The following is a 43,469-nucleotide window of genomic DNA, read 5'->3' on the forward strand; positions in this document are numbered from 1 at the left end:
CCATATGCTCCTGGACCGTGACTCGAAGAGGGGACCGTACGCCAAGGTCAACCCTCCCCTGCGCACCGAGCAGGACCGCCTTGCACTACTGCAGGCGTTCATCGCCGGACGGATCGAGATGCTCGGGTCGGACCACGCCCCGCATACTATCGAGGACAAGGAGCAGGAGTTCTCCGCGGCCCCTTCGGGAATGCCTGGTGTAGAGACCCAGGTCCCCCTCATGCTCGCTTTGGTGAAGAAGGGCCTGCTGCCGCTGGACGTCCTGGTCCGGGCGATGGCCGAGCGGCCGGCAGAGACGTTTGGCCTCAACAAAGGGCGGATCGAGGAAGGTCGGGACGCCGACCTCATGATCGTTGATACGCGGACCATGGCCGGCATAAAGGTTAATAACCTCCATAGCAAGTGCGGCTGGACCCTCTACGAGGGATTCGACGCGATTTTCCCCCACGCCACCATGGTGCGCGGGAGCGTGGTGGTGGAGGACGGGAGCGTCACCGGAGAGAGGGCAGGCAGGGACGTCGTTGCTTGAGCTAGATGTTGATATGTCGGAGCTGGAGGGCAGGAGCTTCACCTGTGATGATAAGTGCGGGTTATGCTGCCTGTGCCAGGCCGAAGTACTGCCCCATGAGGTCCCCTTCTTCAAGAAGAACCACCCGTCGCGAGTGGTGATGAAGGCCGAGCCCCACCGCCACGTGGCCTTGGCCCTCAAGGGCGGAGAGGGACCGTGCACCTTCCTCACCCCCAGCCGCCGGTGTCAGATATACTCCGATCGTCCGCACTATTGCCGCCAGTTCCCCTTCCACATCTATGTCGGCACCAGGGTCCAGGTCGAGCTCGACCTCTCGTGTCGGGGAGCATGGTACGGAGGGAAGGAGGACGCCCTGGTGGTCGGTGGTAAGATGATCGCCGATAACCGTGAGGTACTGGTGCGTACCCTCCAGGAGTCGAGGGAGGTCTACCGCGAGTTCGAGACCAACGCCGTCGATGCTGGCATCTACCGCGCACCGGAGGTCCTGCGCCGCAACGCCGTCGCCCGAATCGGGGAGATGGCCGACGTGCAGTACCTAGCTAAGGTTCTCGACCTCTCGGCCGAAGACGACGAGATGGAGGCATTACCCGCCCCCTTGAAGGGCGCGGAGTATGAGCGCAAGGAGCTAGAGGAGTCGGCCCGGGAGACCGGTCTGGAATCGTTGAGCGCCGAGGATGTGTTCTCCGCTCCGGTGTACTGCGACCCCCGGGGCGGGTGGAACCTGATGCTGTCGAGGAACGGAAAGGTCGAGTGGTCGGTGATGAACGATGACGGTGGCCTCACCCCCGTTCGTTCCATCGATCCCCGGCAGGTGCCGCTTCTAGCTCCCGAGGGCGAGGGCGTGGACGTCTTCCGAGCGTACATGGGGACACTGAACCGCAGGGACTCGATGTTCGGCTACGCCTGCTACCTCGTCGATGACTACGGATATGAGGACCACTTGGCGAATACCTACTACGGTGCTCTCGCGGCAGCGGCGCTGGACCTGCTGTGGCGCTCCTCCCTGGTCACATATATGCGCGGCGGGAAGCTCGACCGGCAGGGCATGATCGAGGGCATAATCTCCTATGACATGGACCGACTGGACGCCCCGGCCATCGGGGCATTCATCTAGTCCTAGACCTAGCAACTTTAAAATAGTCCTCGGTTTATGGGGCAGATTGGTGGCTGTAACATGCAGAAACCTCTGACCGTTCTGAACCAGGCGATCAACCGTCCCGTGATCGTCGAGCTGAAGGCAAACAGGGAGTACCGGGGTGTCCTGGACGGATACGACCCGCACATGAACCTGGTCCTTAAGAACGCGGAAGAGCTCATCAACAACGAAGTGGTGAGAAAGCTCGATGTGACCATCGTGCGCGGGGACAACGTCATTTACATTTCACCGTAAGGAGATGAGGAAATGGGAAAAGGCACTCCGTCAATGGGTAAGAGGTCGAGCGGCAAGTCACACATCCCCTGCCGCCGCTGCGGGAAGAGCGCGTACAACATGCAGAAGGGAGTCTGCGCTTCCTGCGGATACGGAAAGACCGCGAGGTTGAGGTCCTATTCCTGGGCCAAGCAGCACTAAGTCCATGTTCGAGAGCATGGACGACAAACCCGGGCATTATTGCGGGGTTGTCGCCATGGCGTTGGACACCAACGCCGCTCCCGAGCTGAAACGTTCTCTAAGGATCATCCAGCACCGTGGCCAGGAGGCCGCTGGTGTCGTTGTTTCTGATGGTATCAACACATCCTATGTAAGGGCTGCCGGGCTGGTCCATGAAGTGTTGGCCGGCAGGGATTTCGAGGCCCTCAAGGGTCAGATGGGCATCGGTCACGTTCGCTATGCCACCACCGGATCGGCCTGTTCCCAGAACGCCCAGCCCATCGTCGTCACCTCGTCGTCCGGGGATGTGGCGCTGGGTCACAATGGTGACATCGTCAACTCAGCGAAGCTGAGGGCCAAGTTCCAGAGCATCGGGTGGGCCTTCCTCACCACCACCGATTCCGAGATCATCGTTCGGATCCTGGCTAACGAACTCAAGCAGGGTGGGGACCCGGTCAAGGCGATCCGTTCCACCATGAAGTTCCTGGATGGTGCCTATTCATTGGTCATAATGGTCGGCGGTCGCGTGTTCGGGGTGCGCGATCCCCTGGGCTTCCGCCCGCTGTGCGTCGGCAAGCTCTCCCATGGTTATTGCATCGTTTCCGAGTCCTCAGTCTTCGACGTCCTCCAGGGGGAGTTCATCCGCGACATCCTGCCCGGAGAGATAGTCGAGATCACCAAGGACAGTATCATACCTTCCCGTATGGCCGGTCCCGCCCACCGCGCCCACTGTATGTTCGAATGGGTCTATTTCGCCCGCCCAGACTCGGTGATCGACGGCCGTGAGGTGTACGATGTCCGCAAGACCATCGGTAAAGTGCTGGCGAGAGAGCAGCCGGCGAAGGCCGATGTGGTGATACCGGTCCCCGATTCCGGGCGCGCCCACGCTCTCGGCTATTCCTTGGCGTCCGGCATCCCCTATGACGAGGGGCTCATGAAGAATCGTTATGTCGAGCGCACCTTCATCATGCCCGAGCAGGCCCAGCGGGAGGAAGGAGTCAGCATAAAGCTCAATCCGATAAAATCGACCATCGAGGGGCGGCGGGTCGTGGTAGTCGACGATTCCATGGTCCGGGGGACGACGTTGCGCAAGATCGTGCAGATGCTTCGCCGGGGTGGGGCCAAGGAAGTCCATGTCCGCATCGGCTGTCCGCCTGTCCGTGCGCCGTGCTACTACGGCATCGACATGAAGACCAGGGAGCAGTTTATCGCCAACAACAAGACAGTCGAGCAGATCGCCGAGTACCTAACCGCCAACAGTCTCGGTTACATATCGCTCAAGGGTCTAGAGGAGGCGCTGCGGATCCCCGACAACGACCTTTGCCTGGCCTGCCTGAACGGGGAGTACCCGACCAACGTCCCCGGCGAGAAGATGCGCTTCCAGAGGAAGCTGGATATCTAGACACTTCTCTTCCGCCCATGAGGGCACATGGCGATGCACATGCCACATGCCCCCCGCTCCTTCCTGTTCTCCAGCTCGTGAAGATAGCTCTGGCAGGCTAGGGCGTCATAGCGAGCTTCCCGCGGCTCAACCTCCCTGAACGCCAGACCCTTGATCGCCTTCGCCGGGCAGGCATCGACGCAGGCGCGGCAGAAGCCGCATGCCTCACTCAGAGGGGTGCCGGCCGGAAGGGGCGCGTCAGTAAGCACCGAGACCCACCGAACACGGGGGCCGAACTGCGGTGTGATCAGCAAGCAACTGCGGCCGATCCACCCCAGGCCAGCCAGATGGGCAGCGAGCTTGTGGGAGAACATGGCGCAGACGCGTTCGTCATCGATGCGCTCGCTCGCGGGAACGGGCAGCGCTTTGTATCCGGCGGACTGGAGCGTCGAGGCCAGGCGGGAGGCGATATCGTTCAACCGACGGTTCACATACTCGTAGCATTCGGTCTGGTAGGTCACCGCCACGGCCCTGGTCTCCCGACCCTCCCGCAGCTGGTCGACGATGCTATCCATGAGCCGGATGCCGACGACGACAGCTCTCGGGTAATCGTCCGCGTCGATGCCGCCCTGCCTCAGCATCTCATCCCGAGCCAGGCTGAGGTCGGCAACACCGTACAGATCCCCGCCCAGGCGTCGGACGAGGCGGGGCATCTTCTCGTGCAGCTCCATGATGGGCGCATCGACGGGCAAGCAGATAATGCTCTCCTGAGGCTGCATCAGGTTCCAAGGTCTGGGACGTCATGAAAACCTTTAATTAGGGGCATCTCTTTGCCAGGTAACACTGGGCAGGTAGATCAGCTGGAAGATCGCTACCTTGGCATGGTAGAGGCCGGGGGTTCAAATCCCCCCCTGTCCACTTCTAACAATATCCAGTTTATTCGTATTATGAATCACCGTTGGTTTGAGCGTTGGGTCCGTCTATTGTTTTGTGCCAAATAGCTCGTACTTAGCTTTGTATAAAAAAGCCGTCAGCCATTCATATAGACAGATACCTGCCCATGCTCACACTAGCCCAGTAAAAACGCGATAGCTACAATTAGCAGAGTGATGGCCATGCCGATTCCTATCCAGCGACGAATAGCTCTAGATTCTTTCGCTGAGGGACTGAAAAGATTGTCGTCTGATTTTTGTTGCGAAGCAGTTTGCTTTTCTATTAGACTTTCATTTAAACTCCGACCATGCATATCCCCATGTATTGGAGGAACCATAGGTGGCGACAAAGAGGACATTAATTGAAAATATGCATTGAGTCACTTAATGGTATTCCTTTAAATTTGTTAAAGAAAGTGAAGGAGTGCGGGCCATCTCGACGCCCTCTGCCAAGAAATTCGCCCACATCTTTCCATTGTAAGAAATCCTGATACTCTGGCCAGTCGATGTTTTGGAGAGTTCTCTTCCTGTCCATGCCCCCATTATATCTTGTCTGTTCACAATCTGAGTCAATAACGGTGTTTTGATACCTTCATCTGACTATTCTATGTGTCCTTCAGCCTATGCCTGCACCTCATTTCCATACGATAGTATAGTCCCTGAGTTGGGGGCGAAACGGTCCCTGCCTCAGTTGCGCGAACAGGGTCCGGGGTAGACCCATCTCGCCGTTCATGATGGTCGAGGTCAGCGTTTGACGGAAGCCTCCCTTTGGAGTTTATCATGCAGGTAACCAATTGCCATTCCAAGAGCAAGAATCCTCAGAACGTTGAACAATGCACCGATAAGGAAGTAACGCGAGGCATCACCCATCGTGAGAAAACGTGCAGGACCTTCGAGCAAGATCGTGACGATGATTAGGGCGATCAAGCTGAGCATCACCGATTTCAATATTGGATTCTTCGTTGGAATGTCGTCAAAAAATCGAAGCAAGAGATAGCTGACAGAGAACCCGATGATCAGGCCACCGATCAAAGACTCAACAATCATGGGGAGATAAGAGATCGAAAGAGCAGCCCCATATTCGGCGGCAATGGAGGTCCGGGAAATTGCGAAGTTCGTTAACCAGAATGCCGCTGCCCCCACCATGGTCATTTTGTACAACTTTTTGTAGACATCCTGTGGCGTTTCCCGTATCCTTGGATCAGCAGCTTGGGATTCCATTGGTGATCAGCCAAAATCGACGATGAGCAAGATCCCCAACAGCCTGGGAAGGATGCTCGATCGTTAGACCAGATAGCCGAGAGGAAGCAACCAGGCGCCATAGAATATCTGGGCGATCATGAACCCGTTGGTGTACATATTGATATATAGGAGGGCCTGGGCCTGCAGCTGATCGACCGGGAACACTGCCAGGTAATCGGCGCCTCCCAACAGTTGCAGGGCTGCGAACAGGTTTAGCATGTTGATTCACTCGACCACGATCCCGCCCAGGTTCAACAACAGGAAAAGTAAAGCAAGGTTCCTGTGGATCGGCCTTAATAGCACGAACAGGGCCCAAGCCACCAGGACGAAGAACTAGGCCGAAAAGAGTTCGGTCACCAAACCTATGCGAAGCAGAAGTCCATCAGTCGCGACACTATGGGCCGTGGTGGCAGCATCGCCGAACACAATTACGTAAGAGCGAAGATAATCTGCCAGGACGGTGGTCAAGACCATGTGAAATCGTTACCTGAGATCGAGACAAAGATGCTGAATGGAGTGGCCATATGCAATCACGACCTACTGTTTTACCATAATGAGCCCCAAAAGACTATTTCTTGACACACTTGTGTCCTTGAGGACATGGCGACAATTAAGGATGGCAGAGGGCAGGCGCTTCTGCTTATCGCCATCGTGTTCTTGACAACCATGGATGGGATGGATGCTTCGATAGTGAACATCGCGCTGCCCAGTATCGCGTCCTCGTTCTTTATCGACATAAGCACTGCTGCATGGGTATCCTTGACCTATTTCATGATGATGGCAGGGCTGCTTCTGGTATTCGGCCGTCTGGCAGACCGTGGCATTATGAAGAGGGCACTTTTAGCCGGATTATTCATCTTTACCCTTTTCTCCCTGGTATGTGGTGTGGCGACCACATTCGAGATGCTGATCATAGGTAGGATCTTTCAGGGGATAGGCGCGGCCGTCATGGGCGCCTGTGCGCCCCTCTTGTGTGTCAGATACCTTCCTGGGAATAAGCTTGGGCTTGGTATGGGCGCTATTGCTATAGGTGCATCCATCGGATATGCTTCGGGGCCCACCCTTGGTGGATTCTTAACCCAATATCTCTCCTGGCATTGGATATTCATCATCAATGTGCCGATCGGTGTAGCTAGCATTTTGTTCCTGACTCGAGCCATACCTAAGGATGAGAGCTATGCCCGATCATATTTCGATTGGCCAGGATCTGGTTTATCCATAATGGGCATCATCACGGGCGTGTTCGCGATAGAACGTTCCTCGCAAATGGGGTTTGAGGACGCTCAGATTGTTGCTGCGATCCTCATTTGTGCCCTCTCAACCGGCTTGTTCATAATATGGGAGAAAAGATGCAAGGATCCTCTCCTGAACCCGAGGATCTTTCACTCTTGGACATTCAATTCAGTGTTGGTGGCCTATCTGACAATCAACCTTGTTGGGACCGGAATATGGTATCTGACACCGTTCTACCTCTCACTGGTCATGGGGTTCGATTCTGCCTTAAGCGGGATATTCATGCTGATACCGCCGGCCGTGACTCTGATGATCAGTGTGCCGATCGGTAGATGGTCCGACCGCTATGGGCGAAGATTATTCAGTGTCATTTCATGCATGGCAATGACCCTCTCCAGCGGCATTCTGTTCATCATCGATCCGGCGATGGGGACGATTCCCTTGACTATGGCCCTTATCATGATGGGAGTCCTCTGGGGAACCTGCGGTACAGCTGCGAGCCGCATAGTGGAGAAGATAGAAACTAAGGAGGAAGGGACCGGAGCCGCACTCATAGCTGTTGCGACGTACCTCGGTGCCTCTGTGGGCGCGTCATTCTATGCTGCATTCTTCTCGATCTTCAGCGGTGCCGGTAACACGCCATTCACTGATCTAGATATATCTGTGTTCCTGAGAGGCTACCACGGCGTAATGCTGTTGGGTGTGGCTTTTGCATTATCGGCCGTCGTGCTGTCCGCCAAGGTAAAAGATGGCAGGCACCGTCCCGAACTGGTAAAAACGGTCGATCGGCCGATAGGCGATGGAAGCTAGAGCTGACTGAGGAATAGTGACCGAGTCAATATCCTCATTATTACATGGATGGCGTAGTGATATAAGGAGATGGGACAACATCCTAATATCGAGCTTACTTCCCGCGAATGTCGTGTCAATATCTTACGAACATTATTGAAACGGTGAACTGTCTCCACACTGGAATGGCGCTCAAGGACGCTTACTCTTGTTGCCCATAGATACTCGAATAGGTCGAGGAACAACCTATTCTCTGAACACGTTCGGCGGTACGATGATCTCGAATCGGGCACCCTGGCCCAGCTCACCGACCTCCTGAATTTGGGCCCCGGTCAAGCCAAAAATCTCTCGAGCGAGGAACAGTCCCAGCCCGGTGTTCTTGCCATAGCCGAGCTGGAATACTCTCTCCTTCTCCTCCGCCGCAATGCCGACGCCGTCGTCTTGGCATATGATCTTCAGGTCCGTGCCATCTCTTTCAACCCACAGGCGGATCTCGGTCACCTCTCCCCCGTGTCGTATCGCGTTGTCCAGGAGGCTGTAGAAAACTTTGACGATCAGGGGATCGGCCAGAACCTGTTCTGAGGGCGGGATGTCGTTGACCAGACGTACCGCGCCCAAATTTATGCCACCAGCTGCTTTCTGTACCACTTCCCTTATGGTCTGCCACTCCGGATCCGTGTTCCCCAGATTCTCATATGTTTTGGTGAAGGCGATGATGTCACCCATTCTTTCAGCGTTGGCGGAAATATTCTTCACGCGCGAGTTGCCCGCCAACTCGGGGTGCTCTCTCTCCAAGAGGGCCAGGTTCCCATTGATGATGGTCAACAGATTGTTCAGATCATGGCGGGTGATGCTCGACAGCAGGTTCAGCTTCCGGTTGGCCAGCTTCAGCGCGTTGGTCCTCCGTTTTTTGTCCGTTATATCCCTGACCACGGACGTGGTGATGACGCTGTCTCCGGTCATCAGAGTATGGGCGTTGATCTCCACTGGGACCATGAGGCCATCCTTTCGGCGGAGCTCGGTCTCGAACCTAGCTCGGCCATGGATCCTCAGGCTCTCCAGGATCTGGTCCAGTGGAGGATCGTGGTACGACGCGGCAATGTCCAGGGGCCCCATCCCCAAAACCTCGTCTCGCGAGTAACCAAGCATGCGGCAGGCAGAATCATTGATATCTATAAACCGGCCAGGCTCCCCCCGCTCATTGGCTTCATGAATGTGGATGCCATCATCGGCATTGGTGAAGACCTCACGGTACTTCGCTTCGCTCTCCCTGAGCCTATCCTCTGCTTCCTTCCGCTCGGTGACGTCCCTGCCGATGGCGATCAACACCCTTCTGCCCTTCTGATCGTAGGCGTTCGAGGTTATCTCTACTGGGAACACGGTCCCGTCCCTGCGACGGTGATATCTTACGGGGATCACTTCCTGAGCCGCCGTTACCACCGAAGGGGCCTTTTCCGGCTCCGCCGACAGGTCGGTATTCTGCATCCTAACGAGTTCATCGTGGCTGAAGCCATAGGTTCTGACGGCGGCCGGGTTCACGTCCAGTATGCCCCCGGTCTCCGCGTCCATCTGAAATATGGGGTCCGGTATGGCCTCGAAGAGGGCGCGATATCTGTCATCGCTTTCCTTCAGGTCTCTCTCCAACCGCAACCGTTCGTTCAGGTTCAGTATCGAACCCGTGATGAAGCCCAGATCCCGACCCTTATCGTCCTCGACCCGGGACAGGCACATCTCTCCCATTATGCTGCTGCCATCTCTCCGAGCGAACTCCGCCTGGGAATACCAGTGACCGGTTCGAGCGATCGATTCATAGGCTTCCGTCCTCTTCTCATCGGACAGGATCAGGAAGTCCCTGACCTTGTGCCCAACCAACTCTTCCTTTGAGCTCACCTTTACCAGGTCCATGAATGTCTGGTTGGCATAGGCCAATATCGCTTCATCGTCTATGATGAAGTTGGCGTTCAGCGAGGAGTCCATCGCGTGCTTGAAGAGAAGGCTCGATTCCTTCACCTTCTTGTGGGCGTTGATGACCTCGGCATAGAGTATGATGCCCCCTACGACATCTTCTGCATCATACCAAGGGCGGCATTCCCATCTCGTCCAGGTGATGGAGCCGTCGCTCCTTTGATACGGATCGTCCTCCGCGCTCAGCACCTCGCCGGCCAAGGCACGCTGGTGGACGTCCCTGAACCTTTGCGGAAGATCCGGGAAGACCTCATAGTGGTGCCGTCCGATAACATCCTCGCTCGATACGTTATACTCCTCGAAGAAGCGTTTGCTGGCATAGAGGTATCTCAAGTCCCTATCCAGAACGGCTATGCCGCTACGGCTATGCTCAACGATGTTCTTCATCAGATCATTGGACCATAGCAACCGTAGCTCCGCCTTCTTGCGATCGGTTATGTCCTGGTCCGAGCCGATCACGATAAGAGGCTTTCCCTCCTCATCGAACCTGGCTATCTCTCCGAATACATTCAGCACGCGGACCGATCCGGCTGTCGTGACTATCCGGAAGTCGAAATTAATGGGCGAATTGCCTAACATTATTTTGTCGATCTCCCGTTTGACCAGCTCGCGATCGTCAGGGTGAATATATCTGTAAAAAGCATCCATGGTCGGGGTGAATCGCTGCCTGTCCTCGCCGAAGATACGGTACATTTCATCGGACCATGACAGCTCCCCGGTCCTGAAATTCCACTCCCAGCTCCCGATGTGCGCGATCCGCTGGGCATCTGCCAGGTTCTTCTCGCTCCTCTTGAGCCGCTCAACCGATTCTTTTTTCTCGGTGATGTCTCGCACCGCCACGACCGCCCCTACTATCGCTCCCACCTCGTCGCGTATTGGGCCAAAGCTGTAACTTCCCCACCAGCTCTCCCCAGTGTCCTTCCTTTGCAGCCTATACTCGACGCCGGTGGCGGTCTCCCCCCGCAACGCCCGAGGGACCGACCTCTGGTCTGCAACGACAGGAGTGCCGTCCGGTAAGAAGACTTCATTGCGATCCAGGCACTGTGACAACCTCTTGAACGCCTCTTTCTTGTCCTTCAATCGATGAAACCGGACGAAAGCTTCATTGACCTCGACGATCCCGCCCTGGGGATCTGCTATGAGGACCGCATCGGTCATGCTGTGGAGGGCGGCGTTGAGCTTGGCATTGGATGTCAAAGCGCTCTCTTCGGCCCTGCGCCTCCTCACCGCCTCTTTGATCTTGTACTCAAGCTCAACGAACTGAGCGGTCGGCTCCCCTCCCTTCTGCAGGTAGAAGTCAGCCCCTTCGTTCAAGGCCTCGATAACGACCTGTTCGCGCCCTTTGCCAGTGAACAGGATGAACGGCATCTTGTTATTGCGGCGGCGCAGCAACTTAAGGAAGTCGATGCCGTTCATCACCGGCATCTGATAATCTGAGATAACAGCATCGTATGATGTCGAGGCCATCATCATCTCGGCCCCCTCGGCCGAGTTTATAGTGTCGACCGATAGGTCACCCGACATCTCTAGAAACGCCTTTCCGATCTCGAGCAACGCCTCTTCATCATCAACATATAGAACCCGAATCATCCTGGCTCAAATGATTTTTCATCGTTCTTGCCTACTTATATTTGCTCTTGAGAAATATCTTCAACGATAATGATTCAAAACAAGACTTATTATAGCAAATGAAAAAAGAGAAGTGGTGCGGCCCAGGGGCCGCACCAGTGGAGGATCCTACTGCACGTCCTTGGGTCCCTCCTTCTTATCGAGCTTCTCCCGCTTGCCCACGCGCTGCAGGCGGCCTGGAGCCCACCACGCCTTCTCTCCCATGAGGGACATGGCCGCCGGGACGATGTACGTCCTGACGATCATGGCATCGCAGAGAACGGCGAAGGCAAGGGCGAACCCGAACTCCTGGAGCATGGTGTTGGTAGAGAGCATCAACGAGCCGAAGGCGCCAGCCATGATCAGCGCTAGGGCGGTGATTATGCCGCCGGTGGCTTCCACGGCGTCTATGACTGCGTCATTGGTGCCCTTCCCTTTGTGGGCTTCCTCCCGTATGCGGGTGAGAATGAACACGTTGTAGTCCATCCCTATCCCCATGAGCATGACGAACAGGATCAAGGGCACTAGGAACAGCAGCGGAACGTCCATCCACACCCCGAACACGAAGTAGGTCGCAGCGAAGGACCAGGCAATGCTCAAGGCGATGGAGACCACCGCGAACGCCGGCAGCAGTACGGATCCAAGGACCAGCATCAGGACGATGAAGATCCCGATGACCACCAGGGTCTCGATGAAGGTGAACTGGTGGTTCATATCCACGCTGAGATCATGGATGACGGCGCTCTGTCCTCCCACCAATATCTGCGTTCCGGACAGTATCGATTCGTTCCCTACCGCATTGTTCAGCTCGTCCCTCAGGGTCGGCATCAGGTTGACCGAGGCAGTGCTCATCGGCTCATCGGTCAGCGTCACGGTGATGAGTACGGTCTGATTGTTGGTGCCCACCATCGACAGTATTTTTTGCTGTATCTCTGCCGATAGGCCGGAGAAATTGTGGTAGTCGACCAGCTCCCCGTACGGCCGGGTCGGGCTGGTGATTGACTGCACTTCATGATTCGCTGCTATGGTCGCGGTTATGTTCTCTACCGCGTCCATATACTGCATGTTCAATCCGGTCCCATTGTAGATGGTGACGTCCGAAGAGTCCATGACCACATAGGTGGGCATGATGAGGCCTGCACCGAAGTCCTGAGACAGTGCGTGCAGACCATCCGTACTCTCGCTCGAGCCTATGCTGCCGATGAAATCGAAGCTGGTCTCGGCGGTCGCGTATATGTAGGCTGCCGGTAACGACGCAAGGATCGCCACGATGACGATGATCTTGGAATACTTCACGGCATTCGATGCGGCCCGGTGGAAGTAGCCACGATTGCCTGCCGCCTTCTTCTGGTTGTACTTTTCGCAGTACCTCTTCCATCTCTGGCCGTTGTTCGGCCAGAAGATGCGGTTGCCGAAGACCATGATCAGGGACGGCACCAGGGTCAGCGCGACCAACAGCGCAACGACGATGGCCAGGCCTAGGATGAGCCCCATCGTCTGGACCATGGAATACGAAGCGGTCGACATTGCCAGGAAGGCGATGATGACCGTGGCCCCGCTAGTAAGAATGGACTCCCCTGCCCAGGTGACCGCAGTATGTACCGCCTGCTCCCTGGTCGCCCCCTTGATCCGCTCTTCCTTGTAACGGGTCATGAGGAATATGGAGTAGTCGGTGCCCACACCAAGCAGGACGGTCACCAGCAGAGTTGTCACGAAGTACATCACGTTGGCGACGTAAGTGCCTATGAAGAACACCAGTGCCTCACTGATGCCTATCGCGATCGCCACCGCCCCCAGGGGGATCCACTGGGCTAGAACGGAGCGGAACATGATGCCCATGAGCACGATGATGATGATGATGGTCAGGGGCTCGATGATCGCCAGGTCCCTCTCAGAGCTGGATTTCATATCCGAAGAGATGGCCGCATCACCAGTGACATAGGTGGTGATCGAGGAATGTTGTGCAGAATTGAGGTCGGAGACGATGTTTCTTATGACCTTCACATCGTCCAGTAGCGGCTTGTCCCCATCATCCGTAACGTAGTTCGCATCAACGGTGAACCCGACCATGACCAGCATGGTGTGGTTATTGGAGGCCACAAAGCTGGATAGGTAGGTCGCCGGGATCTGCACCGGGTACGAGGACAGCGTGCCGTTGGTCATGACGGAATGGGCGTACTCGTTCACCTTGGCCGCATCATAGGTCGGCCCTAGATTGTAGATGTCCTGGAGGAAGGTCATGTTGGTGATGCCGGCCTTCTGGCTTACCAGATTCAATGTGAACGAGTGGACCGCCGACTTAACCACCTCCGGGTTCGAGAACATCTGGAGGTTGAAGCTGCTCAGGGTCGCGTTCATTACCGGCTGATACTCGGAAGGGAGCTGGGATATGAATGTGGGCGCCACCATGCTGATAGAATAGTTAGCGCGGGCCATCGGATCTGACGACAGGGTCGGGGAGGCCGCGGTGGCATTCCACACGCCAGTGAAGGCATGATAGTATCCGTTGGCCATGGTCTTGTTGGAGGCATCGGCCGTCGCCAGAGCTTGCTCTAGGTATTGGCCGGTCGCCGCGTATGCGGCGCCGTCGACCTGGGCCGTCGTATAGCTCGGGTAGGTCGAATGGATGTATGCCCAGTTCTGCTCATAGATGTAAGGTATTCCGTAGAGCAGGAATGCACTGGTATTCACCTGGGTCTCGGCCGAGTACAGGTTCGGACCCAGTTGTTGGACATATCCGGCAATGACCAGGTCAGAGACCGAGTAGATCGAAGATATGTTGCCAAAATATGTGATGTCCTTGGACGACTCGATCCGTTCCTGGAGAGCAAGTACGTAATCTCTTATCTCCGCATCGGTCACATTATCCGACTGCAACACGATGAATGCCGTACCATTGGCTACGGCCGTCTGGAAATTTTCATCTATTATGTCTTGAGCCTTCAAGGACTCGTAGCTGGAAGATGCCCCGTCTGTGATCTGGTAGCTCACGACGCTGTTCAATTGCATCATGGCTGGAATGGAGATCAACAGGACAGCTATCCAGAAGACCACGATGGCCTTGGGATGTTTGACGATCATGTTAGCCAATCTGTCCAACATACTGACACCTGAAACTTAGAGAGGGGTCACCGACGAAGATGTATAAAAATCTGTTTGAGTAAGCTCAAATTTAGAGTTCACTCAATATTTGATTATACTCAAATATGACTAACAACATCCACGGTCGTCTATTCATCGACAAGAACGATTGCAACTATTATCACTCTCGGGTGGATACTGGAGAGCAGTTGACCATGGGCAGAAAGATCGAGTCAATAATCACCAAAGTTCGCGAGGATAAGGGCAGAGGCCGTCTGGTCGGTCTCAACGAGCAGCGCAGGAACGAGACCACGGATAGGATCATCTGTGTATCGAAGGAGCTTTTCGCAAGAAACGGCTATGCCAAGACAACGACCCGCCAGATCGCCGAGGCCGCGGGGATATTGAACGGTAGCCTATTCCATCTATTTCCAACGAAGGAGGATATCCTCAAAGGTGTGATGGTCAGCATCTATAATGATGCATTGGAGGAAGCGGAACAGTATCTCAAGGGCAACAAGGACATCATCATCACGGTGGGTTACCCTGCGGCTCTGGAGCTGTATGCTGCCTACAAGGACCATCGCGCTTCAGAACTGCTGTTCGAGGCCCATTCGTCATGGAAGGTGATGAACGGCCTTGTCGATCGCTCGATCGACTGGATGGAGAGCCGGCTGAACGGCTTCGCGTCCGATGAGGAGAAGGAAAGGTACAGGCTCGACTACATTATCATCTGGGGCTGTCTGTGCGCCCTGATCTCCGAGTGCTACCACGGCCAGCCCAGGGGTTTCGATCCAGCACTGCGGTCCATCCTCAAAGTCATCTGCTCCCTCAATGACATATCGGTCGAGGACGCCGATTCAGTCGACGCCGAGCTGATCGAGATACTCCGCAACGGGAAGACCGTGATAAGCAAGTTCGATTTCAAGTAGGGCGGAAAGGCTCCCGGGTCGGAGATGGCTCCTGGGCCAGGGGGCTCATCCCCCGAGCCGCTGTTGGTAAGCTTCTCGCGTCGATTACTATGATCTCCGGGTTGGCGCGAAGAGCAAGAAAGGGCGCCTCATTGATGGGCGCGGAACGCTTCTGACCCCACTTACTTCGTTCCGCCGTAGACCGCGAAGTTGTAGTACTTCCAGACGACGTCCAAGTCGCGGAAACCGACATCGCCCATCCATCTCAGGTGATCGACAAGCTTTGCCGGACTGTCCTCCTGGCGGTAACGGGTGATATGCGCATGGTCGACCTCCTCGTGGGAGAAGCTCCGGTACATGAATTCCTTCCACTTCGCCATGTACACTTCCTGCAGGTCATCGTTCGAGGCGAGAACGAGGTCCGCGTTGTAGAAGCAGCCCCCCGACCGGAGGGCATCGAAGACCTTGCGGTAGATGGCTTTCTTCTCCTCGTCGGAACCGATGTGATGAAGGGCCAGTGAGGACACTACCGCATCATATGGGCCGTCGAGCTGGAAATCATGGATGTCGGCGACCACGTACCCGACGTTATCATGGCCGCTCAAACGCTGCCTGGCAATGTCCAGCATCTCCTTGGTCATGTCTAGGCAGGTCAGTTCCGCCTCCGGTCGCGATCTCAGCACCGCGGCCGATAGAGCCCCCGTCCCGCAGCCGATGTCCAGCACCCTGGGCATCCGGTTCCATCGGGGCATTACACTCGAGATGAGGGCGTCGAGCATCTCGCTGTAGCGGGGAATGATCCTCGTAATGCGTCCGTCATAACTGGTCGATCCCTCAGCGAACCTGGCCCTGATGTCCTCCATCTTTCGTTCCTTGTCCACGGGCAGCACCCTCACTTCGTCCACGCGTCCCTCATCGGCCACCAAGCTCGGACGCCGAACAGTATTATTCTACCTTGGCCATCATTATCTCATTAGATATTAGTATTTTAAACGCCTTTTCCGGTCAGCAGGGTCGTCGGGGCGCGGAGGGATGGGAACGATCAGAAAGCATGAGGTTAGGATTCTGGTAGCGATAGGAATGGGACTCTTCGCCGTGCTCGCTGCCGCTATAGTGTATGGAGCGCCGAACGCCACGTCCAGCACGACCTCCCGCACCCATGACGCTATGGCTTTGGACGGGGTGACCGTGACGATCACCGGACAGCCCGAGCGGACCGCCACGGGCTATGCCGTGCCGATCGACGTCACCAATCATCGGGAGGAGGCCATCAGCATCAAGGACATGAACATCGTGGTGACCCTCACCGACATCTCCACCATCAACGCCACCTGCCACGGCCCTGACTTCGTGGTCCCGGGCGGGACCGAGAGTTTTCTCATCATCATCGACGATCCCGGTCACATCGAAATTTTTGTCATCGATCTGATCCAAGGCGACACCTACCTGCGGGCGGTCATGCCCATACCGGGCCCCTACCTCGAGCTACCGGACGTTCCCCAGGTCACCGTTCCCGATGATGCCGCCACGCCGACCCCGTCCCCGAACGGCACCTCGGCCCCCGATACACAGGCGGTGGGCAAGGAGGAGCCCGTGGTCTTCACCGCCCTCAGTGATCAGTTCCCCCTGCGGCCATCCTACTACGGACGGAACCCGCCTTCATTCGGCGAGCCGGCGACCGGCCAGTTGATCACCCAGGTGACGAAGGGGGGTGGCGCCACCGACATCGGCGTATACCTCTATCTGCCCGACCTCTCCTCTGACGTGGTGAAGGTCAACGCGTCGTTCGCCGGCGGTTCACCGGTCTCGGTGCAGCTGGTGAGCGATGGGGCTTCCGGCTGTTACGGCCTGCTGAACGACGGCTCGTCACCGGCGGGCAGCAACTGGACCTGGCACTACGGCGGCAGCGGGTCCCCGTATCACAACATCACCCTGACGATCTCTACCTTTGCCCTGGGCACCCACGAGCTGCACACCTATGCCCTGGACGCCGGGTCGGGAGTCCACATCTCCGAGGTGGCCGCCAGCTCCTACTCTGTCTACGGCTCCGGGGGAGCGTCCAGCACCCTCTGGATGTTCGACACCGAGATGGTGAGCGATATGACTGATCCCTTTGTTCCAGGAACGGTGTACAACCTCACCTTCAAGGACGCCTGCCGTTACGACGAGTACCGTGGCGAGGTTCGCTCGGTCTTCAAGTGCCCCGATGCGATCAGCGTATGGTCGGTCGGTGGGGATGGTAACGGGACGTTGCTCATCCCCAACAGCCTCGGGGAATATATCGTCCCCTGGACCTACAACGGGACCGCCCATGAGGTCCACCTGCGGGTGCAGATGGGCGCGCCGGGAGGGAACTACCCGCTGGCGACCGGACAGTACTGGCTCGAGGACGCATCCACGGGAATGGTCCTATCACCGGTCGACGGTTCAGGGGCGATCGGGACGGTGTTCGCCGTTCGGGGGCCGCAGGTCTAGGCAAAGCTCCTATCGTCCGGCCGGAGCCTTGACCGCGTTGATGAAGGCCACGGTATCGAGAGTCATCGGCCTTATCTCGGTGCACAGTTTTCTGGCCCGATCGAAGAACTCGTCGAACTCCCCGCTCTCCCTCCACGCCTTCATGCTCTCCAGGTCCTGCCACGGCCCGATGGTCACGAAGCGCTGCGGGAAGGCCCGCTCCCTCAGTAAGTGGACCCCCATCGCCCCCTGCCGGTTCCTGCTCGTCCACTCCGCGAACGACCTCCAGGCCTCCACGAACTCGTCTTCCATGCCCTTCTTGACGTCCCATATGGCCATCGAGAATAGGCTGCCTCCGGTGGTCATCTTCGATCCCTCGCGATGTCCTTGGCAATCGGGACTATTTTAGACGTCGCCGATCCCTTGGCCCGACTTAGGGCACCTTCTTGATCAGGGGGCGCTCACTCTTTCTTACGCTCCTGATCCAGCCTTTCCTCCCAGTCGGCTGGGCGCTCCCGGAAGCCCCGCGATCGCCAGAAGGCAATGTTGTTGGGGTTTCTTTGGTTCGAGCGGTCGTTGCGGTACTGCATGTACTTGTGGGTGCTCATCGGCTTTCCGCCCTCATCGGTCACCCTGAGATCATCGCACCGCTTGACATCGGCCTTTATCTGAGAGGCGGGGGATCCCTGCATCAGCTTGCTGCTCCGCGCCAGGAGCTGTAGCACGTGGCATCCGAAGCCGAAGGACTCGCACTTGGCGACCAAGAACGCCGACAGGGAGTTGGCCTCCCCCACCACTTCGGCCCTCCTCTCGTGATCATGGATGTAGTCGAGTACAATGGTGATGTCTTTGTCCCCGGTGACCAAGATCATGATGTCCGGACAGTCCTGATCGTGCAGCCGATCGACCAGGGCGCAGTGCATAGACGGGTCCGTCAAGCTCTTGCCGAAGGAGAACGCTCCGGTCCTGGAGTCCACTCGCTTGAACGACTTGCTCTCCTGAAAGTAGAAGCCATTGAGCTCGTAGTCCTCACGGGTCTTCTGCGACCTCCATAGGGTCGCCTCGTCCAGGAAGACCTTGGCCTCGGTCACCTCGCCAAGGGTTTGAGCATGCTCCATGAGCAGGCTGCCCACCCGCTCTAGCAGGTCGTGGTCGCCCGAGGTGTACAGCCCCCGCTCCATATTGGGCCCGTCCACGTAGATGCCCACCGTGGTCATCGGGCCCCACCTTCTCGCAGTGCGCTCAGGACGCGATCGTCAAGATCCTCCTCCCTCACTGAGACGTCTAAAAGGGCCAGCAACGCCCGGGGGATGGTGAATGTGACCTTTTGCATCCCCTCCAGCTGTCCTACCAGCTGTTCGGCCAGGGCGTAGCTGTACCTGGCCAACGACTCATAGTAATCGAGGACGGTGATCTTGGCCACGATCTCCCTGGCCAGGTCCTCGGTCAATTCCTCTCGCTCCGCCCGCCCTATCAGCGCATGGACCTCATTGTCGAGCTGGTCGATATCCGGTCGGGGGAAGTGCTGGGGATCACGATACAGGTCGCGGGACAGGGCCATCAGCTTGTCGGCAAAAACCAGGCCCACGGCGTGCGCGGCGGCCTCGGTAACCATCACGTCGTCGAGGACGAACCGATCGGTATCTCGGTCGAGGCGCAGATCGAAGCCCAGCACGGAGTAGTTCCGTTCCCCGCATTCGGGGTCCTGGACATTGATCGGGAACCGGACCTCCGATCTGATGCCGGTCAGCTGCATGAGCCTGGAGCGGAAGGCGGAAAGGCCCTCCGCGCTCATGGGCCGGGGAACGCTGGCCACCATCCCGCTGGCGGTGGGATCCTCCACCATCATCGATTCGATGCTCAGCGCCTCCTGCAATACGACCTCGTCCCCGGCGGTGGCACCGTGGACCACCACCTGGCAGCCCTTGATGCGCGGGTCCCTCCTTTCGCTCACCAGGAACTCTACCAGATCGTAGTAGTCGGGATTCTCCGTACGAGCCAGGCCGAAGGACCGAGAGGTGTGGTACAGGCCAATGGTCAAGCTCCTTCGCGACGGGGCGATCTCGAGGTGGAACACCCCCTGCTCAGGGGACACCACCTCCCAGTAGTCCTCGATGACCTCTGGAGGGTGGGAGAACTCGCTCCTTCCGTGGATGTTATTGAGGCGGAACAGGTTCTTCAGGAAGTATCGGGAGTACTTCTTGAGGTCCTCTGGGACACTATCCTTGTCCATGCGCAGGCGCAGCACCGGAGGGGGCACTGTCCCTTCCTCCCCGCCCCCCAGTTCATCGGCTTCGACCTCCTCCGCAGCGGTGCGTTTCCTGGTCCAGTCGTTCAGAGAGAGCCTCAGCAGGCCAGCTTTATCCTCGCCCATCGACCCCTCCATGCTGTCGAGCGTCTCTCTCACCAGCGGAGCGAGGAGACGGCGCATGAGGTCGTCCCGGCTCTCTCCGGTCCTGGCCATCACCTCCAGCATCCGGCACAGGGTAGAGGTGCGCAGCTGTACGGCTCGCGAGGTCATCTGGGTAAAGCTCCTCCGGAAAACGGCCTCGCCGTCGAACTCCAGAGTCCGAAGGAGGAGGGAGGTGTCCTCATCTCTGCCCTCCAAGCGGCTCTCCTCGATGAGGTCCATCACTCTCTTGCGCGGCAGCAGATGTATCAGGTCCCCGCACCGCACCGGGAGGAGGTTCTGCATGGCGGCAAGGATCTCGGCATCGGCGGCCTGCTGGATGGGCACCTCGCGGGATGACATGCCCCATGTAACGGGTTAGGCCCATATGCCCTTTTCGTGCCTACAGGTCCACGGTCACGCAGTCCCGGTCCACCGTGACTGGGTAGGAACGTAGATCTAGAGCCCTCCCCTCCACGCCCACCGGTCCGCTGACCACCTTGCCGTCGCGTACATCATACCGCGCGGCGTGGCGGGGGCACTCCACGATGAACCCGTCCAAGTGTCCTCGGGAGAGGTCGGCAAGGCCATGGGAGCATATCCCGTCCATGGCGTGGAAGGTCCCCTCGACGTTGACCACCAGCACCGTGCGGCCTAGGACGTCCACGTTGATCATCTGTCCAGGTCGGAGGTCGGTGGTCAGGCATACCTTCATCTTCACGGCGTCACCGGTGCCATATCTCATCGGAGGATACTTCAATACGACGCTCCCCGGCACGCTACAACTCCATCTCAAGGTCCTTATTGGCGGTCATGGGCAAAGCTCGACCTTGGTCGGGAAAGTCCTCGGAAGCCGCGTCGTGAGGGCGCATTCCGGGCCTTCGGGCACGAGAAGCCTTTCCGACCTATCGATGTGGGGTCGACTGGTCGATCCTGGTCCAGACCACCAGTCATCGATCGGCCCTCAGCCATAGGCCATGCGTGCGACGTCCGACCAGATCGAATCCGAATATCAAAGCTCAGCGCTTCTTCTGACGCCACACGATGGCCAGGATGCCGCCGATGATGCCCAGCACCGACCCGATGACGTAGCCTCCTCCCAGGAACAGTGCCAGGAAGGAGAGGAAGGCGATGGTGGACCCCTCGGCCACGTTGTACTGCGGTCGCGCCACTAGGGTGGCTGCGGCCGAACCGATGATGATGGCCACTAAGATCATGATCGCACCCAGGACCACATTGGCCAGCCCGGTCCAACCTCCGTACTCTATCGTCGACCAGATGGATAGGACGAAGATGAACATGAGTCCCTGAACCAGGATGAGCAGCGCCCCGATGGCCGATAGCCAGAACGCAGCCTTGGGATAATTGTCCCGGGCCAGCATCTCGTTGTCCAGCTCCCTCAGTTTGATTGATTCCGTCATGTCTCCTCCATTATTATCTGCTAGGATAATGAACGTCCACAGCCCCTATTTTAACCCCTCCAGCCTCCCCCGGGCAGGTCCGTTCGCAGCAGGGAGCTACGGACGCTACTGCTTGGCGATCGGTGGATGATAAAGGGGAAAGGGCTGATGGAGCCTAGGACGGGACCGTCCTGGGTGTCCAGAAAATAGCCATCAGGCCTCCGATAATGCCTAGCCCTGACCCGATGACCCATAGCCACCCGAAGCCCATCAGGAGAGCGAGCACGGAGAAGAGTACGATAGTCACTCCCGCGGTCTTATGCAGTTCCGGTCTCGCCATAAGACTGGCTGCGCTGCCGCTCACGAATAGCGAGCAGATGATCAGGCCAATCCCGATGAGCAGCGACGTCAGCCCTGCCCAGATGCTCCACACTATCGCCAGATAAAGGGCATCGAAGAATATGGCGAACAGGCCAGCGATCAACAGCAGGATCCCGGCCAAGGATGCAAGGGTGAACGCCACCTTGGGGTATTCCTTGGCCGCCACCATCTGCGGGGTGCCGGTCGCGTTCTGTACCGGGTTGGTCGCTTGGGGCGCGGCAGGCGCTGGTGCGGTCTGCGCTGTAGCTGGTTTTTCCGTCGTTATAGCAACACCTCCTTCCTACCAATGATTGTTGGAATAGAGAATAGATAAACGTAACCCTAGGCAGGGGACCTCTCGCATGCCGACGACATGATCCGTTGCTCGTGCTCCCAGAGCATTGCGGTTGTCTATCCAGCATCAAGCTTTTTCTAGATGTAGAACACGTTGTAACGTTACCGAAGGCCAAGGGGCCTAGGAGGGATAATATTAGGACGGAGATGAAAGAACGTGAGAGCGTCATGGGGCCGGTCGACTATATGGTCGTGATGTTCCCCGGGAACAAGTTCACCGGTAAGCTCGCCCCGGAGATGACCAGGCTTGAAAATAAGGGCATCATCAAGGTGATCGACCTGGTCATGATAATGAAGGATGGCAATGGGAACGTGAGGACCATGGAACTCCGAAACCTCGGTGGGGAGGAGGGAGAGGCGTTCAAGGCCTTCTCCGGCAATATCAAGGAATGGTTCGCCGCGGAGGATCTGGAAGCCATTGGAGACATGCTCCCGAACAACAGCTCGGCCGCCGCATTGCTGTTCGAGAATACCTGGGCTCAGGACTTCAAGGAGGCAATGCTGGAAGCGGATGCCAAATTGGTGAGCCAGGGCCGGATCCCTCACGAGCTGGTGATGGCGGCCATGAAGCAGAGGATCACGGATGGAGGTGAATAGATGCGCGGAAGGGGAGCAGCGCTCCTGATCGGGATGAGGGCCGGGCAAGCTCGAGCGGAGGCGGCGACGCAGCAGCAACAGCAAGCTGCCCAGGCCCAGCAGCAGGCGTACGAAAAAGGCCGCACAGAAGCCCAGCAGGCTGCACCACCGGCGAGCGCCCCACCTCCGGCACCACCTGCCGGCGGTCAGGATCTCACTGCCCAGCTCCAGAACCTGGCCAGCTTGCACTCTCAGGGTGTCCTGAGCGACGAGGAGTATGCCGCGGCGAAGAAGAAGCTGTTAGGTTGAACGTCAGACCATGCGGGGCCTAGGAAAATGACCTAGGTTCCGCGCCCCGCTTTTTTACCGCCAGCTCATAAAAGGTCGCCCATGGGCTTTGATTGACGTGGCTGGCTTGGCTCAAGGCCCCTGAAAGGTGGCCAGCAGGGAGCGCCGAACGGTCCTGTTGCGCTCATCTGCTGGTCGAACCGGTCAGGTCATAGGGGACCGACACCGTGCCCAGGAAAGTATCGAAATAGGCCGTGCCCACGAGCCGCCAGTTGATCACGTTGTTGGTCAGATAGGACCAAGCGGTCTGGGCCGCCCCCGAGTAGGAGACATTGAATGGCTGGGACACCACCACCGATCCTCCAGCCGGGATGTTGACCTTCTCCAGGTTCTGCCCCGTCCCCAGGCTCACGTTGTTAATGAACAGCGTATAATCGGTCCGATCAAGGGTCGCCATGTTGGTCGTGGGATTGGTGAACCGGAGGGAGACGTTTAGGACTGCCGTCGAAAGGTTTAGGCTCTCAACGCTCACCCCGTCCACGCTTACCTGGATATTTCTGAGGGCATCCCTCTGCTGGAACTGCTGGTATCCAAAGACCCCGACCACGGCGATGACCACTATGATGATCGCCACCACTGCGATGACCCATCCTTTCAAGCTTTTCACCTCTCGCTCAAGTACCTCTCCCTATGACACTGATTTTTCAGCTCATCTTATATTACACCTCCCTCGGTTCCTACCGTCCGCGCCATGGTCGGCGTAGCCATCCTAGCGTGCAAGGCCGACCTGTGGTCGCCGGGCACGCCTAGATCGATTCGCATGACAGTATGGCATTTTGGCCGGTCGCGCCCTCCATTGCTGAGCATTGACAGTTACGCATACCGCTCTAGGTTCAGCTCATCGGTGCTTTCGTGCAAACCACGGGAGCGTTCTTGGCTATGGGTCGGGATCACCCATCGATCAATCGAGCGGCTGCCCCCAGCCATCACGATAGAAATTATAATCGATAGGCCTCCGCTCCGGCCGCACCACCTGCTGGGCCTTCTGTTTGTCGGAGAGCAGGTGGTCGTCCTCCCCTGGATATCCGCAAATGATGAAAGTAATGACCACATAGTCGGCCGGTATCCCCAGCACCACCCGGGCCATGACTGGGTCGAACCCGGCGATGGGGTGGGCGATGAGCCCCAGCTCGGTCGCCTGCAGCAACATCTCTCCAACTCCCAGGCCGCAGCCGAACTGATAATAGTCTCGCCCCTCGCTCATCCGGCAGTCCTCGGACGGCTTGGCCGCGAGGACGAGGATCAGCGGGGCCCCGGTGGCCCATGCGTTCCCCCGACTGAGGCATCCTCTGATTTTGGGGAGCGCTTCGCCGGAACACACCACCAGCCTCCATGGCTGGTTGTTGTTGCAGCTCGGGGCCAGGCGCATGGCCTCGACCATCGTTCTTACCTTTACCTCCTCCACCGGCCGGGGATCGAATACCCTCACCGCCCGGCGCCGCTGAACCGCTTCCCTGACCTCCATGTGTTCCTCGGACTGAGAACGCAGTGTTGGCCAATATCTTTACCGGCGGCTCAGGGCGTCCGCACGCCGCCTGAGGGGCCAAAAGTGCCATCAGGGGATAGGCTAAACCTTTTATCAGTAAGGTCGTTATCAGGTATTCCTTTCGGGAGAACTTCTTTAAAACCACCATACCTCCTGACCGTGGTTCTAAGGCCATCTCTTGAGACGTTACCAATAAAATCGATTGCCTTTATCAAATTGCTTTTTCCACTATTATTTGCACCAACTATTACAGTCAGGGGAGTAAGAGTAACATCAGCATTTTTTTTTATGCTTCGGAAATTATTCAAATAGATCCTTTTTATCATATTAATATGCTCTAGTGTAAATGGATTACGTATCCTTTAATCTACCCCTCCTCTTCAATTTTACATAACATGAGTCGAGAAAGCTATTGATTCGTAAGAGGGAGCATGCTTTTCTGATCCCATAATGCGAATCTTTCATAATCTTAGCTCAATTAGCATAATGCCCAATTCGAATTGCTGCCCTATATCTCAAAATCATCACGTATTTTTCACTCCTTCCTGACGAACCGGCACTGGCAGTTCAGCTTCGAGCACGGCAACATGCCGAGCTCTTCCAAAATGTCCCGGTTGTTCGCTTCCTTGATGGTGATCAGCACATCGGCCAAGAATTGCATCATCGAACAATCGTCCCTGGCCTCGACCGGCAGGGCGCCGGCCATGTGCTCGTACAATGCTTCAACAAACTTCTCGAATCGAATGTCGCCCATAGTAATTCTCCATCGTATGATCAGGATGACGGCGATAGGGTTTAGGTATACTTCGGTGACAGGTGAGCGAAAGTGCTCACCTTATTTTGAGTGAAATCTAAGGGTTTAGAAAAATAGCTGGCCGTTGCGTTTTTCCCGAGATTCCGTTTCCGATAAAAATAACGGGGCGGGCCCGAAAGTGTCAATCTTTCCTTTAATGTTGATATTAAAAATTGGCCGCCGCGTCATCCTCGCTACAGACGCGGCAGGCTTTTAGCTCATCAGAGCCCGCTGATGTTGGTGTCCGCGATAGTTAAGGTTATTGTCATACCATTTGTATCGGTAAGTACCGACTTCAAAATGCATGTGGAGATTGACCAATCATCCTCAGTATATGTGGATGTAACCGTTCTCGTATGGTAGCAATCCCTTGAGCCAAGAGATGTTTGGATGGTCTCCTCTCCGAGATTTGTAAAAGTTGTCGTTGAATCGGTGTTGGATGAATCATAGGTATCCTCCACCTGCCAAACATGATTGACAAGATTCACATTCTGGGATTCCGAATGGGTCTGTCCATTCAAGGTAATGGACGTCGTCATGGTCATGCTGGTCGAGGTTACGTTCGAGTAGGTTATGGTACAACTACCAATGAGGGATTTGGAATCATTGGTGACAACCATCTTGTAATTAGCATAGCTGCCGTTCACCACCATCGGAATAGACTCGCTGCCGGTCGTGGTGCCAGTGGGCATCAGGAATATCATTGTTGCCGCAAGGACGATGATGCATCCAATGATGATCACGACGACTATCAATGCGATGTTGTTATTCTTTGGCTTGATGGGACGGAGCTCATAGCCCTCTGGAATGATGCCATAATTGCCATCATCCGGTGGTCTCACAGCCTCGTTCATCATTGCTCTTTCCTCAGGATAGATATCCTGGTATCTTGGCTTCTCGGCCCGCTCATCTGCCTTTGGCATCGGGTACTTGCCAGTAATGATGGGCTGCGAAATTTCCTTGCGATCAGGAATCTCAGTCAACAGCTTGGTCCCGCATTTGTAGCAGTACGCCGATCCGTTGGGGTTTTCACTACCGCATTTGGAACAGAACACCATTCTTCAACTCCCCGCGGTAGAATGCCATAAAATAAGCTTAAAAACCGCTGTTCATGGTTTCACTTGCAGATATTACGGAAGTCAACGGACGGGCCGAGTCCTGGCTTCCTTTAGGCGCTACAGCTAGGACGTGGTGTCCCCCTTCATTGCAGAGCAATGAGCGATTTAGACCAACATATTCACATTCTTGACATCGCCCTTTACCACTTCGACATTGTAAGTGCCGCCGGTCGCTCCTAACCCTCCGCCTTCTGTCTGATATTTGACTGTATATGTGGCGGCATCGTCAAAAAATATCGGTGCGTACTCGATGGTCTTCTTGTTAAGGGGATCAAGAGTACCTTTGAAAATCTGAAATCCGTTCACCCAGATAGTAAGAATAACTGAGTTGGCGACATGTGAGCTCTGAGCGTTGACATATATCGTGGCTGTGCGGCCGAACCAACCACTGCCAGCAACGCTAGAGTAGGCGAAAGCAACAATCAATACCCCGATTATGATCATAGTCATTGCTGCAAGCACTAGATTCGAGTTTTTTCTGTCATTGTAGGGGCCAGGGTTCCTCGTGCTTGCCCATTGAGGGATTGGTTGCCGATTCACAGAATGGGGATTGGCAATATTCTGAACCTGTTGGATCGGGGATCCACAAGCAAAACAGAATCTGTTGTTGTCTCTGTTCGCTTTTCCACATTGTATGCAGTAGACCATCTGAGGTTTACTTCCGCCATTCAACTCATTGGCACACAAGTTGCAGAATGTAGATCCATCAGGATTCTGCTTTCCACACTTACTGCAGTAGACCATTAGCAGCTTCCCCGGCTAGAGGAGTTAATTATTCCACTTTAAGCTCGCTGTCCATAATTGCATTCGTTGAGAGATAGCAAATCGTGAACGTCTTGATTTCTTTGATGCTGGGCTGGAAAAGTGTGAGCAAGCACTCACAAGGACTCGATTCTATTCAAACCAACACATTCAGGTATATCACTCGCTTCTGTTATCATCCGCATTATGGCCCCCGCCTGCCATCAATGCCAAGCGATCATCGAGCAGCTGCAGCTCGAAGACCGGGGGCAAGAGGCAAGATGCCCCATCTGCGTCTGTCACTATATTCGAGGTAGACACTGGGTCCTCGATGAGGCGGGCTTCCCGGTCAACGAGCGTTGGGAAGTGAGCACACGGCCGGCGTACTGCACACAATGCAACTGGGCCGGCCCCATGAGATCGATCATGAACCGGACGGACGATTGCTTCCCCCACCGGTCCCGAAGTGCGGTGCCGTGGTCGCGAACCGGAAGGGCGAGGAGTAACGATTGAAATCAAGATTTGTTCATGCTATCCAGTTGCAGAGACAAAAGACAACGATTACATATTTTGGCAAAACTGATGATTGATTGTTTATTAATAACTGGTGATATAAATATTTATAATCAATAATCAAATACTAAGTATCGGGAGCCGCTCATAATCAAAGCGGAAAGTTGGAGAGTTCCAGGAGCTAGAGCGCATGAGCGCAGCGGTTGAAAAGATTTCAAGAATCGGTTGTCTGATCGTTGTAACGCTGCTGTTGAGCAGCTTGTTGACTGTGGCGTTAACGAGCACTGTCAACGCATCGACATCAGGAGATTATGATTACGCTCTTATCGATGATGGTAGAAGCGTGATGATCACCGGTTACCACGGTACCGAGGATTCTGTGACCATACCATCTACTCTCGGCGGCAAGCCGGTCACGAGCATCGGATACCAGGCGTTCGCCCATACTTCGATGACCTCTCTGGTAATACCTAATTCGGTCACAACGATAGAGAATTACGGGTTCGCGTACTGCTCAATGACCTCAGTGACCATTCCTGACTCGGTTACGAGGATGGGGAACTGGGCGTTCGCCGAATGCCCATACTTAACCTCCGTGACCATACCTGACTCAGTCACGAGAATTGGCGATGGAATGTTCGATAGATGCCGTTCCCTCACATCTGTGACCATACCTGACTCAGTCACAAGCATCGGAAATTCGACGTTCAATCTCTGCTTCTCCCTGAATTCAGTGGACATACCCAGCTCAGTCGCAAGCATCGGGGACGGTGCGTTCTATAGTTGCTCCGCTCTGGTATCCATAGTCATACCAGACTCGGTCGCAAGTATCGGAGACTGGGCATTCTCCTACTGCTCCTACCTGTACACCTTAACTATTGGCAACAACGTGACAAGCATCGGAGAAGATGTGTTCAGCAACTGCCCCCTGGCCTCCATAACAATACCCAGCTCCATCACGAGCATTAGTGTTGGGGCCTTCGAGGGTTGTTCTTCCTTAATCTCTGTGATTATGCCTGACTCGGTCACAAGCATCGGAGATGCCGCGTTCATGGATTGTTCTTCCCTGAAATCCATAACCATACCCAGCTCCGTCACTAGCATAGGGTATCTTGCGTTTGCTAACTGCTTCTCCCTGACATCCATATACTTCGACGGCAACGCTCCAACGGTCGGCAGTGGTTGGGCGTACGGCAGTGTTGTATACTATCGCGAAGGCGCCACCGGCTTCACCACACCGACATGGGAAGGCGTCAGAGCCATTCCCATATTCTCTTCGACAGATTTCGATTATATCCTAATTAACAATGATGCGGGTGTGTCAATCGCTGGCTACCACGGTGCCGGTGGTTCCGTGGTCATACCGTCCACTATCGACGGCAAGCCGGTCCTGAGCATCAGAGAAAAGGCATTCATCAACTGTCACTCCCTGACCTCCATTACGATACCACACTCGGTGACAAGCATCGGGAATGAGGCATTCGATAATTGCTCCTCCCTGACTTCCGTAGCTATACCTGACTCGGTCACGAGCATGGGGAATCATGCGTTTGCCTTGTGCGGAACCCTCACCTCAGTGACTATCGGCAGCGGCGTGACTAGCATCGGGGGCTTTGCGTTCGATGGTTGCTCCTCTCTGACCACGGCTACTGTTAGTGTTGATAACCCGGAATATACTAGCATTGACGGCGTAGTGTACGACAAGGCTGTCACCACGGTGATAATATTCCCGTTGGCCAAAAGCTCCTTGACCATACCCGACTCGGTCATAAGTATAGAGGATTGGGCATTCCGGTATTGTCCGGATCTAACATCGGTTACGATTGGGAATTCCGTTACGAAAATAGGTGAATCTGCCTTCCGTAGCTGTTCCTCTCTAACCTCCGTGACAATTGGCAACAACGTGACATACATAGAAGATAAGGCTTTCGCCGACTGCCCCTCCCTGACCTCAATCACATTCAAGGGAGACAATGCCCCGACCTATGTCGAAAGGAATTGGATCGACGGTACGCCCGCTGAGATCAGGGGCTATGCACTCTCATCCTCAAATTTCCCTCCAGCTGGAGAGAGATTCGTTGGTTTGATAATGGGTTCACCATGGGATATCTCTCCAAACACCATTAACATAACCGCGGTTCCCAGCCAACCGAATGATCTTGAGGCCGACGTCGACAATGGCAGCATCGTGCTGTATTGGTCCGTTCTATCCAGTGACGGCGGGAGCAACATCACCGGCTACAAGGTCTATCGGGGAACTGACTGCTCGTCAATGAACCTCGTGGGAGAGGTCAACACCGCATCGTACAGGGATACGAACGTGACCGACGGAGTGACCTATTACTACTACGTGGTCGCAGTCAATGGCGTTGGTAACAGCTCGGCAAGCGAGATCGTGAGTAAAAAGTTCGTCGCCAGTGCGATAACGACGACCGAGCCAAGATATTGGGATACCTCTTTAGTCGTGATAGTCGCCATTATCGTCGGCCTAATTGTTATACCAATCGCCTATGGAGTGATCTATCTGAAGCACAATAAAGGTTAGAGTTTCACTCGTCTTTCGAATGAGTTCTAATAACCTCAATATGGCCGCGAACCGCAAGGGCGAGGAGTAAAAGCGATAGGTAGCCTACATGGAGGCGGTGTGACCCCCATGGTATTGTTTACTCTACAAGGGCTTCTATCGGCAGAGAATTTTCCAGCCCGTTCATAATCGTTACCGCCTTATTATCAGGGCGATAGGGACGCTTGTTCTGCCATCCATCACCTGTAATCTATAGATTTATGTTTTAGAAACATTCTGGAGCCATGGGGATCAAATGGAGACAGGTCTAAGACCCAAGTTATTGGTAGCGATAGCTACCGCAGTATTCTGCATCGGTATGTTGAGCGCATGCACATCGAATGCGTCCGCGTGGTCGGGCAGCGCTTCGTCGTCACCTACCTCAGCGTACATCGGTGATACGATCAACTATGTCTTCACGCTGATGAACACTGGAGATACGACGCTCCAGGTCAATAGCGCAAAGCTGACGATTGATTGGGGTGCGGTCAGCACTACCAGAGATTTGACCGGGACCGTTGCATTGGCTCCCGGAACTTCCGGCCAGCTGACCTGCTCGTTCAAGGTTCCTGAGGTGGCCGCGAACATATACACAGTAACGATCAGCATCAACGGGAAAGCCGTCGGGGATCTGTTCGCTGGTACCAAGACATATACAAATGTCCTGACCATCAAGGTGGTGCCTCCCCTGACCGTTTCGGTCACCTCGGCGAAGACATCCGGCCAAGCACCGATGACAGTAAATCTAGATGCGACACCGAGCGGGGGAGTTAAGGAATTTACCTATCACTGGACGTTCGGGGATGGAAGCACAAGCTCGTTGCAGTCACCATCCTATACCTACACTAAGGGCGGAACCTACACCGCTACCTGCTTGGTAACCGACAGCAAGGGCCAGACAGCGAGTGATTCGATCACCGTTTCTGTCACAGGGAACCCCACGGACATAACTGATACTAGCAGTGGCGGGGGAGGTTCAGCGATAAACTCCACCTTCATCATTCTGATCGTCGCGGCCGTGATCGTGGCAGCCGTGATCTTGTTCCTGGTGGTGAGGAAGAAGTAAGGCCTAGGGTGCCTCGGTCGCCCGCTCGAAGCAGTCCCTGTGCGCGTATCCGTGATGGCGACCGTAGGTCATGCTCTGTAGGCTTAGCACGAATCTTACGTCGGTGACGTCAAGGAGATCTCCGCAGAGTTCGCACTGCACAATTCCATTCGGGCCATACGGTGCTGGTCCCTCGTAGCCGAGGACCTCGAGGCCATGATGACCAAGCACGCCCTGCAGCTTCATCACGTTGTGCAGACGGTCCTGGGCCTCGCGTAGGAGCTCGACCTCGCTCCGGAGCTCCCGTCGCGGCGGGAGAGGACAGATCGCTGAGCTCTCGTCGACATCAAGCATCACCGTCCTGGTCGTACTGATCAAGCGTCACGAGCTCCGGTGTGTCGTCCTCGAATGCGGTCCGGATGGAGCCCCCCCGAACCAGGCATCTTTCGCTTCCACTTGACCAGAGCGCTACACGACGAGCACGGGGCTTCGACCATCATCGTTCTCCAGTCATATCGAATGCGGTTGGTGGCTCCGCAGGCTGGACAGATCTTCGCCTTGGTTACGTTGACGTAATCATTTATCATAATCATCCGGACGAGCTCTCCTCCTGACGTGCGTTGCGGGGGGAGGGGAGCGAAAGTGCAACTCATAATGCAGTAAGAATGCTATCAATTCCCAACCTTGTCAATTGCCCCGTTTATGAATCGTTCTGTGAATCCCGAGGCAAAAGCAATGGTTAATAATTCAAAGATAGTGATGTTATTGGAGTTAAAAAATCCAGCCATAACAAACACTACTATAGCTATGGCAGCACCAGCACCCACGACTGGTTTCATAAGAGTCAACCATCCATTCATCCTTTGAGTCGATTCAGAGTATTTCTCTTTGAAGCTGATCTCCTTAAATGAATACAGCCCGCTCAACGTCCCGCCCAAGGCCCCAAACAGGGCAACCGTGAATATTGTGGGCAAATTGAACAGGGCTGTGGATATGGTGGAGACTCCTAGAGAGATAACAATCAAAGCGGTTAATAGAAAGGCAACAAATGCCAAAATGATGATTTGCATCTGTACATAATCAGCCGTAGACCTATCGTCCTCGATCTTGTAGTCAATTAACTTTTGCGCCCTTGCCAAATACTCTGGTTTGAGATCTGGCCTAATATTGCCGTTTTTTAACAACCATTTTTTAACTTTGTCGATCTCGGACCGGCAAAGAGAGGCATCAGCGTCTATCAAAATTCCATCAGCCCAAGAATACATGTTATCCATCACATCTGAGTAATCAGAAGAATCTGGATGATCTGTAGATACATCCGCTATAGGTTTTTGATTCCTGTACTTTCTCCTTGCCAATGGATTCTGTTTAGTTTGATTTTCTGTTTTTTTTGACTCTTGAGTCTCTTTTTCCCGGTTGATCCTGAAACATGCAGTCATACTCATACATTGGTACTGAACCTTGGCATAATGGAAGTATGCTCCAGCCTTGTGGATCTCTGCATCATTCAGGCACGATTCGCCTTGGCTCAGCAATCCGATAAGCATATCGTATGCTTCTTCAAGCTTAACATTTCGAGTTTCTTCTTTCTTCAGCATATTTAGTTCTGCAACAAGATAGCTTTTAAACGGAGTTATCCTCGTTTGAAGGATCTCTATGAAGCCTGCTCGCCTGACTCTATTAAAATGAATAAAAAGCCCTTTGTACCATTGATTCCCCGGCTTTTCGGGGTTATCGGTATTACTTACTTCGCTCTCACCCCGGCTCTTCGCATATTTTCGCCTATTTATTTCAATACTTTGACCTGGCATTCAAACCCTCCAGATTAGTTATCCTGTTGGATCCGGCCAGGTTCTGATACAGTTGTGCTCTACACTCTAAAACCTTATTGTGGTTTTTAACATTGTTCTAGAGGTTTACCGCAGAGTTATCGGATCAAGACCTCGTTCCCGAAAGCAGAGGGTGGTGTTGTACAACACCTTCTACACCCGACGGGAAGGAATGAGGAAACCTGAGATCTCATCGAAAAGGTCATTTCAAGCGGGAAATCGAGATCTCGAGCGCAAGTTTTTCTTCCCCAATATGGAAGACTCTTACATCTTGCGTCAAATCTTGCAGCCAGGGGGATTAAAGCCGAATTATTGATGTGCAAGTAATTCGGCGCTTTACGCCGCGCCAATCGGCAGCAGTTCGATGCACTTCGGCGGCCGTTCCCGATCGACCGTTATCTCCTGATCGGTATGATCTCGAAGGTTATGCACCGCCAACACCAACGGACAACCGCGCCGCCTCGTGCAGTTCCGGCGCGAGCTCCCCGATCGGCGTCGAGGTGTCCACATTGCCGCAAACGGTATCCTTGACCAGAATAAGAGCAACGTTGGCTTTTTCCAGCTTCTTGATAAGAACCATGCCTTCCTCGGCGTTCCTGATGAAACGATCCAGGCGAAGGATAACAACCGCGTCAATGGGATGACTATTGCTTGTGGCCATCCGTATCATGGCCTGGAAGCCAGGACGATTCGAATCCTTCCCGCTCTTGCGATCCACGAACGCACGCACGATCTCATGACCGGTGGCCTTCGCATAGTTGCGGAGGATAAGGAACTGAGTTTTAGGGTTCTGCATCTCCGCTTCCTCGGAGGTTGATACTCGAGCATAGAGGGCAACCTTCAAATATGGCCGCCTCCGCGATTTGTCACCTTTCGCTGGAATTTTTCACCTATGTTGTATATTTGACATTGGATAGAAGCCGACGCTTTCTTCTTCTCGAAGGATAATTCACCCCTGTGTCCAAAGTATCGCTTTGGGAACTCCTCGGGCTCGAGAACATCACGCTTCCAGAGGCTATCTGTCTCGTTTCTTTCGTCGTCATACCGGTGGTATATGCGGAGATTTTCGCCCCGTTCGAGGCCGGATACGCATTTACCACCTTTGCCGGTTCCGCTTACATAATCGCGGTACTTGTATCCTCCAGGAGGGAGGGTGAGTACAATAGGCCATAGTCTCCGACCCCTCTCAAACGCCTTGTTTGAAATTCCGAGATGACTCAAGCTAGGGCCTCCCAAGAGTCAAACGCCTTCCCGATCCAATCACAGTAGGCTAGCTCAATCGCGAATTGGTCCCTGGTTCGGAATCTGAGATATTGGCCCCAGACATGCTTGGCTTCACCATGCGTTAGGTAGAACTTCAGGAGCCATCCCCAGGTATCATCCCATTCGACCCTCATGTTCAGGGGACCATTCATGTGCCGGAGGTTTCCACGAGAATCTACCCTGACTCCCTTCTTATCGAAATCCCACTTGATGAGCCCTTCCGGGATGCGCTGTCTCCAAAGCTCGTGGCAATCCTCATCGATGAAACAGAGGGTATTCATCAGACAGAAGTATGGTTGGCCGTCCTTGGGCGGCTGGGGCCACAGCTGCCGGGTGAACTCTATGGTCCGGGTCATCTTATGAATTGGCTCAGAATCCCCTAGACTGTGAAGATTCAAGCCCCCACCTCCGCGAAATCTTCCAGTCTCGCGTTCATGTCCGCCGATTCTATGTGGATGAACTCGCAGACCGGTCTCATGTTCAGGCCGCGTTCGCTCATACAATAATCGTATAGCTTGGGGTGGGTGCGTTGTAGGCGCTGGAATCGGTTGGGGTAGCCTTCACATTGAGCGCCGAACATACAGAACACGCAGCCCGTTCTTTCATAGCCCATCGCGTAAGGCTTCGCTAGTTCCAGATTGTGCCGCTTGATGTAGGCCCATATGTCCGATTCATGCCAGAACGATAGGGGATTGGCCGATTCAATCCCCGGAGTCGAGTTTATGCAGCCGTGGAGCTGCCATTGCGTAGTCCGCAAGGTCGATTCCTCGGCCAGCATCCCAATGAATGGCCTTCGTCCGGTCTTCTTGCCGTACTTCTTGAATGGCCGCTTTTTCATTATGTCACAGCATGTTGGGGAGATTTTGAACGGGGCGTCCAGAAGGTAAGAGTACCGGCGATAGTCATACCGTCCGGTTTCCGTCCCGTCGAAATGCTTTACTTTTCCCTTGCACCCCCGGCGCACCTGATCCAGCGCTTTTGCCACCTCCTTAGAGATGACGGGATAGCCATAGGTCTCGATGACCGTCTTAAAATTGACCTCCGGTCTGATGACCTCGACGTTCTCCTTACTTCTGACGAACTCCTTGATCTCGGGGAACTCCAAGCCGGTATCATCGAACACCGCTGGCGTTTCGGGAAAGACCGCCCTAACCATGTCCAGCAGAACGGTTGAATCCTTCCCCCCGCTGAAGGAAACGTAAACTTTCCCGTTCATCAACGAATAGAACTGGCGTATCCTGGCGTTGGTAAGCGTTACCTTCGCCTCGAACGGTAGTGATTGAAGGCGCACGAGCTCTGCTCTCGATTTGGTGTAAGTGATGTTGTTTGTCGCTTTCTTCCCAAAATCGTGATAATTGAAACCCAATCCCGTTCTGCTGGCAAAAGAAGGGTTCAAATCCGATTGGATTCGCTCTATTGATAGCTGGCTCATTTCTTGCACCTCTCGCTAGGGCAATCCCGGTATGGCTCTCGATTCCTGCCAATACAATCAACATTCGGCTCCTGGTCCTCGGTAGGGCGCGGCGCATATACGCGCCCCAGCGCCGGCTTAGTAAAGTCTCGCTGATTGACTCGTTCCCTTTCTATGATGGCCCTTTCCGCTGGCGGTAGCTCGTTCAACTTCAGCGATTTGTTGGCCTTAAGGCGCTGGTAATTTTCCAATCCTGCCGGCCCCTCATGCTCGAGGATGAACAGTTCGAGCGCTATCTGGTCCTCCTCGGCCTCGGTGCGCTCTCTCGGTTCCTGTGCTTTCTTTCCTTCCTCAACGATGCTTAAAAGTTTCTTGAATTGTTGATCAGCTACGCTCATCGATACATGCCTCCGGTGTCTTCCTTGCGACGCTGGCCATCTGCAAAAGCGGGGTCCCCACCAGCTTGGTCCCTCATCGATTCCTGAATCCTCTTGGTCTCAGTCTTCAGCTGTATGCCATTGATGGCTGCAACCTGAACCATCCCTTCTTTGGCAAGGGTCAGAGCCTCAACGATCTGCTTCAGGTCCTCGACCAGTGTTGCCGTCGTGGTCTTGAGGGTCAGGACCTCGCCGGGCAGATCGAGCTTGATCTGGGCTAGCTCAACAGTATCCATCTTGCTGCCGATAGCTTCCCATTCGGAACGGCCCTCGCTGTTCGAAGTGATGGCCTTGCCGTCGCTCGATCTCATGTAGAACTTCTCAGCCAGCCCCTTCATCATGGCCGGGTCATCGATGCCGATGTGGAGCTGCCAGGCGGTCTCTTCAATCTCACCGAGCTTCCAACCAAGGTTCCTCGTGAGATAGTTGGCGATCTCCTGGGCAACCCTCTTGGCTATTGCCTCGTACTTAGGCAGATCCTCTTTAGTGAGGTCCATCTGTGGCGGGTAGATGTAGAGATAAGTTCCATTGCCACCGACCTTGAAAGACCGTTCCAGCTCGAGCTTGACGAACTGATCCTTGTAAGGAACCTCGGCGAGGCATCGTTGAGTATTGCGGTATCGCCGGCCTACCTTGTAGAATTGGAGCGAACCCTCCGCATCAACCCTGCATTTGTACTTCAGGTGATGAACCCGGCCGGTGTCGACCCGGGCATATTTTTTCGCAACATTCGTTACGCCCCTGGCGTAAAGTGTCAACTTAGAGTCAACTATGACCTTATCCAGTTCCGGACCGTTCGGCCCCTTGGTGTAGAAATTGGGGCGCTTGGTCCCTTTTACGATCTCTAAGTAACCCTTCTCGATCAGTTCCTTAGCGATCCTGCTAATGTAGCCCTTGTCTAGCTTTGTTACGCTGGCTACCTTTGAGGCGGCTATGCCGTCGGCGAGAAGGCCGTAGATGCGCAGGCGGTTCTCCTCGTTCCGGATGTTGTCGGTCAAGCGAGGAGCCTCCCTAGCTTAGTTGATTGTAATGTTGACTGATTTTCAAAAATATAGTCAACATTTGAGATTGCCAGCAAATCTTTGTTGACTGTCAACTTAAATTGTAAGTTGACTAACCTCAATTCACGCCCCCCCCCCCTCGCTCTCTTTTCCGAGTGAGTCCACCGCTGTCGGGGGCCCCGCTTGACCTCACCCCAAGCCTCGAGGGACACGAGGCGAACACAGACGTAGCGTCTGTCGCGTCCGATCTTCTCACCGATCTCTTCCGGCTCCATGCCAGAGTTCCAGAGATCCCTTATCTGTCGAGATTCGTCCCAGGTTCCTTCCTCGACGGTCAAGGATGGACCCCCGCAGATACTACGACATAGACGAAGATCAGAGCGGAGACCAACCACACAATCAAAAAGAGCAGGACGGTAAGGGCGAACCCGGAGGGTCGGCGCAGCTCGGCATCGGTGTACGCCATCTATACCGCCTCCGGCTGTTTCTTTCCGGCCTTCCTTGCGCTCCTAGGCCTTTGGCGTACATTCACTAGTTTACTAGCTCCCGTGAAGCCTAGACCCGCAACGAATCGACTACAGGGAGGACAGGTTGCGCAAGTGTCGCCCTTGCACCTCTGCGTCATTGTGTCGCAGACCTCGATCTCTCGGCCGAGGTCGTCCACCCGCCCGCAGAAGTCGCAACAGTCGGAGAATACCTTCTCTCCGCTCAGAATCTCACCCCCCGGGGCAGGGGAAATAGCGGATTTCGGCAGGGTCCGCTGTGCGGAATCCCGCAGAGGTGACATTCTGAGCCAAGGACCGAGATCAGATTGGTCAGGTGAGAAGTGTACCTTTCGGCCTCATCCAGGAAATCCAATGTCTTTATATTGGAAAAGCCCTATCGAGGGGGTGCGGGCTCGTGGCTTAGCCTGGATATAGCACTGGCCTTCTACCATGGTCAACCGTGGAAGCAAGTCAGTGGTCTCGGGTTCGAAACCTTCTCGCGAAGGCGAAATTCCCGACGAGCCCGCCATTTCCCAATCCAAACCTTCATATGGGCCCGATGATTCAGGGCAAGAATAGCAGCTGAGGAATACTGATGAAGAGAAGCTCACGCGCTTGGAAAAAGCGAGGCAAGCAGAGATGGAAGTGGCGCAAGAAGAAGATGAGGCGCCGCAAGCGCGCGCAGAAGATGCGCAAGGTATAACACTGACCAGTGGGGGTATGGGCTAACACGGTATACTCGCGGGCTCCAGTTATACGGGAATGAAAGTAAACGGGTTTGCCGACCAGTGACGACTGACTGGAGCGTTGACCCGTACGATTCCGACAGGGTCGCTCCCTGTCTGGTGGAAACCCGCTGATCTGGGTTCAAATCCCAGTGCCCCCACTCCTTCGTCTGGCTCAGGCCTTTTTTGGCCTGAACAGATTTGTACATTTTCTCCTATCTGGCTACCCTCATTTTCTTTGGCGGCGATTTTTGCATAAGCTCCGCATTTGAAACCACCACCTCTCCCTGACCTAGTTCCATCCTTGCCCTTATCATTTCCAGGTAGTCGTACACCTTCCTCTGTGCCTTTCCCTGTTCGGCCACGGTGATTCCCAGGTATCGAATGGTTTGCTTTTCCGAGGTATGGCCTAGCGCCTCCATGATCTCCACAAGTTTCACGTCCGCGAAGTAGGCTAGCCTCGCCCCCGTCCGGCGTAGCGTATGATTCCCTATCTTTCTGGCAATCCCCGCCCTCCTCGCTACTCTCTCCACAATGCTGTCCAGCCCTGAGTCTGAGTAGCCCTTCACACGCTTCCCCTTCTGATAGATCAGGAAGTCCTCCGGCTCCTTGAACGGCTCCTGGGGTCTCTTCCTCTTCCCGGTTCGCCAGCTCGTCTCGTAGTAGTGCTTCGCGCTGGCCGCCATCTCCTCCCTTAACGAGAGGTAGTAACCCACTTCCTGCCCGGTCTCCGGAGCCCAGGCTAAGGTTCTCCACTTGCCTCCGCCTCTCCCCTTCCCATGCACCTGAACGATTCCCTCCAGGTCCGGCTCCATGCTGTCCATCAGCTCCCGGATGGAATCCAGCTTGAGCCGCCTCACTTCGCATCGCCGAAGCCACAGACGAAGCTCCATGTGAATGACAATGCGTTCTATGCCCTGGGCGGCGTCCAGCATCCTGATAGCTTCCTCCGGCGTCAGCCAGTCCACGTTCGTCCGTGTTTCTGCTGGCCAGGTTATCATCATGTCCTTGTATACAGTGTTCCCGTAGAAGTCCAGAAAGCCGCTCAGGATTGAGAACATCCATCGCTGGGTGTCCGTATCCAGTTCCCCATAGTAGGCTAGAAGGCACTCTATCTCCGGCTCCCCCATCTTCGTTGGTGTCGTGTGCAGACCGGCATTTGATAGCGTTGTGGCCATCCTCATTATGATCGGAAGGTAGCGCTCTGCGTTGTCCACCGAAAGCCGACGATGCTTGGTTTTCTTGGAGAGGTAGGCCCTGGCTAACCTCTCCACATAACGTAATTGCTCGGGCATTCACGGTCAGGCCCCCTTGACAACGATGTTGATGTCCAGCCCAGGAAGGTGATACTTCACCTCGCCCTCTCCAACCTTGACCTCTCCGGACGACCATTCAATTATGTCAGCATAACGGAGCTTGGGGTTTCCGGTGACGCTCCTGGCCTCTTTTTGAAACGCTCTTCTAAAATCAGTTAGAGGCATGCTTACGCCCCCTGGCTAGTCTTCAACGACTTGTCCTCGGCCTTGACATGCCACTTGTTAGCGGTTCCCACTTCCCTTCCGAGGCTTACCTTGCATCCCTGTTCCTTCTGATGGCAAGCCTCTTCGAAAGCCTTGGAGAAGTCGTTGAAGATGAATGTCCGGACGGCCATCTAAGCCGCCCCCAGGTGTCTAGGCATGATCTTGATGCCCTGAGCGGTAAGGTACTCCTTGAGGCGATCTAGCGGTGCCTCATCGCCATCCCAGGCTGATAAGCCGAGACGGTAGCCGATAAGATAGCCGAGGATTACGCCGTCCTCCACTTGCTTTGATTCGTTCACCTCTGAGCGGTTGAGCCTGGTAATCGAGTCAAGCCAGGTATTCACGTCTCCGGCGTCCCGCTTGAATCGACGGTCCCTGATGGCAGTTCTAAGCCCTAGCTCCATGCCAATGATGTGGTTCGTGTCGCGCATGTTCCTAACCTCTGGATAGGAGTTTGGCGGCCGGGCGTGGTGGACTGACAAGGTCCATAAGGAGGAGACTAAAGGAAAACAGAGAGCTAGGCCCGGCCGCGAGTCAGCGTGAGTGAGGTTTTCCTTTTCTCGGTCCCTGGCGGGGTAGTCTGCCCCGGCTTGTCAGAGATGCTGATTAATTGCTAGTTGCTTCCTTGCAAGTAGCGTTCGTAAATGCGAGATGAGGGTAATAATAATTTCTACTTGCTAGGTGGCAAGTAGCGTCATTGTATTTTATGATTGTAAAAACCAATTGCTAGTTGCTAATGAGCGAGTATAAAACGATTGAAGACACAATCGACGCCCCATACGTTAACCGAGTAATCCTATTGGTGGCTGACAAGGGAAGCGCTAGACTTGGGGACTTCACTACGATAACAAAGAGCACCAGAACGATTAATGATGTTGTCTCCGCTCTCGAAAAGTTTGGTATTTTTTCAATCGACGTCATCTCCAAACCAAGGAGAACAGTCAACATCTCGCTTACAAAAAAAGGAAAGAAGGTTGCCATGCATTTACGCAAGGCCATCGATTCATTCAATGAGATTTCCGACGGTGACGACAGTTAGGATTGCATGGTGTCTTGACCATTCCGCCTAACTGTTCGATGATCTCCTGATTATTGGCCTGCCTAATGTTTTCAAGAAGCCAATACGCCTTTGCTTTCTTCGGACAATCATCATCGTCCTCGTCATCGAATAACACGTCGATGACTGCTGTCAGCAAGCGTTCTGATTGGATGTCTACCATCTAGATCAGACCCCAGTGATACATCTTAGCCAGTACGGCGGTGCGGTCAAAAGACATGCTTACTTCCCCATTCGATACTCTTGTATTATGGTCCATAGTTCATTCCCCATGTGGACGAACTAAGGATGCGGAAGTCGTTGACATCTGTTGCGGGAGGGGGACAGCGAAAATCGCTTAGACAGAATTGAATAATAATATGCCGATAGAAAACTTAATGGCTTCCTTGTTTTTCCGATGTCTCTTTTTCGATAATACTAGAGAGGCGGGTCCGAAAGTGCAGGAATTTTTTTACATGTATTTTTAAATTAAATCATCCACAGAGGCATTAAATCACTGAGAGAACATCTCCAATGGGGGAGTTGATTGCCTTCCAGACACAAGACATTTATTAGCTTCCATAGCCAGGACATTTGGTACAAGGACCTTTTTAATTCGATCTGTCGCGATGTTATCGTGCCCTGGAGTGTAGATACCGGAGATATACCGGATTACCTACCAACGGAAACGGTCAGGCAGAAAATACGGGACGAGTATCTTCGTGATTCTACTGTAACTGTTGTTCTGATTGGACGCGAAACATGGCAAAGAAAGCATGTGGATTGGGAAATTGGATCTAGCTTAAGAGACACGGATCTAAATCCAAGATCGGGCCTTATTGGAATACTATTGCCTACTTATCCAGGGGCTGGATATGCGGGGTATGATCCGCACACTATCCCACCTAGACTCTACGATAACGTCTGTTGTGGTTTTGCTACGGTGCACAGCTGGTCCAATAATCCATATGAGATACAGACCTGGGTGCATGAAGCCTATTTGAGAAAGGATAAGATCAAACCGAACAATTCTCGAGATTCGTTTAGGAACAATCATTATGGCAATAAGTGGAGCTAGATATGGAGACAGAACAAGACGTGGGGGTACAAATTACTCTAAAACGTCTGGATAACCAAATCGAGTATTACGATACAAGCAGCATCAAGAATCAGCGGAGATATAAAACTTTAAAAATAGTTGAAATTGGGGCGGCGGCGCTGATACCTTTCGCGGCTTTTATGCCTTATAGCCAATTTTCAACTAGCCTACTGGGTGTTATTGTCGTTTTTACTGAAGGAATCCAGCAAGTTTATCAATTTCATGCTAACTGGATCTCTTACAGATCAACATGTGAAGCGCTCCGTCACGAAAAATTTCTATTCCTTGCAAGGGCAGGCCCCTATTCATCATCGCCTAATCCAGACATACTTCTCGCAGAGCGTGTTGAATCTAACATATCGGTCGAGAATGCAAATTGGGTGAGTTGTCAAGAAAACACAAAAGAATCAAAGAAATCGGGATAGTCTGGTTCAGAGTATCCTGGCTTAGCTCAAGAGTATGGTGCATTAAATTACAACGTTGGTAGCCATGTTGACTCTATTAATTAATGAGTGTCGCGAGAGTCTGGATAATATAAGGTTTATTATTAACAACAATAAAAATAGATTCGAAAAGATCGCTCCTGTAATCAAAAAATAGTTAGCCAGATAAATTATGTAGAGAATTATGCAACGAGTATGCAACGCTACATGCAAACAAGAGGTAGCCAGTAGTTTTCTCCACCTTAGGTTTCTTATTTCCTCGAATTTCTGATTTGCATACTTTTTCACGGCCATCACTACGACAAGTTATCATAATTTTTGAAAATAGCCAGACTGTCGAACTTTACATAATTCGGTGCATACTATGGTACTATAGGCTTGTATTATGCAACGTTTTATGCAACGGAGGGAACAGAGCGCGAGGAGAACAATTCTCGGCCATCAGCCGCCTACTTCGACTCTTAGGCTGTTGATGACTAGGATGCCGATCCCCAAGCCTATGAAGATGAAGCCTAGATAAAGAGAGTATGGGCCGATGAACGAGCTATTGAATGCCACTGCTAAAAAGGTATTTCCGAAAAACTGTATCAAGAATCCTGCACATAGACACAAGATACCACTACTGGAAACTTGTTGCTTGCTTCCCCAGACCATGCGCATTGATTATAGTCTCATGATAAGAATGTTAGGTCGTGAATAATGTATTCAAATGGTATTCATCTCTGTTTGTAGAAAACTTATCCAGATGTTTTCTCTGTTTCTGTTCTCGCTAACCGTAGAAAATCAAATTTGAATAATTTTCATGCACGTCTATGTCAAAC

The 43,469-nt window shown here is 54.2% G+C and carries 46 protein-coding genes and 3 tRNA genes (1 of these 49 running past the window's edge); 17 read left to right on the plus strand and 32 right to left on the minus strand.

From position 1 onward, the window contains the following. The 5 genes in view from pyrC to purF are tightly spaced (at most 60 nt apart) and all read left to right on the plus strand, a layout consistent with a single transcriptional unit that may run on beyond the window. Positions 1-529, plus strand: partial view of a dihydroorotase gene (gene pyrC / locus SA339_12945; protein ID MDW5564119.1) — the 3' end only. 719 nt of this gene lie to the left of the window's left edge; the window shows 529 of its 1,248 coding nt (coding positions 720-1,248); its start codon lies beyond the left edge, outside the window; the stop codon is at positions 527-529. Next, complete coding sequence (locus SA339_12950) at positions 522-1,643, plus strand: YkgJ family cysteine cluster protein (GenBank protein MDW5564120.1); 1,122 nt, start codon at positions 522-524, stop codon at positions 1,641-1,643. The genes pyrC and SA339_12950 overlap by 8 nt, the downstream gene beginning before the upstream one ends. A 60-nt stretch (positions 1,644-1,703) precedes the next feature. Further along, the gene (locus tag SA339_12955; GenBank protein ID MDW5564121.1) at positions 1,704-1,919 is read left to right on the plus strand and encodes an LSM domain-containing protein; all 216 of its coding nucleotides are present in this window, start codon (positions 1,704-1,706) and stop codon (positions 1,917-1,919) included. Between the two features lie 12 nt (positions 1,920-1,931). Continuing rightward, positions 1,932-2,099: a 50S ribosomal protein L37e gene (locus tag SA339_12960; GenBank protein ID MDW5564122.1), complete on the plus strand. Its 168-nt coding sequence runs from the start codon at positions 1,932-1,934 to the stop codon at positions 2,097-2,099. A gap of 4 nt (positions 2,100-2,103) precedes the next feature. After that, on the plus strand, positions 2,104-3,519 hold the full coding sequence (gene purF, locus SA339_12965; GenBank protein MDW5564123.1) for an amidophosphoribosyltransferase: 1,416 nt from the start codon (positions 2,104-2,106) through the stop codon (positions 3,517-3,519). Here the strand turns inward: purF and SA339_12970 are convergent. After that, entirely contained in the window at positions 3,516-4,277 is a 762-nt protein-coding gene (locus SA339_12970; protein MDW5564124.1) for a 4Fe-4S double cluster binding domain-containing protein, read from the minus strand. The two genes, purF and SA339_12970, sit on opposite strands and share 4 nt — an antisense overlap. Before the next feature lie 66 nt (positions 4,278-4,343). On the opposite strand from SA339_12970, the gene SA339_12975 reads away from it, so the two are divergent. Further along, positions 4,344-4,416 (plus strand) — tRNA-Ala (locus SA339_12975). 758 nt (positions 4,417-5,174) lie between these two features. On the opposite strand, the gene SA339_12980 is transcribed toward SA339_12975, so the two are convergent. Both SA339_12980 and SA339_12985 read right to left on the minus strand, forming a co-directional pair. Continuing rightward, positions 5,175-5,651, minus strand: a complete 477-nt coding sequence (locus SA339_12980; protein ID MDW5564125.1) for a hypothetical protein — start codon at positions 5,649-5,651, stop codon at positions 5,175-5,177. Between the two features lie 63 nt (positions 5,652-5,714). Next, positions 5,715-5,891: a DUF4386 family protein gene (locus SA339_12985; protein MDW5564126.1), complete on the minus strand. Its 177-nt coding sequence runs from the start codon at positions 5,889-5,891 to the stop codon at positions 5,715-5,717. A gap of 381 nt (positions 5,892-6,272) precedes the next feature. On the opposite strand from SA339_12985, the gene SA339_12990 reads away from it, so the two are divergent. Then, on the plus strand, positions 6,273-7,715 hold the full coding sequence (locus SA339_12990) for an MFS transporter (protein MDW5564127.1): 1,443 nt from the start codon (positions 6,273-6,275) through the stop codon (positions 7,713-7,715). 225 nt (positions 7,716-7,940) lie between these two features. On the opposite strand, the gene SA339_12995 is transcribed toward SA339_12990, so the two are convergent. Further along, positions 7,941-11,249 (minus strand): PAS domain S-box protein, encoded by a 3,309-nt coding sequence (locus SA339_12995; protein MDW5564128.1) that lies wholly within the window; start codon positions 11,247-11,249, stop codon positions 7,941-7,943. 147 nt (positions 11,250-11,396) lie between these two features. Continuing rightward, entirely contained in the window at positions 11,397-14,369 is a 2,973-nt protein-coding gene (locus tag SA339_13000) for an MMPL family transporter (protein MDW5564129.1), read from the minus strand. Positions 14,370-14,473: 104 nt separating this feature from the next. Here SA339_13000 and SA339_13005 point away from each other — a divergent pair, with 104 nt between their 5' ends. Continuing rightward, entirely contained in the window at positions 14,474-15,280 is an 807-nt protein-coding gene (locus SA339_13005; GenBank protein ID MDW5564130.1) for a TetR/AcrR family transcriptional regulator, read from the plus strand. Between the two features lie 161 nt (positions 15,281-15,441). Here the strand turns inward: SA339_13005 and SA339_13010 are convergent, their stop codons facing one another. Continuing rightward, a complete protein-coding gene (locus tag SA339_13010; protein MDW5564131.1) occupies positions 15,442-16,164 on the minus strand; it encodes a methyltransferase domain-containing protein in 723 nt (240 codons plus the stop codon). A gap of 127 nt (positions 16,165-16,291) precedes the next feature. Between SA339_13010 and SA339_13015 the strand changes: the two genes are divergently transcribed. Beyond that, the gene (locus SA339_13015; protein MDW5564132.1) at positions 16,292-17,734 is read left to right on the plus strand and encodes a hypothetical protein; all 1,443 of its coding nucleotides are present in this window, start codon (positions 16,292-16,294) and stop codon (positions 17,732-17,734) included. A gap of 9 nt (positions 17,735-17,743) precedes the next feature. Here SA339_13015 and SA339_13020 read toward each other — a convergent pair whose 3' ends face one another. The 6 genes from SA339_13020 to SA339_13045 form a co-directional block, all read right to left on the minus strand. After that, entirely contained in the window at positions 17,744-18,079 is a 336-nt protein-coding gene (locus tag SA339_13020; GenBank protein ID MDW5564133.1) for an antibiotic biosynthesis monooxygenase family protein, read from the minus strand. 95 nt (positions 18,080-18,174) lie between these two features. Continuing rightward, entirely contained in the window at positions 18,175-18,930 is a 756-nt protein-coding gene (locus tag SA339_13025; protein ID MDW5564134.1) for an NYN domain-containing protein, read from the minus strand. Then, positions 18,927-20,465: a hypothetical protein gene (locus SA339_13030; protein MDW5564135.1), complete on the minus strand. Its 1,539-nt coding sequence runs from the start codon at positions 20,463-20,465 to the stop codon at positions 18,927-18,929. Before SA339_13030 ends, SA339_13025 begins: the two co-directional genes overlap by 4 nt. 40 nt (positions 20,466-20,505) lie before the next feature. Beyond that, the gene (locus SA339_13035; protein MDW5564136.1) at positions 20,506-20,880 is read right to left on the minus strand and encodes a Rieske 2Fe-2S domain-containing protein; all 375 of its coding nucleotides are present in this window, start codon (positions 20,878-20,880) and stop codon (positions 20,506-20,508) included. 241 nt (positions 20,881-21,121) lie between these two features. Further along, positions 21,122-21,523, minus strand: coding sequence for a hypothetical protein (locus SA339_13040; GenBank protein ID MDW5564137.1), 402 nt, complete (start codon positions 21,521-21,523; stop codon positions 21,122-21,124). 154 nt (positions 21,524-21,677) lie between these two features. After that, the gene (locus SA339_13045) at positions 21,678-22,049 is read right to left on the minus strand and encodes a hypothetical protein (GenBank protein MDW5564138.1); all 372 of its coding nucleotides are present in this window, start codon (positions 22,047-22,049) and stop codon (positions 21,678-21,680) included. Positions 22,050-22,363: 314 nt separating this feature from the next. On the opposite strand from SA339_13045, the gene SA339_13050 reads away from it, so the two are divergent. Both SA339_13050 and SA339_13055 read left to right on the plus strand, forming a co-directional pair. Then, on the plus strand, positions 22,364-22,813 hold the full coding sequence (locus SA339_13050) for a DUF6325 family protein (GenBank protein MDW5564139.1): 450 nt from the start codon (positions 22,364-22,366) through the stop codon (positions 22,811-22,813). Then, entirely contained in the window at positions 22,814-23,101 is a 288-nt protein-coding gene (locus tag SA339_13055) for an SHOCT domain-containing protein (protein ID MDW5564140.1), read from the plus strand. It begins immediately after the preceding gene. 163 nt (positions 23,102-23,264) lie between these two features. Here the strand turns inward: SA339_13055 and SA339_13060 are convergent, their stop codons facing one another. The 6 genes from SA339_13060 to SA339_13085 all read right to left on the minus strand — a co-directional run bounded on the left by SA339_13060 (position 23,265) and on the right by SA339_13085 (position 26,987). After that, the gene (locus SA339_13060) at positions 23,265-23,738 is read right to left on the minus strand and encodes an LEA type 2 family protein (GenBank protein ID MDW5564141.1); all 474 of its coding nucleotides are present in this window, start codon (positions 23,736-23,738) and stop codon (positions 23,265-23,267) included. Between the two features lie 303 nt (positions 23,739-24,041). Beyond that, the gene (locus SA339_13065) at positions 24,042-24,605 is read right to left on the minus strand and encodes a nitroreductase family protein (GenBank protein ID MDW5564142.1); all 564 of its coding nucleotides are present in this window, start codon (positions 24,603-24,605) and stop codon (positions 24,042-24,044) included. Positions 24,606-24,655: 50 nt separating this feature from the next. Then, a complete protein-coding gene (locus tag SA339_13070; GenBank protein MDW5564143.1) occupies positions 24,656-24,952 on the minus strand; it encodes an AAA family ATPase in 297 nt (98 codons plus the stop codon). 209 nt (positions 24,953-25,161) lie between these two features. Continuing rightward, entirely contained in the window at positions 25,162-25,380 is a 219-nt protein-coding gene (locus SA339_13075) for a hypothetical protein (GenBank protein ID MDW5564144.1), read from the minus strand. Positions 25,381-25,640: 260 nt separating this feature from the next. Then, complete coding sequence (locus SA339_13080) at positions 25,641-26,477, minus strand: zinc ribbon domain-containing protein (GenBank protein ID MDW5564145.1); 837 nt, start codon at positions 26,475-26,477, stop codon at positions 25,641-25,643. A gap of 165 nt (positions 26,478-26,642) precedes the next feature. Further along, the gene (locus SA339_13085; protein ID MDW5564146.1) at positions 26,643-26,987 is read right to left on the minus strand and encodes a hypothetical protein; all 345 of its coding nucleotides are present in this window, start codon (positions 26,985-26,987) and stop codon (positions 26,643-26,645) included. Between the two features lie 994 nt (positions 26,988-27,981). On the opposite strand from SA339_13085, the gene SA339_13090 reads away from it, so the two are divergent. Together SA339_13090 and SA339_13095 are read left to right on the plus strand one after the other, a co-directional pair. Next, positions 27,982-30,336, plus strand: coding sequence for a leucine-rich repeat domain-containing protein (locus tag SA339_13090; protein ID MDW5564147.1), 2,355 nt, complete (start codon positions 27,982-27,984; stop codon positions 30,334-30,336). 340 nt (positions 30,337-30,676) lie between these two features. After that, positions 30,677-31,420, plus strand: a complete 744-nt coding sequence (locus tag SA339_13095; GenBank protein ID MDW5564148.1) for a PKD domain-containing protein — start codon at positions 30,677-30,679, stop codon at positions 31,418-31,420. Positions 31,421-31,423: 3 nt separating this feature from the next. Here the strand turns inward: SA339_13095 and SA339_13100 are convergent, their stop codons facing one another. The 10 genes from SA339_13100 to SA339_13145 form a co-directional block, all read right to left on the minus strand. Beyond that, positions 31,424-31,777, minus strand: coding sequence for a hypothetical protein (locus SA339_13100; GenBank protein ID MDW5564149.1), 354 nt, complete (start codon positions 31,775-31,777; stop codon positions 31,424-31,426). Between the two features lie 293 nt (positions 31,778-32,070). Further along, positions 32,071-33,210 (minus strand): hypothetical protein, encoded by a 1,140-nt coding sequence (locus SA339_13105; protein MDW5564150.1) that lies wholly within the window; start codon positions 33,208-33,210, stop codon positions 32,071-32,073. A gap of 442 nt (positions 33,211-33,652) precedes the next feature. Next, positions 33,653-34,072, minus strand: coding sequence for a recombinase family protein (locus tag SA339_13110; protein MDW5564151.1), 420 nt, complete (start codon positions 34,070-34,072; stop codon positions 33,653-33,655). After that, positions 34,069-34,449 carry a hypothetical protein gene (locus tag SA339_13115; GenBank protein MDW5564152.1) on the minus strand — a complete coding sequence of 127 codons (381 nt, stop codon included), beginning with the start codon at positions 34,447-34,449 and terminating at the stop codon, positions 34,069-34,071. Before SA339_13115 ends, SA339_13110 begins: the two co-directional genes overlap by 4 nt. After that, the gene (locus SA339_13120) at positions 34,446-34,847 is read right to left on the minus strand and encodes a hypothetical protein (protein ID MDW5564153.1); all 402 of its coding nucleotides are present in this window, start codon (positions 34,845-34,847) and stop codon (positions 34,446-34,448) included. The genes SA339_13115 and SA339_13120 overlap by 4 nt, the downstream gene beginning before the upstream one ends. A gap of 38 nt (positions 34,848-34,885) precedes the next feature. After that, the gene (locus SA339_13125; GenBank protein ID MDW5564154.1) at positions 34,886-35,782 is read right to left on the minus strand and encodes a phosphoadenosine phosphosulfate reductase family protein; all 897 of its coding nucleotides are present in this window, start codon (positions 35,780-35,782) and stop codon (positions 34,886-34,888) included. Between the two features lie 137 nt (positions 35,783-35,919). Further along, the gene (locus tag SA339_13130; GenBank protein MDW5564155.1) at positions 35,920-36,300 is read right to left on the minus strand and encodes a hypothetical protein; all 381 of its coding nucleotides are present in this window, start codon (positions 36,298-36,300) and stop codon (positions 35,920-35,922) included. Then, the gene (locus SA339_13135) at positions 36,297-37,337 is read right to left on the minus strand and encodes a hypothetical protein (protein ID MDW5564156.1); all 1,041 of its coding nucleotides are present in this window, start codon (positions 37,335-37,337) and stop codon (positions 36,297-36,299) included. The genes SA339_13130 and SA339_13135 overlap by 4 nt, the downstream gene beginning before the upstream one ends. Next, entirely contained in the window at positions 37,334-37,678 is a 345-nt protein-coding gene (locus tag SA339_13140) for a hypothetical protein (protein ID MDW5564157.1), read from the minus strand. Before SA339_13140 ends, SA339_13135 begins: the two co-directional genes overlap by 4 nt. After that, positions 37,675-37,806 carry a hypothetical protein gene (locus tag SA339_13145; protein ID MDW5564158.1) on the minus strand — a complete coding sequence of 44 codons (132 nt, stop codon included), beginning with the start codon at positions 37,804-37,806 and terminating at the stop codon, positions 37,675-37,677. Before SA339_13145 ends, SA339_13140 begins: the two co-directional genes overlap by 4 nt. A gap of 428 nt (positions 37,807-38,234) precedes the next feature. Between SA339_13145 and SA339_13150 the strand changes: the two genes are divergently transcribed. Next, positions 38,235-38,354, plus strand: a tRNA-Arg gene (locus SA339_13150). Between the two features lie 185 nt (positions 38,355-38,539). Further along, positions 38,540-38,711, plus strand: a tRNA-Trp gene (locus SA339_13155). 54 nt (positions 38,712-38,765) lie between these two features. Here the strand turns inward: SA339_13155 and SA339_13160 are convergent. Genes SA339_13160 through SA339_13175 form a run of 4 tightly spaced genes read right to left on the minus strand, consistent with a single transcriptional unit; the run spans position 38,766 to position 40,501 of the window. Next, entirely contained in the window at positions 38,766-39,845 is a 1,080-nt protein-coding gene (locus SA339_13160; GenBank protein ID MDW5564159.1) for a tyrosine-type recombinase/integrase, read from the minus strand. Positions 39,846-39,851: 6 nt separating this feature from the next. Further along, positions 39,852-40,031 carry a hypothetical protein gene (locus tag SA339_13165; GenBank protein MDW5564160.1) on the minus strand — a complete coding sequence of 60 codons (180 nt, stop codon included), beginning with the start codon at positions 40,029-40,031 and terminating at the stop codon, positions 39,852-39,854. Positions 40,032-40,033: 2 nt separating this feature from the next. Then, positions 40,034-40,201 carry a hypothetical protein gene (locus SA339_13170; protein ID MDW5564161.1) on the minus strand — a complete coding sequence of 56 codons (168 nt, stop codon included), beginning with the start codon at positions 40,199-40,201 and terminating at the stop codon, positions 40,034-40,036. Beyond that, positions 40,202-40,501, minus strand: a complete 300-nt coding sequence (locus tag SA339_13175) for a hypothetical protein (protein MDW5564162.1) — start codon at positions 40,499-40,501, stop codon at positions 40,202-40,204. A gap of 305 nt (positions 40,502-40,806) precedes the next feature. On the opposite strand from SA339_13175, the gene SA339_13180 reads away from it, so the two are divergent. Next, entirely contained in the window at positions 40,807-41,109 is a 303-nt protein-coding gene (locus SA339_13180) for a hypothetical protein (GenBank protein MDW5564163.1), read from the plus strand. A 1,077-nt stretch (positions 41,110-42,186) separates the two neighbouring features. After that, positions 42,187-42,630 (plus strand): DUF4231 domain-containing protein, encoded by a 444-nt coding sequence (locus tag SA339_13185; GenBank protein ID MDW5564164.1) that lies wholly within the window; start codon positions 42,187-42,189, stop codon positions 42,628-42,630. The last annotated feature ends 839 nt before the right edge of the window (positions 42,631-43,469 follow it).

Origin of the sequence: Methanomassiliicoccus sp. (genome assembly GCA_033485155.1) — an archaeon.
Taxonomy (GTDB): Archaea; Thermoplasmatota; Thermoplasmata; order Methanomassiliicoccales; family Methanomassiliicoccaceae; genus UBA6.

Bases quoted from the DNA above. Each gene is read 5' to 3' on its own strand.
- SA339_13050 (MDW5564139.1), top strand. From the start codon at position 22,364: ATGAAAGAACGTGAGAGCGTCATGGGGCCGGTCGACTATATGGTCGTG.
- SA339_13120 (MDW5564153.1), bottom strand. From the start codon at position 34,847: ATGACCCGGACCATAGAGTTCACCCGGCAGCTGTGGCCCCAGCCGCCC.
- SA339_12980 (MDW5564125.1), bottom strand. From the start codon at position 5,651: ATGGAATCCCAAGCTGCTGATCCAAGGATACGGGAAACGCCACAGGAT.
- SA339_12990 (MDW5564127.1), top strand. From the start codon at position 6,273: ATGGCGACAATTAAGGATGGCAGAGGGCAGGCGCTTCTGCTTATCGCC.
- SA339_13055 (MDW5564140.1), top strand. From the start codon at position 22,814: ATGCGCGGAAGGGGAGCAGCGCTCCTGATCGGGATGAGGGCCGGGCAA.
- SA339_13080 (MDW5564145.1), bottom strand. From the start codon at position 26,477: ATGGTGTTCTGTTCCAAATGCGGTAGTGAAAACCCCAACGGATCGGCG.
- SA339_13105 (MDW5564150.1), bottom strand. From the start codon at position 33,210: ATGCCAGGTCAAAGTATTGAAATAAATAGGCGAAAATATGCGAAGAGC.
- SA339_13020 (MDW5564133.1), bottom strand. From the start codon at position 18,079: ATGACCACCGGAGGCAGCCTATTCTCGATGGCCATATGGGACGTCAAG.
- SA339_13160 (MDW5564159.1), bottom strand. From the start codon at position 39,845: ATGCCCGAGCAATTACGTTATGTGGAGAGGTTAGCCAGGGCCTACCTC.
- SA339_13130 (MDW5564155.1), bottom strand. From the start codon at position 36,300: ATGAGCGTAGCTGATCAACAATTCAAGAAACTTTTAAGCATCGTTGAG.
- SA339_13090 (MDW5564147.1), top strand. From the start codon at position 27,982: ATGAGCGCAGCGGTTGAAAAGATTTCAAGAATCGGTTGTCTGATCGTT.
- SA339_13070 (MDW5564143.1), bottom strand. From the start codon at position 24,952: ATGATAAAAAGGATCTATTTGAATAATTTCCGAAGCATAAAAAAAAAT.
- SA339_13075 (MDW5564144.1), bottom strand. From the start codon at position 25,380: ATGGGCGACATTCGATTCGAGAAGTTTGTTGAAGCATTGTACGAGCAC.
- SA339_12960 (MDW5564122.1), top strand. From the start codon at position 1,932: ATGGGAAAAGGCACTCCGTCAATGGGTAAGAGGTCGAGCGGCAAGTCA.
- SA339_13025 (MDW5564134.1), bottom strand. From the start codon at position 18,930: ATGACCACGGTGGGCATCTACGTGGACGGGCCCAATATGGAGCGGGGG.
- SA339_13185 (MDW5564164.1), top strand. From the start codon at position 42,187: ATGGAGACAGAACAAGACGTGGGGGTACAAATTACTCTAAAACGTCTG.
- SA339_12995 (MDW5564128.1), bottom strand. From the start codon at position 11,249: ATGATTCGGGTTCTATATGTTGATGATGAAGAGGCGTTGCTCGAGATC.
- SA339_13165 (MDW5564160.1), bottom strand. From the start codon at position 40,031: ATGCCTCTAACTGATTTTAGAAGAGCGTTTCAAAAAGAGGCCAGGAGC.
- SA339_13040 (MDW5564137.1), bottom strand. From the start codon at position 21,523: ATGACGGAATCAATCAAACTGAGGGAGCTGGACAACGAGATGCTGGCC.
- SA339_13085 (MDW5564146.1), bottom strand. From the start codon at position 26,987: ATGACTATGATCATAATCGGGGTATTGATTGTTGCTTTCGCCTACTCT.
- SA339_13030 (MDW5564135.1), bottom strand. From the start codon at position 20,465: ATGTCATCCCGCGAGGTGCCCATCCAGCAGGCCGCCGATGCCGAGATC.
- SA339_13145 (MDW5564158.1), bottom strand. From the start codon at position 37,806: ATGGCGTACACCGATGCCGAGCTGCGCCGACCCTCCGGGTTCGCCCTT.
- SA339_13000 (MDW5564129.1), bottom strand. From the start codon at position 14,369: ATGTTGGACAGATTGGCTAACATGATCGTCAAACATCCCAAGGCCATC.
- SA339_12985 (MDW5564126.1), bottom strand. From the start codon at position 5,891: ATGCTAAACCTGTTCGCAGCCCTGCAACTGTTGGGAGGCGCCGATTAC.
- SA339_13170 (MDW5564161.1), bottom strand. From the start codon at position 40,201: ATGGCCGTCCGGACATTCATCTTCAACGACTTCTCCAAGGCTTTCGAA.
- SA339_13065 (MDW5564142.1), bottom strand. From the start codon at position 24,605: ATGGAGGTCAGGGAAGCGGTTCAGCGGCGCCGGGCGGTGAGGGTATTC.
- SA339_12970 (MDW5564124.1), bottom strand. From the start codon at position 4,277: ATGCAGCCTCAGGAGAGCATTATCTGCTTGCCCGTCGATGCGCCCATC.
- purF (MDW5564123.1), top strand. From the start codon at position 2,104: ATGTTCGAGAGCATGGACGACAAACCCGGGCATTATTGCGGGGTTGTC.
- SA339_13005 (MDW5564130.1), top strand. From the start codon at position 14,474: ATGACTAACAACATCCACGGTCGTCTATTCATCGACAAGAACGATTGC.
- SA339_13015 (MDW5564132.1), top strand. From the start codon at position 16,292: ATGGGAACGATCAGAAAGCATGAGGTTAGGATTCTGGTAGCGATAGGA.
- SA339_13175 (MDW5564162.1), bottom strand. From the start codon at position 40,501: ATGCGCGACACGAACCACATCATTGGCATGGAGCTAGGGCTTAGAACT.
- SA339_13180 (MDW5564163.1), top strand. From the start codon at position 40,807: ATGAGCGAGTATAAAACGATTGAAGACACAATCGACGCCCCATACGTT.
- SA339_12955 (MDW5564121.1), top strand. From the start codon at position 1,704: ATGCAGAAACCTCTGACCGTTCTGAACCAGGCGATCAACCGTCCCGTG.